Source organism: Priestia sp. FSL H7-0729 (assembly GCF_038005685.1).
Lineage (GTDB): Bacteria > Bacillota > Bacilli > Paenibacillales > Paenibacillaceae > Paenibacillus.
The window spans coordinates 1-57671 of the sequence record NZ_JBBOTQ010000016.1 but is presented as its reverse complement, the minus strand read 5'-3'; the positions used below and the strand labels follow the sequence as shown (position 1 = coordinate 57671).

56 protein-coding genes and 1 riboswitch are annotated in these 57671 nt (G+C 47.2%); of the genes, 11 read left to right on the top strand and 45 right to left on the bottom strand.

Translation table 11 applies throughout. The annotated features are described in order from the left end of the window. The first annotated feature begins 471 nt into the window (after window positions 1–471). Both MHH93_RS24675 and MHH93_RS24670 read left to right on the top strand, forming a co-directional pair. Complete coding sequence (locus MHH93_RS24675; protein ID WP_017690769.1) at window positions 472–639, top strand: hypothetical protein; 168 nt, start codon at window positions 472–474, stop codon at window positions 637–639. Between the two features lie 74 nt (window positions 640–713). Then, window positions 714–1505, top strand: a complete 792-nt coding sequence (locus MHH93_RS24670) for an aspartate/glutamate racemase family protein (RefSeq protein WP_500056166.1) — start codon at window positions 714–716, stop codon at window positions 1503–1505. Window positions 1506–1834: 329 nt separating this feature from the next. Here the strand turns inward: MHH93_RS24670 and thiC are convergent, their stop codons facing one another. After that, complete coding sequence (thiC, locus tag MHH93_RS24665) at window positions 1835–3652, bottom strand: phosphomethylpyrimidine synthase ThiC (RefSeq protein ID WP_500056165.1); 1818 nt, start codon at window positions 3650–3652, stop codon at window positions 1835–1837. 382 nt (window positions 3653–4034) lie between these two features. Next, window positions 4035–4148: riboswitch (TPP riboswitch) on the bottom strand. 148 nt (window positions 4149–4296) lie between these two features. Next, window positions 4297–5040: an IclR family transcriptional regulator gene (locus tag MHH93_RS24660; RefSeq protein WP_076216717.1), complete on the bottom strand. Its 744-nt coding sequence runs from the start codon at window positions 5038–5040 to the stop codon at window positions 4297–4299. Between the two features lie 359 nt (window positions 5041–5399). On the opposite strand from MHH93_RS24660, the gene MHH93_RS24655 reads away from it, so the two are divergent. Both MHH93_RS24655 and MHH93_RS24650 read left to right on the top strand, forming a co-directional pair. Continuing rightward, on the top strand, window positions 5400–6425 hold the full coding sequence (locus tag MHH93_RS24655) for an alpha/beta hydrolase (RefSeq protein ID WP_500056164.1): 1026 nt from the start codon (window positions 5400–5402) through the stop codon (window positions 6423–6425). Between the two features lie 155 nt (window positions 6426–6580). Beyond that, window positions 6581–7861 carry a Fe-Mn family superoxide dismutase gene (locus MHH93_RS24650; RefSeq protein ID WP_500056163.1) on the top strand — a complete coding sequence of 427 codons (1281 nt, stop codon included), beginning with the start codon at window positions 6581–6583 and terminating at the stop codon, window positions 7859–7861. A gap of 155 nt (window positions 7862–8016) precedes the next feature. On the opposite strand, the gene MHH93_RS24645 is transcribed toward MHH93_RS24650, so the two are convergent. From MHH93_RS24645 to MHH93_RS24610, 8 genes are all read right to left on the bottom strand, one after another. Beyond that, window positions 8017–8241, bottom strand: a complete 225-nt coding sequence (locus MHH93_RS24645) for a hypothetical protein (RefSeq protein WP_091039003.1) — start codon at window positions 8239–8241, stop codon at window positions 8017–8019. Window positions 8242–8312: 71 nt separating this feature from the next. Further along, entirely contained in the window at window positions 8313–9167 is an 855-nt protein-coding gene (locus tag MHH93_RS24640) for a lipoate--protein ligase family protein (RefSeq protein ID WP_500056162.1), read from the bottom strand. A gap of 194 nt (window positions 9168–9361) precedes the next feature. Further along, the gene (gene folE / locus MHH93_RS24635; RefSeq protein WP_036668229.1) at window positions 9362–9955 is read right to left on the bottom strand and encodes a GTP cyclohydrolase I FolE; all 594 of its coding nucleotides are present in this window, start codon (window positions 9953–9955) and stop codon (window positions 9362–9364) included. 112 nt (window positions 9956–10067) lie between these two features. Continuing rightward, a complete protein-coding gene (locus MHH93_RS24630; RefSeq protein WP_017690778.1) occupies window positions 10068–10331 on the bottom strand; it encodes a YneF family protein in 264 nt (87 codons plus the stop codon). 165 nt (window positions 10332–10496) lie between these two features. Further along, on the bottom strand, window positions 10497–11528 hold the full coding sequence (locus tag MHH93_RS24625) for an HD-GYP domain-containing protein (RefSeq protein WP_440392390.1): 1032 nt from the start codon (window positions 11526–11528) through the stop codon (window positions 10497–10499). 15 nt (window positions 11529–11543) lie between these two features. Next, the gene (gene queG / locus MHH93_RS24620; RefSeq protein ID WP_500056161.1) at window positions 11544–13418 is read right to left on the bottom strand and encodes a tRNA epoxyqueuosine(34) reductase QueG; all 1875 of its coding nucleotides are present in this window, start codon (window positions 13416–13418) and stop codon (window positions 11544–11546) included. Between the two features lie 171 nt (window positions 13419–13589). After that, window positions 13590–14174: a signal peptidase I gene (gene lepB, locus MHH93_RS24615; RefSeq protein ID WP_500056205.1), complete on the bottom strand. Its 585-nt coding sequence runs from the start codon at window positions 14172–14174 to the stop codon at window positions 13590–13592. A 343-nt stretch (window positions 14175–14517) separates the two neighbouring features. Next, window positions 14518–14943, bottom strand: coding sequence for a GNAT family N-acetyltransferase (locus MHH93_RS24610; RefSeq protein ID WP_278297013.1), 426 nt, complete (start codon window positions 14941–14943; stop codon window positions 14518–14520). A gap of 419 nt (window positions 14944–15362) precedes the next feature. On the opposite strand from MHH93_RS24610, the gene MHH93_RS24605 reads away from it, so the two are divergent. Then, complete coding sequence (locus MHH93_RS24605) at window positions 15363–15974, top strand: superoxide dismutase (protein WP_500056160.1); 612 nt, start codon at window positions 15363–15365, stop codon at window positions 15972–15974. Window positions 15975–16252: 278 nt separating this feature from the next. Here the strand turns inward: MHH93_RS24605 and mutY are convergent, their stop codons facing one another. Both mutY and acpS read right to left on the bottom strand, forming a co-directional pair. After that, window positions 16253–17620, bottom strand: coding sequence for an A/G-specific adenine glycosylase (gene mutY, locus MHH93_RS24600; protein ID WP_500056204.1), 1368 nt, complete (start codon window positions 17618–17620; stop codon window positions 16253–16255). A 29-nt stretch (window positions 17621–17649) separates the two neighbouring features. Beyond that, on the bottom strand, window positions 17650–18048 hold the full coding sequence (acpS, locus tag MHH93_RS24595; RefSeq protein ID WP_500056159.1) for a holo-ACP synthase: 399 nt from the start codon (window positions 18046–18048) through the stop codon (window positions 17650–17652). 162 nt (window positions 18049–18210) lie between these two features. Between acpS and MHH93_RS24590 the strand changes: the two genes are divergently transcribed. Further along, window positions 18211–19026, top strand: coding sequence for an alpha/beta hydrolase family protein (locus MHH93_RS24590; protein ID WP_500056158.1), 816 nt, complete (start codon window positions 18211–18213; stop codon window positions 19024–19026). Window positions 19027–19186: 160 nt separating this feature from the next. Here MHH93_RS24590 and nadE read toward each other — a convergent pair whose 3' ends face one another. From nadE to MHH93_RS24575, 3 genes are all read right to left on the bottom strand, one after another. Continuing rightward, window positions 19187–19996: an NAD(+) synthase gene (gene nadE / locus MHH93_RS24585; protein ID WP_500056157.1), complete on the bottom strand. Its 810-nt coding sequence runs from the start codon at window positions 19994–19996 to the stop codon at window positions 19187–19189. A 138-nt stretch (window positions 19997–20134) separates the two neighbouring features. Beyond that, window positions 20135–20569, bottom strand: a complete 435-nt coding sequence (locus MHH93_RS24580; RefSeq protein ID WP_440392385.1) for a BrxA/BrxB family bacilliredoxin — start codon at window positions 20567–20569, stop codon at window positions 20135–20137. 222 nt (window positions 20570–20791) lie between these two features. Further along, window positions 20792–22486 carry a two-component system sensor histidine kinase NtrB gene (locus MHH93_RS24575; protein WP_500056156.1) on the bottom strand — a complete coding sequence of 565 codons (1695 nt, stop codon included), beginning with the start codon at window positions 22484–22486 and terminating at the stop codon, window positions 20792–20794. Window positions 22487–22790: 304 nt separating this feature from the next. Between MHH93_RS24575 and MHH93_RS24570 the strand changes: the two genes are divergently transcribed. Then, window positions 22791–24062: a BaiN/RdsA family NAD(P)/FAD-dependent oxidoreductase gene (locus MHH93_RS24570; protein ID WP_500056155.1), complete on the top strand. Its 1272-nt coding sequence runs from the start codon at window positions 22791–22793 to the stop codon at window positions 24060–24062. A 164-nt stretch (window positions 24063–24226) separates the two neighbouring features. On the opposite strand, the gene MHH93_RS24565 is transcribed toward MHH93_RS24570, so the two are convergent. The 8 genes from MHH93_RS24565 to MHH93_RS24530 form a co-directional block, all read right to left on the bottom strand. Then, window positions 24227–24613 carry a hypothetical protein gene (locus MHH93_RS24565; RefSeq protein WP_500056154.1) on the bottom strand — a complete coding sequence of 129 codons (387 nt, stop codon included), beginning with the start codon at window positions 24611–24613 and terminating at the stop codon, window positions 24227–24229. A 109-nt stretch (window positions 24614–24722) separates the two neighbouring features. After that, window positions 24723–25970, bottom strand: coding sequence for an ABC transporter permease (locus tag MHH93_RS24560; protein WP_500056153.1), 1248 nt, complete (start codon window positions 25968–25970; stop codon window positions 24723–24725). Window positions 25971–25991: 21 nt separating this feature from the next. Continuing rightward, window positions 25992–26723: an ABC transporter ATP-binding protein gene (locus MHH93_RS24555; protein ID WP_500056152.1), complete on the bottom strand. Its 732-nt coding sequence runs from the start codon at window positions 26721–26723 to the stop codon at window positions 25992–25994. A 287-nt stretch (window positions 26724–27010) separates the two neighbouring features. After that, window positions 27011–27418: a type II toxin-antitoxin system death-on-curing family toxin gene (locus tag MHH93_RS24550; RefSeq protein WP_500056151.1), complete on the bottom strand. Its 408-nt coding sequence runs from the start codon at window positions 27416–27418 to the stop codon at window positions 27011–27013. Further along, entirely contained in the window at window positions 27415–27678 is a 264-nt protein-coding gene (locus MHH93_RS24545; protein ID WP_091018775.1) for an AbrB/MazE/SpoVT family DNA-binding domain-containing protein, read from the bottom strand. The genes MHH93_RS24550 and MHH93_RS24545 overlap by 4 nt, the downstream gene beginning before the upstream one ends. A 152-nt stretch (window positions 27679–27830) precedes the next feature. After that, on the bottom strand, window positions 27831–29261 hold the full coding sequence (locus MHH93_RS24540) for a hypothetical protein (protein ID WP_500056150.1): 1431 nt from the start codon (window positions 29259–29261) through the stop codon (window positions 27831–27833). 49 nt (window positions 29262–29310) lie between these two features. Continuing rightward, entirely contained in the window at window positions 29311–30657 is a 1347-nt protein-coding gene (locus tag MHH93_RS24535) for a hypothetical protein (protein WP_500056149.1), read from the bottom strand. 207 nt (window positions 30658–30864) lie between these two features. Continuing rightward, window positions 30865–32196, bottom strand: a complete 1332-nt coding sequence (locus tag MHH93_RS24530) for an MFS transporter (protein WP_500056148.1) — start codon at window positions 32194–32196, stop codon at window positions 30865–30867. Window positions 32197–32585: 389 nt separating this feature from the next. On the opposite strand from MHH93_RS24530, the gene MHH93_RS24525 reads away from it, so the two are divergent. Beyond that, complete coding sequence (locus MHH93_RS24525) at window positions 32586–33047, top strand: MarR family winged helix-turn-helix transcriptional regulator (RefSeq protein ID WP_500056147.1); 462 nt, start codon at window positions 32586–32588, stop codon at window positions 33045–33047. A 423-nt stretch (window positions 33048–33470) separates the two neighbouring features. Here MHH93_RS24525 and MHH93_RS24520 read toward each other — a convergent pair whose 3' ends face one another. From MHH93_RS24520 to MHH93_RS24510, 3 genes are all read right to left on the bottom strand, one after another. Beyond that, window positions 33471–34976: an MDR family MFS transporter gene (locus tag MHH93_RS24520; protein ID WP_500056203.1), complete on the bottom strand. Its 1506-nt coding sequence runs from the start codon at window positions 34974–34976 to the stop codon at window positions 33471–33473. 35 nt (window positions 34977–35011) lie between these two features. Further along, window positions 35012–35584: a GNAT family N-acetyltransferase gene (locus tag MHH93_RS24515; RefSeq protein ID WP_500056146.1), complete on the bottom strand. Its 573-nt coding sequence runs from the start codon at window positions 35582–35584 to the stop codon at window positions 35012–35014. 197 nt (window positions 35585–35781) lie between these two features. Then, window positions 35782–36078 (bottom strand): hypothetical protein, encoded by a 297-nt coding sequence (locus MHH93_RS24510; RefSeq protein WP_339239393.1) that lies wholly within the window; start codon window positions 36076–36078, stop codon window positions 35782–35784. A 184-nt stretch (window positions 36079–36262) separates the two neighbouring features. Between MHH93_RS24510 and MHH93_RS24505 the strand changes: the two genes are divergently transcribed. Next, window positions 36263–36760, top strand: a complete 498-nt coding sequence (locus MHH93_RS24505; protein ID WP_500056145.1) for a GAF domain-containing protein — start codon at window positions 36263–36265, stop codon at window positions 36758–36760. Window positions 36761–36913: 153 nt separating this feature from the next. Here the strand turns inward: MHH93_RS24505 and MHH93_RS24500 are convergent, their stop codons facing one another. From MHH93_RS24500 to MHH93_RS24470, 7 genes are all read right to left on the bottom strand, one after another. Beyond that, window positions 36914–37687, bottom strand: a complete 774-nt coding sequence (locus MHH93_RS24500; protein WP_500056144.1) for a MerR family transcriptional regulator — start codon at window positions 37685–37687, stop codon at window positions 36914–36916. Window positions 37688–38059: 372 nt separating this feature from the next. Then, window positions 38060–39484 carry an aldehyde dehydrogenase family protein gene (locus MHH93_RS24495; RefSeq protein ID WP_500056143.1) on the bottom strand — a complete coding sequence of 475 codons (1425 nt, stop codon included), beginning with the start codon at window positions 39482–39484 and terminating at the stop codon, window positions 38060–38062. Window positions 39485–39725: 241 nt separating this feature from the next. Further along, entirely contained in the window at window positions 39726–40148 is a 423-nt protein-coding gene (locus MHH93_RS24490; protein ID WP_500056142.1) for a universal stress protein, read from the bottom strand. 18 nt (window positions 40149–40166) lie between these two features. Continuing rightward, window positions 40167–41387, bottom strand: coding sequence for an MFS transporter (locus tag MHH93_RS24485; RefSeq protein ID WP_500056141.1), 1221 nt, complete (start codon window positions 41385–41387; stop codon window positions 40167–40169). Between the two features lie 229 nt (window positions 41388–41616). Beyond that, window positions 41617–42069, bottom strand: a complete 453-nt coding sequence (locus MHH93_RS24480; protein ID WP_500056140.1) for a MerR family transcriptional regulator — start codon at window positions 42067–42069, stop codon at window positions 41617–41619. 192 nt (window positions 42070–42261) lie between these two features. After that, entirely contained in the window at window positions 42262–42618 is a 357-nt protein-coding gene (locus MHH93_RS24475; RefSeq protein WP_500056139.1) for an SdpI family protein, read from the bottom strand. A gap of 186 nt (window positions 42619–42804) precedes the next feature. Continuing rightward, complete coding sequence (locus MHH93_RS24470; RefSeq protein ID WP_500056138.1) at window positions 42805–45156, bottom strand: heavy metal translocating P-type ATPase; 2352 nt, start codon at window positions 45154–45156, stop codon at window positions 42805–42807. 227 nt (window positions 45157–45383) lie between these two features. On the opposite strand from MHH93_RS24470, the gene MHH93_RS24465 reads away from it, so the two are divergent. Further along, entirely contained in the window at window positions 45384–45755 is a 372-nt protein-coding gene (locus tag MHH93_RS24465) for an ArsR/SmtB family transcription factor (RefSeq protein ID WP_036614212.1), read from the top strand. Window positions 45756–45908: 153 nt separating this feature from the next. On the opposite strand, the gene MHH93_RS24460 is transcribed toward MHH93_RS24465, so the two are convergent. From MHH93_RS24460 to MHH93_RS24410, 11 genes are all read right to left on the bottom strand, one after another. After that, window positions 45909–47069: an AI-2E family transporter gene (locus tag MHH93_RS24460; protein WP_500056137.1), complete on the bottom strand. Its 1161-nt coding sequence runs from the start codon at window positions 47067–47069 to the stop codon at window positions 45909–45911. Window positions 47070–47387: 318 nt separating this feature from the next. Next, a complete protein-coding gene (locus MHH93_RS24455) occupies window positions 47388–48422 on the bottom strand; it encodes an LLM class flavin-dependent oxidoreductase (RefSeq protein WP_500056136.1) in 1035 nt (344 codons plus the stop codon). 159 nt (window positions 48423–48581) lie between these two features. Then, the gene (locus MHH93_RS24450; protein WP_036668255.1) at window positions 48582–48893 is read right to left on the bottom strand and encodes an ArsR/SmtB family transcription factor; all 312 of its coding nucleotides are present in this window, start codon (window positions 48891–48893) and stop codon (window positions 48582–48584) included. A gap of 115 nt (window positions 48894–49008) precedes the next feature. Further along, window positions 49009–49590, bottom strand: coding sequence for an NAD(P)H-dependent oxidoreductase (locus MHH93_RS24445; protein ID WP_310342921.1), 582 nt, complete (start codon window positions 49588–49590; stop codon window positions 49009–49011). 166 nt (window positions 49591–49756) lie between these two features. Then, entirely contained in the window at window positions 49757–50179 is a 423-nt protein-coding gene (locus MHH93_RS24440) for a MarR family winged helix-turn-helix transcriptional regulator (protein ID WP_091018819.1), read from the bottom strand. Window positions 50180–50361: 182 nt separating this feature from the next. Continuing rightward, window positions 50362–51039 carry an NAD(P)H-dependent oxidoreductase gene (locus tag MHH93_RS24435; RefSeq protein ID WP_500056135.1) on the bottom strand — a complete coding sequence of 226 codons (678 nt, stop codon included), beginning with the start codon at window positions 51037–51039 and terminating at the stop codon, window positions 50362–50364. A 236-nt stretch (window positions 51040–51275) separates the two neighbouring features. After that, on the bottom strand, window positions 51276–51917 hold the full coding sequence (locus MHH93_RS24430; protein ID WP_500056134.1) for a dimethylsulfonioproprionate lyase family protein: 642 nt from the start codon (window positions 51915–51917) through the stop codon (window positions 51276–51278). Between the two features lie 79 nt (window positions 51918–51996). Further along, window positions 51997–52455 carry a 2-thiouracil desulfurase family protein gene (locus MHH93_RS24425; RefSeq protein WP_500056133.1) on the bottom strand — a complete coding sequence of 153 codons (459 nt, stop codon included), beginning with the start codon at window positions 52453–52455 and terminating at the stop codon, window positions 51997–51999. A gap of 59 nt (window positions 52456–52514) precedes the next feature. Continuing rightward, window positions 52515–53795, bottom strand: coding sequence for a hypothetical protein (locus tag MHH93_RS24420; protein ID WP_500056132.1), 1281 nt, complete (start codon window positions 53793–53795; stop codon window positions 52515–52517). After that, window positions 53792–54370, bottom strand: coding sequence for an RNA polymerase sigma factor (locus MHH93_RS24415; RefSeq protein WP_500056131.1), 579 nt, complete (start codon window positions 54368–54370; stop codon window positions 53792–53794). The genes MHH93_RS24420 and MHH93_RS24415 overlap by 4 nt, the downstream gene beginning before the upstream one ends. Window positions 54371–54601: 231 nt before the next feature. Next, entirely contained in the window at window positions 54602–55336 is a 735-nt protein-coding gene (locus tag MHH93_RS24410; RefSeq protein ID WP_500056130.1) for a class I SAM-dependent methyltransferase, read from the bottom strand. Window positions 55337–55498: 162 nt separating this feature from the next. Here MHH93_RS24410 and MHH93_RS24405 point away from each other — a divergent pair, with 162 nt between their 5' ends. Then, window positions 55499–56854, top strand: coding sequence for an MATE family efflux transporter (locus MHH93_RS24405; RefSeq protein WP_500056129.1), 1356 nt, complete (start codon window positions 55499–55501; stop codon window positions 56852–56854). A gap of 155 nt (window positions 56855–57009) precedes the next feature. On the opposite strand, the gene MHH93_RS24400 is transcribed toward MHH93_RS24405, so the two are convergent. Beyond that, a complete protein-coding gene (locus tag MHH93_RS24400) occupies window positions 57010–57363 on the bottom strand; it encodes a FlxA-like family protein (RefSeq protein WP_500056128.1) in 354 nt (117 codons plus the stop codon). Window positions 57364–57671 lie beyond the last annotated feature (308 nt).

Sequence of the window (57671 nt, the reverse complement as noted above, 5' to 3'; positions counted from 1 at the left end):
CTTCAAGAAGGGAATTTAATGAGAGAATCGATTAAGAAAATCTGTAGCTGCCAAGAGGTCTTGGCAGCTTTTTTGACATTTTATGAGCAATATACCCCGACCATAGAACCAAGTTAGTTAGCATATATCATACCTATTCACTTGGACATATGCCTTATAGGCGAGCACCATTGACTTTCCTAAAATTAGGACCATTCGCATAACAACCGATACCACGCTCCCATACCCTGCCTTTTATATCAGGTTCTTTATTCCTGAATTTCCCTAAAACCGTTTACATCTTCTGAATACTGGGTAAAATCACTACATCCGAGTCGGAATTACGATTCAATTCTCGCTTCTTCATGTAACAAGTCATAGTGCCTATATGCGTACAGGGTGAATTCATTTTATCTCGACCAGCAAAACTACTGTTGAAAATACATATTAATAACCGATGCATGTCCATCATGCACGTAAGGAGGAACCAAGATGATCCGCATGCCTATTCAGCAAATGATCCCGTATCACCACCAATATCCGCGCAACACGGCGACCACTGCGCCCAAAAAGGAAAATGAGAACACTCAAGGCCTATCCTTCCATGAAATTTTACAGCAAAAAATGGCGAAGAAAAATGCTTCTCCTTCCCTTAGATAAAATGGATGCTGGACGATTGCCAGTCCAGTTATGAACCGTCTTTCCGCAACTTGGCGGAAGGGCGGTTATTGGCGTTGAGCAACAAACAACTGTACAGTTCTCAGGTATGTTTCTATAATAATCTGAATATCTACGAGATCCATGACATATTACAAACTGGAAAAGGGGATTTAGCCATGATCACCATCGGTTGTTTTCACGCTCATTATTCCAACATCGCTTTAATTGAAGAGAAGCTTGCTGATCATGAAGTTGAATTGGTGCATTATGTCGATCCAGGTCTGGATCGTCTTAAACATGACGCTGACTTTTCCGATGCCGTCATCCACCAGAAAGTAGCTCAGACGCTCCGATGGATCGTCGAGTGTCATGCCGATGCCATTCTGGTCACATGTACTCTGTTTGCGACAGTACTGGAGCAGGAAGCCACACAGGTCCCTGTGCCTGTGATTGGCATAGATGACCCGCTATTGCAGGAGATGCGGAGAGTACCAGGAGATTACATCATAGCCTTCACCAACCCGGCAACCATTGAAGGAACAATGACACGGGTGAATCAGGCAGTACAGCAAGAGGATGAGAATGGGCAACCATACGTCGCAAATACATATCAGACGGAAGCGGTATGCATCCCTGGGACATTTGAGTTGATTATGCGTGGGGACCAGCAAGGATATCTCGAAGCGGTACATGAAGGATTACAGCAGATTGCTGAACAGTATCCGGGTAAAACGGTAGTGGCAGCCCAACTGTCCATGGCTCCCGCAGCTGCACAGGTTACAGCAGACACAGGCATTGCGATGCATACCCCATTGGCATTGCTTACGGCGTATTTGGAGAAGAATTTGGGCATAGCACTACAATGAACTCACCTACTGAATATCACAAATAAACGAGGTGAACTAGTATGCGTTTCCTCTATATTGTTTTACTGTTTATAGCAGGTTTTTCCTGTTCCGCATTTCTATACGGAGGAGCACCAAAACTCAGTGACGCTCTTTTATTTGTTATCGCAGGAATTCTGTATAAGATATGGACCACTGACAGTCACAAAGCTAATTCTGAACAACACGGAGAGCGCTCATAGAGTTTAAAATCATATCATTGAATCAAAAAAAGCCGTTCTTCTCTGCAATGACAGAGAAGAACGGCTTTATCTCTATTTCAGACTGCCCAGTTTAAGCTGTACCGGCGCCTAGGAGCGTGTCCGATATTCCTCGGCCTTTTCCTGCATACCCGCTGCTACAGCCTCATTCTCGGACAATCCTTTATCCGCCGCAAAGGCACGGATGTCCTGCGTAATACGCATGCTGCAGAACTTTGGTCCGCACATGGAGCAGAAATGAGCTTCTTTGGCTCCTTCTGCTGGCAGCGTCTCATCATGGTAGGATAAAGCCCGTTCCGGGTCCAGTGACAGGTTGAACTGGTCTCTCCAGCGGAACTCGAAGCGCGCCTTGGACAACGCATCATCCCGGCGCTGGGCACGTGGATGGCCCTTCGCCAGATCGGCGGCATGAGCAGCGATCTTGTAGGCAATAACCCCTTCGCGTACATCATCCTTGTTAGGCAGGCCCAAATGTTCTTTTGGCGTAACATAACAGAGCATGGACGTGCCGAACCAGCCAATCATGGCCGCCCCAATGGCGGACGTGATGTGATCGTATCCTGGCGCAATGTCGGTCGTTAGCGGCCCAAGTGTGTAGAACGGTGCTTCTTTACATATCTCCATCTGCAAGTCTACATTCTCCTTGATCTTATGCATCGGCACATGCCCCGGCCCTTCGATCATCACCTGCACATCATGCTTCCACGCGATCTGCGTCAGTTCCCCAAGCGTAGCCAGTTCCGCCATCTGTGCTTCGTCATTGGCATCGTAGATACTGCCAGGACGAAGTCCATCTCCCAGTGAGAACGCCACATCATACCTTTTCATAATCTCGCAGATTTCTTCAAAATGAGTGTACAAAAAATTCTCCTGATGATGCGCAAGGCACCATGCTGCCATAATGGACCCGCCCCGAGACACGATGCCTGTCATCCGCTTGGCCGTCATCGGGATATAACGCAGCAGCACGCCTGCATGAATTGTAAAGTAGTCCACGCCCTGCTCTGCCTGCTCAATGAGTGTGTCACGGTACAACTCCCAGGTCAGCGCTTCCGCTTCGCCATTCACCTTCTCCAGCGCCTGATAGAGCGGCACCGTGCCAATCGGCACAGGTGAATTGCGGATAATCCACTCCCGGGTGGTATGAATGTTTTTGCCTGTGGACAGATCCATCACCGTATCCGATCCCCAGCGTACCGCCCAAGTCATCTTCTCGACCTCCTCCTCGATGGAGGAAGATACAGCGGAATTACCGATATTGGCATTGATCTTCACGTGAAAATGACGACCGATCAACATCGGCTCACTCTCCGGGTGATTGATGTTGGATGGCAGAATGGCCCGTCCACTCGCCAGCTCCTGACGTACAAATTCCGGCTCCACGCCCTCACGAATTGCGGCGAATTCCATCTCTGCCGTAATGACTCCCTGTCTCGCGTAATGCATCTGGGTCACACAACGTCCCGTCTGTGCCCGCAGCGGTTTGCCGCGCAATCCGGGGTACTCTTCGGCGCCGGCTCTCTTCCCTCCAGGCTTCAGTCCGTTATCCTCCGGTTTAACTGTACGGCCCTGATAAGCTTCGACATCGCCACGCTCTGTGATCCAACGGGTGCGCAGAGCTGGCAGACCTGCACGGATATCCGCATGGAATCCGGGATCGGTCATGGGGCCGCTCGTATCGTAGACACGCAGCGGTTCGTTATGCTCCACCCCTTGGGGAGTATTCGTGTCATGAAGGGCTATCTCACGCTCCGGAACAGCAATGTCCGGCCGTGAGCCCTGAATGTAGACTTTGCGGCTGCCCGGAAAGGGCTGAACCCGTCCGGCCGTTCCTGTTTCTTTTTCAACCTGCTGATCATTATGTCCCTGTTCCGTCGCTTGTTGTCCCGTTTGATGTCCTGTACTCATGTTCGCTTGTCTCCTCCTCAGTGTTTGTCGCTTGTTTGGTTGGTTTCATCATTAGCTCGCTTACGTACCTGTCCCAAATCATGCGCAATGCAGAGAAGAAAAAGCGATCCTACAGCAGACCAGCAGAGACATTTCATGTACAGTTCACAACAGACCCGAAATTAGCACATATCATGGATCTAAGCCAAGAAATCTCTTTTCCAAGCCCACTTTCGCAGGTTATTGAAAAAGCAGTCCATGGAGTGTGTGTTATATCGCCCGTTCACTGTAATAAAAAAAGCCGGTCCCCGAAGGAACCGACTTTTATGTCCATCACCAATAATGCTCCTGGTTGCAGCTCCTTATCGGGGACCTTCAAGAGTCACACATATGGTGGTTGTGGTCATATCGCCGATTACTTCCCTACGCTGGTATGATCCAGATCAGGTGCAAAGGGTCCAGAATCTCATGCGATTCCGTCTCAGTCCGGACAATTCGGACTCCCCCAGTAACGTTAACAAGTTGCGGCTTACATCAGCCGCCGTTCATATTCAATGAAGCTGGCCCCGCTGGGCCGTCCATTACAGAGTAGCGCAACCAAAACATAAAAACAACCTTTATATTCCAGATCACTAACTTCATTGGTGACAGACCTTACCTCAACATCAAGATAACATGAGCCCCATCTGTGTAGCAGCTTCCTTTAGCACAGGTGCGTATTCGTGCAAAGTCTCCTGCGAAAGTCGGCTGACAGGCCCTGAGACCGAGAGAGCAGCTGCAATATTGCCTCGACGGTCCATAATCGGTACAGATACCGCGGCAGCTCCCGGCTCACGTTCCTCATAACTCGTCGCATATCCGTTATCCCGTATATCTCCCATTTGCGCCAAATACACCGCGGGATCAATAAACACAGGCCATTCCGGCCCGTTCATCAGTTCCTCACGATCCTCGTCCGTGGCAAACGCCATCAAGACTTTGCTGGAAGCGCCCACGGACAACGGGAGTCTAACACCGACAGGAGCGACTCGGCGTATCGCCTGATCACTTTGCACAGCCTGAATCCGAATCCGTTCACTGCCATCCCGCAGGTACAGACTCACGGTCTCCCCCAATCGATCTCTCAGTCGCTCCATCGCAGGCAGCAGCAGAATCGCCGGATCATCACTGCGGGACATATGAGCTGACAGCTCCCAGATTCGGATGCCAAGTCGGTACTTCTCTGTTGCTGCATCGCGGATCACGAACCCTCGATCCTCCAGCGTAGCCATCAAACGGTGTACTGTACTTTTGTGCAATCCGATCTGGCTGGCAATTTCGGTAAGTCCCAGATCACTGCGTGTGGTAAAACATAATAATATATCCAGCGCCCGTTCAACAGCCCGGACGGTTAACTTGCGATCTTCCATGGCATAATGCCCTCCTCATGTTTCATCACATGAAACTTGGTTACATAAATTATATGAGAAACGGTCTCATCTGTAAACCAAAAAGAGCCAAAATTGAAATAAGCGTAAGCATAAATTGTTCCTTTTTATAAGACTTAATCCCCTGTAATTTACACACTAAGGTAATGTTACCCATATATCTTAAGAACTATATAACAATTGCGTAACAAATGCCCTCAATCAATTGACTTTGACTATATTGGAACATACGATAAAGATATATTATCTTAAGATATCGCTCTGAAGCAGGCTCTGAAATAAACGCAATTCTCTTTTCATGTCGTTGTTATCTTCAACTGAACTTCAAAGGAGGGGCATTCATGTATCCAACATCCCAGAGCGAAGCCCCGCTGCATACAAAAGTGTCCGATCTGCCCTCTTCGTTATCACCGAGGCTAATTCGGTTCAAACATATTATCGTAGCGTTGCTGCTCTCCGTTGTATTTTTTCTACTGTTTTGTTTTATTGCACTGCACGGTTATATCGCATGGGTATTATCCAATCCAACGGTAGCGCCTGTCTTCTCCAATCCAATGCAGGCCAAAAATATGAAATACGAAGACATTACGTTCCCGGCAGCAGATGGCAGTCGGACGATGCAGGGATGGTATATACCTGCTGACAATGCCGCAAGCAAAACAATTATTTTCAGTCACGGCTATGGTGCCAATCGTGAAGAAACATGGGTACCCATGTATGACCTGGCACACTATGCCCATCAACTTGGGTTCAACGTGGTCATGTTCGATTATGGCTTCGCCTCACAGGTGAACAAAGCTGTAGCCACAGGTGGCAAAGCGGAGTCTCAGCAATTACTGGGTGCCATCCAGTTCGCCAAGCAGCGCGGTGCGCAGGAACTGGTTGTCTGGGGTTTCTCCATGGGTGCCGGTACCGCGCTTCAAACCGGACTGATTACACAGGAAGTGGATGCGATGATTCTGGACAGTACGTTCCTGCTTGAGCCGGATACGCTGTACCACAACATTCATAACCAGATCGATCTCCCGCGTCAGCCTACACTGGAGATTATGAAGCTGTTGTTCCCTGTTCTGAATGGTACCGGATTGCAACAGATTCCTTACCAGGAAGTGAAAAAGGAAGATTATCCGTTCCCGATTTTCTTCATTCATGGTACGCAAGACGAGAAAGCACCTTACCCGATTGCAGAGCAACTCGCTGCCAACCAGACCAATCCGTATTCGGATGTATGGATCGTCCAGGATGCGCACCATGAATTGATCTTCCGGGAGCATCCAAAAGAATATCTGCGCCGTGTCTCCACGTTCCTGAGTCATGTAACGAAGACAAGCAGTGACGATGTGCAGAACACGAATAGTGGAGAATAACCTATCTAAATAAATTAAAATTCTGTTGATTCTTGAGCCCCTCCGGGGCTCTTTTTTTTGCAATCATAGGACAACAGGCTCGCGGAATATACTCTTGGGACGCATGAAAAGACAGTCTGCATGCAATGAATTCATCTGAAGGAGGTTCAACATAGATGAACTGGTATGGATATGGCCACCTGCTGCCTCTCCGGATATTGGAGGAAATCCGTTTCTGGAAAGAGCAGGAGAAAGAACATACACTTGTCATTCGTGCTCTGGTTCCTGATCTGGAGCCTCCATATGTCAAACTACTGGAAGAATGGGAAGCTACCTTTGCGAACAGTGAGCGAGTAGCGAACCAGCTCTTAAAACAACTATTGCCCGCAACCCATCCACCCGCTCCCTACATCGTTCGTTGTATCGATCAACTTATGTCTGCAGCTCGGCAGCAATCGAGAGAATTCATCAAACAGCTATATGTTCTTCTGGAGCAAAGTGCTGCGGTGCAAGCTGTTCCGCTTGCCAAAGTACTTATTCTACATTTCATCCGCGAATCGGAGTATTTTCTGGGCGTATTGGATACGCTTGGCCAACCTGGCATCTTGCGAGAAACAGATTCGGAGCCGTCACTTTTTCTGGAAAATGCACTGCATACGTCAGGGGCAGAAAGCATCCATCGCCAAGCTTCAGAAGCTCCAACTTCTCCCGATGAGAGTGTAAACGCACCTGCTAGTTCAGCGCAGATTCAATCCGCAACCGTGCAAGCACCTTCTACCGGGACAACACAAGCCACGCCTGGCTCTACAGCACCTCCCGTAAAAGAAAAGCCGGTGCCCATTGGAGGGCATACCCTGCCCCCCCTCCCCTATGCGTACAATGCGCTGGAGCCACATATTGATGAGCTAACGATGCGTATCCATCATGACAAACACCATCAATCTTATGTGGACGGACTAAATGTAGCAGAGAAGAAGCTGGCAGAATCGCGAAAAAAGAATAATTTTGAACTCATCAAACATTGGGAACGTGAACTCGCCTTTAACGGCGCAGGCCACTACCTGCATACGATCTTCTGGACAATTATGAATCCTGCTGGAGGCGGTAAACCTTCCGGTATGCTCGCAGAGCAGATCAAGCGGGATTTCGGAAGTTATGAAGCGTTCAAGAATCAATTCACAGAAGCTGCGAATAAAGTGGAAGGCAGTGGCTGGGCGATGCTTGTCTGGAGCCCAAGAGCACATCGTTTGGAAATTTTGCAGGCGGAAAAACACCAGAACCTGTCCCAGTCCGATATCGTACCGCTCTTGCCCCTGGATGTGTGGGAACATGCCTACTATCTGAAACACCAGAATGAACGCAAAAAGTATATCGAGGATTGGTGGAATGTCGTCTACTGGCCGGCTGTTGCCGAGCGTTACGAAACGGCACGCAAGTTGTTGTGGCCACCTTATTAAGCGCGGGGTTCGATGGATTAGAGAAAAAAAGAGATATCTCCAGCCGTATGACTGAAAGATATCTCTTTTTGGTGTAGACAAAAAAGCAAGCCTCTTATTAAAAGAGACTTGCTTGTATTTTGAGAGACTAGCTATTTCCAAATGCTCATGCTCACTTAAGAAGCACAGCCCTCGCAAGCCACATAGTTGTCGCCAACCTGTTTGCTAATAGCGATCAGATCGCCCAGCTTGATATCTGCCTCATCTGTAAACTCCAGATCAGCAATACGAGCAACGATCAGTGCAGCAGCCTCTTCCTTGCTTGTTGCCATTTGGCTGAACTCAGACTTTTCGCCTGTAGATACAACCTCATATAAGTACGTATATCTCAACGTCTCCATCCTAACACTCTCCTTCCGAAATCACATCATATCATCTCTATTACCCAATTCCAAGTCCGATTATCAAGAACTCAATCATAGCGCAGCTTCATCTGATCAGCCGTCAGACGTACTTCCTCAGAGCTGACGCTAAGCACCTTGCTGGCTTCCGCCTGCGGATAACGATCACGTAGAGTTCGAACCAAAGAGGCGGTATATGCCGCCGCAGAAGGGACACCTGCCAACTCCTTCAGACTTGCCATTGTGCCCGGCTGAACATCAGGATATCCTTCACTCGCCCCACCTGCTGCATGCTGATAAAATTGACGCACGTCCGCTGCCAGTTGATCTCCCTGTCCTTCCACGATGATAAAAGCAGTAATAATATACGCCTTTGCCTGTCTGCGCTGGGCAATACCACAGAATTTCAGACCACCTACACTGACATCATAATCCCCCGGGCAAAAAGCACCCTGAACCTCACCCGTTTGCGCCTGACTCGACCATGGCGTTAGCGACTCGGCAATTATCGAAGCCATCTCCCGGAAATCATCATGAATATTGATGGCATGTCCAGGATTAGGCAGAATCAGTGACACATTAACTATCCCTGGATTAAGGGGTACGGCTGCTCCACCGGAAGGCCGAACACAGACCGCTGTCCCTTTGCTTCTTATCCGTTCCATCGCTTCTACAGCCTGTGGCAACCTGCGGTCACGCAGACCTGCTACAAAGGCATCTGGATGTCGCCATATATGTGCAACCGGCAGATGCCCTGCCCCAACCCGTCTGCACATAACTTCTTCCCATGCAAAAGCGTCGAGTACACTACTGCCTTTTCGCTTGAGTGGTGTCTCCCAGATTTGCAGACGCAATGTAGCATGTTTATCTGCTTGTAGTTTCTTTTCCAACTGGATCGAGTGTTCTGAATGGGAAGGTGCACTCATCGTTCCATTACCTCCGGCTTAACGAATTCGTATGTATTCAGTATATATAGAAATGAAAACACCATATATAAATAAGCCGGTTCCCCTGGGAACACGGCTTATTTATATCCTATCCTGCGGCTTCAGAAGCTCCCGCTTCCATAACCACAAGGACCTACTCATCCGGCTTGTCCATGGAATGCACATACCGAATATTAATCTTTTACCAGAGACAAGAACTCTGCACGTTGTGCCGGATTCTCACGGAAAGAACCACGTACAGCAGACGTTACCGTCTTGCTTCCCGGTTTCTTCACGCCGCGGGAACACATGCACAAGTGCTCGCCTTCCACCACGACCATCACGCCATGAGGCTCGACAGCTTCTGTCAGAATGTCAGCGATCTGTGAAGTAATACGTTCCTGAACTTGCAGGCGACGTGTTACCGCTTCGACCAGACGAGCCATTTTGCTCAAACCAACGATCTTGCCGCTTGGTACATACCCAATGTGCACTTTGCCAAAAAACGGCGCCATATGGTGCTCACATTGGCTGTAGTAGACGATATCCTTGACGATAACCAGTTCTTCATGATTCTCGTCAAACGTGACCCCGAGCACATCGCGCGGATCTACTTCATATCCACCAAAAATTTCTTCATACATTCGGGTCACACGTGCAGGCGTTTCAAGCAGCCCTTCACGTGTACTATCTTCTCCGATCAATTTCAGGATCTGCTCTACATGATACTCGATCTTCTCCCGATTGTCGGATACTTTTGAATTCAAATAATCTTTAACGCCAGCCACTGCCGAACGCCTCCTTTCGAACCACTACTGTAAGAGGTTGTTCAAAAAGTTCGCTTCAGGTACTGAAAACCCAACTTTTTGAACACGCACTTGAAGCAGTTATTCCCTGCTATTATTTTCGGCGGCCCGAACTTTTACGCGCAGGATGCTGTTGCGGCTGAGGCATTTTCGCTCCTGGCTGTTGGTTCTTCATCATCTGCTGGGCACGCTGCATTTGCTTGCCATTCAGGTTGTAGCCCATTTGCTTCGCCATTTTCTGAAGCATGTCCGGATTGCTTTGCATTTTCTCGAGTTGTTTACGCAAGTAGAACACCCCGATGAAAAATCCCCCGACCAGACCAACAATCAATGTGATAATCGGTATAACAATATCCATCTCTTAGACACCTCTGTATGCATTCTAAAAAGCCTGATAATCCGTGTCACTTCATGATGTTATGCGCACCTGTTGAAAACCTGACACAGACCGGATTTCCTGAAAGTATCATAGCATTTCCGCACGCCTTGAGCAAACGGATTTTCCAGTTGAACCGCACACAAGCTACGTCATGACGGCTTCAATGAAAACGGTTGTATGCTGAGCCAGATCGATTTCAACCACATCCAGAGAATAACGCGTACTTCCACGCGCCACCCTGATGACAGGTCTGCCGGGCAATCCCCGATGTTGACGAACAATGACTCCCGTCTCTTTGGTAGACAGTCGTACCGCTGTACCATTGGGATATACGGATACACTCTTGTTGAATTCGATCAGAATGTCCCGATCCAGCTTCGTACCAGACAACGCCATCATCTCTTCACAGGCCTCATGTGGCAACAAACTGTCCTGGGATAACCCATTAATGAGATTATCATAGATATTCGCCACACTAACAATTCTCGCAAACAGATGGATGTCACTGCCTTTGATTCCTCTCGGCATGCCTGTACCATCTACATGCTCATGATGTTGCAAGGCCGTATGGGCGACCAACAGACTGAACTCCCGTTTGTTCTTAATCACTTCGAATCCACGCCATGTATGGTGCAGCGAAGAATTCGCAGCAGAGCCACTGCCAGGAGGTTCCCCCACTTTGCCAATATCATGTAATAATGCCCCCACGGCAAGGTCCTTCAGTTGATTATAATTAAGTCCCATATTCAGTCCGATGACCGAAGACAACAAACATACATTCATCGCATGAACATACTGTGCATTGTCTTTGGTACGAATATCGGTGAGCTGCACTAGCAGTTCACGTCCGTTCAATACATCGTTCAGCAACTTCTCTATACTGAGGGCGACCTTTCTGGGGCTCCAATCTTTCCCGGAGCGAATGGATTCGAGTGTAACACTCATCTCGTTAATTATTGCCCGTTTCGTGGTTTCATCCAGAATGTCTTCTGTATCCACATCTTTGTACGCTTCATCCTGGATGTATAGCATGGTCACGCCAATACGCTTCAGCGTATTGACCATGTATACGGTGAGCTGGACTCCGGAAGACAGCAGTACCGTGCCGTTACTGGAATATACCGTCTTGCCCAGAAGCTCCCCCGCTTCCACGCTCTCCACGTTTACATACTTCATGAACGTCCCCCGCTCTTACGATTGCTGCTCCAATGCGAGCAATTGCTCCTTGGTTTGCAGACCGCCTACATAACCCACCAGGGTGCCGTCTTTACCGCTGATGCGGTGACAGGGAATAATAATCGGAATTGGATTCTTGCTAATGGCGTCCAGAACTGCACGAACAGCCTTGGGTCTGCCGATGGTTTCCGCAACCTGTTGGTGTGATGAGGCCTCTCCATAAGGTATATCGGACAGAACTTGCCATACTTGTAGCTGGAATGGTGTTCCAAGCCGATCAAGCTGCAAGTCGAACGTTTTTCTCTCCCCCGCAAAATACTGCTGAACCTGCTGTGCAGCTTCGCTGAGCTTCTCTTCATTCTTCTCATATCGATACTCGCCAATCCAGATACGTGCCCATTGTTGCAGATGAGCTTCGCGTACGTGAAAGGCGCCAAAATCAATGTGACACAATCCTTCATCCGTAGCGCATAATGTTAATGTACCAATCGGTGTCAGTACTTCATCGTAGTAGACAGGCTTACCATGAAGACCTGTCACTGCTGAAGGCCTCCAAGCTGCGGCTTCCGTTTTGGCAGGCTGTGCAGGTTGCTCACTACCCGGTTCACTTCCGGCTTCCATTTTCAAATCCTGTTGCAACACACCTAATACATTGTGCTCTTTCTGTTCCTCTGGCTGCTTCTCACTCACTTCCACAGCCCGTGGCTGTTTGGGTAAGGTCTCGGACAAACGCAGTCGCTCCTCGGCCTTCTGCAGCATGCTTAGTACGTTCCCATCTTGTTCGTTAGCGGCAGCTTCCCCAATTGCTTTCATGGCGTCTTCTCCTCCAATTCTGCTCAACGCCCAGGCTGCGGTTCCCCGCAACTCGGGGCGCGGATCACGTTTTAATACTTCTGTAAGTTTGGGTACAGCACTTTTGTCTTTGAAATTGCCCAGGGCAATAACGGCGTTGCGTTGAATCGGCTTCTTGCCCCGCCAGGCGGCGGAACTCTGACCGAAACGTTCCTTGAATTCCCGGTTACCGATGTCCAATAGCGGCAGCAGAAGCGGCTTCACAATCTCCGGATCGGGATGAAACTCGGGATGATGATCCCAGTTCTTGCCCCGGTTCTTCGGACAGACGATCTGACACGTATCACAACCGTACAAACGATTGCCTATTTTCAGCATAAATTCTTCATCTACAAACCCTTTCGTCTGGGTTACAAAAGAAATACAACGCTGTGAATTCAACTGTCCCGGCCCTACTAGTGCTCCTGTCGGACAGGCATCAATACATTTCGTACATTCACCACAGTCTTCGGTCACAGGTGTGTCCGGTTGAAAAGGAATATTCGTCACCAGTTCCCCGAGAAAAATCCATGATCCGAATTTGGGTGATATTATGGCACAGTTCTTGGCGCTAAAACCAATCCCCGCACGCTGGGACACCGCACGATCCACCAGTGCTCCGGTGTCTACCATGCTTTCGATCATCGCTTCAGGTACGCGTTCCCGTATGAAATTAACCAGCTTGTCCATCGCTGTACGCAGAACCTGATGATAATCCTGTCCCCATGCAGAACGAGCAAATATCCCCCGGTAAGCTCCCGGCTCCGATTTCGGTGGATTCACCATTTTGGATGGGTATGCCACAGCGATTGCAATAAGAGACGCCGGTTCGCCATCTTTTAAGGCGGGGTGCACCCTTTTTTCAATATCCGGCTCTTCAAAACCTGAAGCATACCCCTTATCCCGCGACTGCTCCAGCAGCGACTTCAAGGAAACAAAGGGATCGGCAGAGGCGAATCCGATATCATCAATGCCCAGTCCGGGGCCAGCCGCTTTGATCTCCTGTTTTAACTTCTCCCATACGGAGGCCTGTGCTGCCCTGGTCTGTACGCTCGTCATTTCTCTTCCCTCTCTTCTTCCGACACTTATTCCGTAAATAGTGAACGCCCGCCTCACGGTAAGAGGACAGGCGTTATTTGCTATATATGCCTTGCATACTTGAATTCAAACGGAACGAGTCTATATGATTTAACGCAAAATGCAGTCTGAAGTTGTTGTCCTGTCAGAATTTTACAATTTCTTCAATTCAGAAAATGGCCAGAAAATAAATTCAGCCTTGCCTACAATCTGGTCAGATGTAATACTGCCAAACACTCGGCTATCCTTACTTTTGCCTTCATGACGATTATCCCCCATCACGAAGAAATGATCCGGCTCTAGTGTAATGGGGCCAAAATCCGGGTCTTGTACCTCAATATCGGTGTACGTTTCCGCTTGCCGCTCCCCGTTCACATATAGATGGTGATCCCTGACCTCAATAATATCTCCCGGAAGTCCGACGATCCGCTTCACCAGAAAATCCTTCTTCTCCATTCCTTCGCTTGGATCACGAAGTACAATCACATCAGATCGGGAAGGTGTACCCAGATGATATACGATTTTATTGACGAAAAGGCGATCCCGCTCAACTAGTGTCGGCTGCATGGACTGTCCTTTGACCATCGACAGGTTAAACACAAACAGGTTCAGCAGCATCATGATTACAAAAGCAACAACAATCGTTTTGATCCAATCCCACAGCTCCACAACCCAGGATTTCTCCGGTTGTTCAGGCATGGCTGGTTGATTACGTTCCTCGGAAGCCATATGTTCCATTGAATGATGATTGGAATTCAAAGGGACACCTCATTTATGAATTAGTTGAATTAAACCTGTAAAATGTTGACCATACTCCCTTTCAGTCTACTTCATTTGGGAGAGTGAAACAATTGGTTATGAGCACCAATACCTTGGATGTCATGAATACAGCCTGGTTAGGCGCAATGGTCTAATTGAATTGGGAGAAAACGAATTGTGTTCAGAGAATGAGAAAACAAGTGGAATATTACGTATAGAGGGCTCATACAAATAGAAAGGCATATCCCTCACGTTCTTACACGTCAAAGGGATATGCCTAATATGAAATGAACATCTTTTTTTCTTTTTTTAAAAATGCAAACTAAGCTTTAGACAAAATACTAAGATTCTGGAAAGCGCTCATAATCTGATTGGCACCGTAACCCATAGCTTCATACAGAGGCATGGCTACTTTGTTGTGCTCATCACCCGCCACCCATACCTGGCTGACTTTACGCTGCTGGAACCTTTGTTCCATAGCCTCGACAAGTGTTTTGCCGACTCCACGGCGACGATAGTCTGGATGTACCGCAATACGGTAGATGCAACCCTGGTTTTGATCAATCGTACCGATCAAAGCGCCGACGAGGTCTCCCTCTTCTTCCGCAACCATGATCAGGTCAGAATCCCATGACAATTGACGGGCAAACGGGCCCATCGTGTTCTCATAACACTCTTCCGATAGCGCAACCTGGAGAAGCTCCGTCATCTGGCTTGCATCACTCAACTGAAAGGAACGAACGTGCATGTCTTAAATCTCCCTTTTCGTTAGCTTAGATGAGGTTTTTTACAAAAAGGAATTCCTTTTTACCAAAAACCCAATGTTCATATAATGACAAAAAACGAGAAAATACCGCTTCTTCGTCAATTAAACCATACTTTTCTCCATAAAACACGCATTTTCTTTTGAAAGCGCTTAATTGTAACCGTTTACATACGAATATTAAAATTTAACACTCTTTAAACGTCTGAAAACACATAAATAGTTGCATAAAGGGTAAAATATGTTTGTTATCTCTGGCCCATCATTAGATCAACGCCTCGGGGGACTTAATAAACAAAAATGTTGCTTAATTAGCCCGAATGCGGTTTAATATTAGTGGCAAGGGTATTATTACATATGTACCTGTTTTAAAAAAAACCTAAAATCTCAGGAGGTATTTCATTATGGCTTTTCAATTACCGGCACTTCCTTACGCTAACGACGCTTTAGAACCACATATCGATGCACAAACGATGGAGATCCACCACGATCGCCATCACAATACTTATGTAACTAACTTGAACGCAGCTCTGGAAAGCGCTCCTGAACTGCAAGGAAAAAGCTTGGAAGATCTGATTGCTAACCTTGACAGCGTACCTGAAGGCATCCGCACAGCGGTTCGCAACAATGGTGGTGGACATGCTAACCACAGCTTGTTCTGGGAAATCATCGGACCTAATGGCGGCGGCGCTCCTACAGGCGATATCGCAGCAGCTATTGATAGCGAACTGGGTGGCTTTGATAAATTCAAAGAAGATTTCGCTAAAGCAGCTACAACTCGCTTCGGTTCCGGCTGGGCTTGGCTCGTAGTTGGCAAAGATGGCAAGTTGTCCATCACTAGCACACCTAACCAAGACAGCCCTCTCTTCGAAGGTCTGACTCCTGTTCTGGGTCTAGATGTATGGGAGCACGCTTACTACCTGAAATATCAAAACAAACGTCCTGATTACATCGGAGCTTTCTGGAATGTAATCAACTGGGATGAAGTGAACAAACGTTACGCTTCTGCAAAATAAAATTTTGTTCTCAAAGCAACAGTTAACATAAAAGAGAGCCTGATTCGGTCATCGTGACCGTGATCAGGCTCTCTTTTTGCTATCACTATAGTTTTTAGTTTTAGTTATGTTAATGGATGTTTTTTCTAACAAACCAAGGACACGCTATCGCTCCATATTCCATCGTATCCCGAACCTAACGAATCTCAGCGTATCTATTTCCAAAATACGGGCTTTGATTCGCACTTTCAGGTTGATTTGGCTAAGATAACGTCACTAAGGTTCGTTAGCTCCCCCAATTAATCGTTCACTTGACCATACGCACCTGCAAAATAACTGCTGATCAGCTTCAGAAATATGTTCGGGAACGCCATCTTGTCCATGTCTTCCGGACCGATCCAGCGGTAGGTCAACCCATCGCCTTTACCTGTCATGATCGGAGTGCTCAGCGCTAGGTCACTCCCATCAGATGGTGCCAACATCGCTCCATCGTTAAGCGATGTTGAGATGATGTTCTGCACATTAGGCGTGCCTGGCTGCGATGAATGTGTTGTCTCTGACTCAGGTGACACAGCTGACGATGAGTCTGTGTCCTCCTTCGTTGCCGCCTGTGCATCGTAGGCGGCTCTGGCTTCCGCTGCGATTAGCGGAAGCTCACTGCTCTGGTCCTGCTCGGTACACTTGTACACCTGCAGGCTCCAGACAATGTGGCTGAACACATGCTCCGCATGGGTAGCCAGCCCTTCCGGGCGGGCAGCGAAGCCTTCCGCCCATAGACTGCCGGCCAGCAAGGCCATGGCCGGCTCATCCGCCAGCGGCGCCGCCTTCTTGCTGGCTGCGGCGGGCGCCGCGAGCACATGCGGCAGCTCCCACATGCGGGCCAATAGGCCCGTGTCTGGGCGCTGGCGCACAAGCACTTGGCCGCGATGTTCACCGCGGCCCTCCACAATCGCGACCAGCCGCTGCTCAGGGCGCGGCGGCTTCGCCTTGGTCTTGACCGGCAGTGTAAGCTCTCTTCCGGCGATGCGGCCGGAACATTGCTCCATGACCGGGCAAGTCAGACAGTGCGGTGCTTTGGGTGTGCACACCAACGCACCAAGCTCCATCAGCGCCTGATTGAAATCACGCGCTCGCCCTTCCGGAATGAGCTCTCCTGCGAGCTCTTCCATCAACACCCGGGTGCTGCCCTTCATAATGTCCTCATCGATGAGGAAGTATCTGGACAGGACCCGCATGACATTGCCATCTACCGCAGGCTGCGGCTGGTTGAAGGCAATGCTCAGAATGGCCCCGGCAGTATACGGGCCCACCCCTTTTAATGCAAAGACAGCCTGCTTGTCCTGAGGCATCTCGCCTCCGTGCAGCTCCATGACTTGTCTCGCGGCTGCCTGAAGATTACGTGCACGGGAGTAATAGCCGAGTCCCTCCCAATTTTTCAGAACTTCCTCCTCCGGTGCTTCCGCAAGTGCCTGCACGGTCGGAAAATTCCCAATAAAACGATTAAAATACGGAATGACCGTATCTACCCGAGTCTGCTGAAGCATAATCTCCGATACCCATGTGAAATACGGATTATTGTGACGACGCCACGGCAAATCCCTTCGGTTGATCATATACCAGTCCAGCAAATTCACGCTGAAATGTTGTTTCTGTTCCTGTAAACCCATAAGCCCTTCCTCTCCTATTGCCAAGCTAGCTACTTTTCCATCTGTTCTACAATCGCAAAGGCCGCTGCCAATTCCGTCTGATGCGTAATACTCAAATGAATGTCATACTGCTTATCATATGGCAGCTGCAGACGTTCCCAGGCTTGACTGGACAGTGAAGCCACTGGACGCCCTGTCCCATCTGGAAGCACTTCAATGTCAGTGAAACCCATGACACCACCGATCCCGCAGCCAAATGCCTTGGATACCGCTTCTTTTGCAGCAAATCGGCCGGATACAAACTCCGTCATCCGCTTCCCTCGATGGACCGCAATCTCCCGCTCTGCTGGCGTTAATATTCGTTTCAGAAAAGCTTCCGCATGGCGACCGGACAGCAACTTCCGCATACGTCCAATCTCCAGCACATCATTCCCAATGCCATATATCATCAACGCTTCACCCGCTTAATTTTTAATCACATGATCCGTAACTATCCGAACACGTATTCTATTGTAGCAGGAGGGGCGCCCAGAAGCGAGTACCTATCCGCATTACCATATATGCTAAAATATGAATCAGGAATCGTCTGAAATTCTTAGGAGGTCTGAATCATGCCCATCACTTTTGAATTACCCACTGACGTAGAGGCTATCATTCGCGGGGACTTTTTCCCTGCACAACAACCCGCTCAAGGCGTCATCGTTCTGTTACACGGATACAAAGGCTTCAAAGACTGGGGCATGTTCCCCTATGCAGCTTCTCAACTAAGCCAGACGCATCATGTATTGACCTTTAATTTCTCTCACAACGGTATTGGCGAATATCTGGAGCAATTCTCTGAACTTGAAAAGTTCGCAGTGAATACGTATAGCCGGGAGCTTGCCGATCTGGCCTTGGTACTGGAACATGTGGCTACACAGCCTGAATTCACCGGACTTCCTGTATACCTGGTTGGTCATAGCCGCGGTGCGGGCGTAAGTCTTGTCTATGCACTGGATCATCCCGAGCAGGTGGCAGGTGTCATCTCCTGGAATGGCGTAACCAATCTGGATCTCTTCAGTGCAGAGCAAAAAGAAGAGATGCGTACGCATGGCCGCAGCCATGTCGTTAACGGACGTACAGGTCAGCAGATGCCACTGGACGTGTCTATACTGGAAGACTTGGACAAGCATAGCGAACGTTACGCTATTATTGACCGCTTGGCTTCTTCACCTGTGCGAGTCGCACTCATTCAGGGAACAGAAGATCCCCAGCGTCTGCGGGACGGTTCTGCCGCACTTGTGCAAGCACGCCCTGACATCCCATGGCACCAGATACCTGAAGGGAACCACACCTTTAATACGGTACATCCATTTAAAGAAACCACTCCACAACTGGAGCAAGCCATCACCCAGACCCTGCAACAGATCAAAGACTGGAGTAACTAACTCATCTTTAAAATTGTAGTCACCTGGATTTTTGCGGTTTCTCGTTCCACATGACAAAAAGAGTCACTGCGTGAGCAGTGACTCTTTTGCATTCCCTAAGAGGGACGGTATTTCAATATTGGTGTTAACAGCTTATAACAAGCATGCTCATTCGTTCGTATTAGATACCCGGAATGGCATTACGTTTGTGATGTGTACGCGTATAGAACGCTTCGAGGCGCTCTTGTGCAGCAGGATCAATCTGTTTGCCTTCGAGATAGTCGCTGTTCGCTTCATACGAAATTCCCAGCTCATCTTCGTCCGTCTGACCTTCCCATAGCCCTGCAGATGGTGCCTTGTCCAAAATAGCCTGTGGCACTTTCAGATAGGCTGCCAGTTGGCGTACCTGACGTTTGTTCAGGGTGCTCAGTGGTGTGATATCGACAGCCCCATCGCCCCATTTGGTGTAGAAGCCCGTGATGGCTTCGGACGCATGGTCCGTACCTACAACAAGCAGGTTTTCTTCAAACGAAAGCGCATATTGCATCACCATACGCGTTCTCGCTTTAACGTTACCTTTGCCTTGGTGAGTCATATGGCGTGGGCTACCCAAGGATTTGAAACCTTGCTCCACTTCCAGTGCAATTTCATTTACCGCATCTTCGATATTCGTTTCCACAACATGCTTCAGATCGTATGCTTTCGCTACCGCGTAGCTGTGGTCGATATCGGATTGCTCACCATAAGGTTGGAACACACCAAGCGTTTTGTACTCCTGGTTGTTTTCTTGTGTAAGCTCGTCCGTCGCTTGTTTGCAAAGCGCAGTAGCCACTGCACTGTCAATACCGCCGCTGATCGCAATCAGCAAGCCCTTGGCACCCGCATTTTTCACATACGTCTTCAGAAAATCAACACGCTTGCGTACTTCCTCTTCTTCATTGATGCTTGGTTTAACCTTCAATTCAGCGATGATCTGTTGTTGCAAACTCATCGTTCACACACCCCGTTTCTAAATTAATGAAAGTTGATGTCCATCTTGAAAGGTCCGAATGGTTCAATAACCTTATCTATCCAAAATGAAACGCCCCGGCATCGGTGATCCGAAGGGCGGGGCGTTCTATGGAGCGAATTAACGGCAATAACGTTCAAATGCACTTGTCAGATCAGCCGCAATTTCCTCTGCAGAACGGTCTTCCACTTGATGACGCTCGATAAAGTGAACGAGTTCTCCGTCTTTCATCAGAGCAATGGACGGTGAAGATGGCGGATACGGTGCGAAGAATTCACGTGCTTTTGCAGTTGCTTCCTTGTCCTGGCCAGCAAATACAGTGTACAGGTGATCCGGTGTAATATCATGCTGAAGTGCTTGGGACACACCTGGGCGACATTGACCTGCGGCACATCCGCACACAGAGTTAATGACAACCAGTGCTGTTCCTTTTGCATCCGGCAGACTTGCTTCCACTTCTTCAGGAGTACGCAATTCCTGGATTCCTAGACGAGTTAACTCATCCCGCATGGGTTGAACCATATCTTTCATGTATTGATCAAATGACATCGACATTCGGTTTCACTCCTTATAAATGGTTGTTCTATGATCTCGATAGAATTTAAAGGCCAATAACTTTCCAAAACACCGTTACATTCATATCGAACATTATGGATGTAATGAAGTGCTATCCCTATTATACATCCATAAGCAATGAAAGCAAGGTTCAGAAACCGCCTGCGGAAAGGCTTCTCCCATAATAATATGTCTCAAAGTCTGGCAAAATATGCTGAATGACTAACGTTCAAACGCCACTTTGAAGGTAGTACCCTGGCCTTCCTCCGATTCCACGGTAATGGTTCCATTATGTCGTTCAACAATGCTCAGGCACATGGACAATCCAAGTCCGGTTCCCTTGGCTTTTGTCGTGTAGAAAGGTTCAAACAGCTTTTCCGTCTTCACTCTCGGTATACCCGGTCCTGTATCACGTACACACAGTTCCACCTTATCATCCACGATCCGTGTTTCCAGCGTAAGCACGCCCTTCTCATTCATAGCCTCCATCCCGTTACGGGCCAGGTTCAACACCACCTGTTTGATTTCCTTTGAATTGAGATGCAATTTCGGCACATTATGGTCGAGCATGAGTTCAATACTCTGACCACGCAGGTTCGCATCCGCCCATAACAATGGACTGAGTTCATGTATGATATCGTGCAGCTGGGATTCCTCTTTCTCGGCAATACGATTCTGAGCCAGAGACAAGAAATCATTAATGATACTGTTGGCCCGGTCCAGCTCTTCCAGAACGATCCGGTAATAGTGATCCAGGGAGTCCGGACTCTTTTCCTGCATCAGTTGAAGAAACCCCCGCACAACCGCCATTGGATTACGCACCTCATGCGTAATGCTTGCAGCCATCTGCCCCACCAGACTGAGACGATCCACATTATCCAGTTCACTTCGCAACATCTCAAGCTCCGTGATATCCTGAATGATCAGCATGGCACCTGTAACTTCTCTCGTATTCTCTGTCGGAAAGGCATAGATCGGTACGGTTCGGGACTGAAATACGTACGCACCGTAACGAACGGTCAAACCACTAATCTCACCATGAACGACAGCCCTGCGAATGCTTTTATCCATCTTGTCCGCCTGTCCCTGTTCAACGAATTGACTGGCAGGCTGTCCAATTAGATCAGGCGCGGAAGTACAAGGTAGTTGCTCTCTTGCGGTTTGCTCCATCATCTCATTAACGAACATGACTGTGCCTTCTTTATCTACGGTCGCAATCGAGAGAGGAACTGCATTCAGAATCTGATGAAGCCTCTCCGTTTCGGCTATGTATCGATGGTGAACTTCCGATAGATGTTGCTCCAGCCCACGATAATGTTTCATCCGCTCCAGCCATAACAGGCTCAGGCTACCCGCAACAATCGCTCCAGCAGTATATCCAAGTGATGTGAATATTATGTAGGTCACAGAGTAGGAGGAGTCATTCGGGTGAGATGAGATCCACAACAGACTCGTTACAATTAATTCTATTGCAATCAGAGTGATAAGGAGCGCCATTTTGCGCAAAGGTGTATTATGCTTGAATCGTTTGGCAGACAACCATACAATAGGATAGAGAAGAATACCTGTATGCAGGAGAAATCCGTACAGATCATAGGAATGTGCAAAAATAAAATAGAAGAGTATATGGAGAAGGGAAAGCGTCAAGCCTATTCCCGGCCTGCAGTAAAGTATGACAATTGTAAGAGGCACAATACTTAGGGAGATTGAGACGGGAAACGGGCTCGCAGGTTGGGCAAAAAGCAGACAAAGAAGCATACTCGCAACACTGGTTGAAGCAAGACTGACCTGTATTACTCCAATTCGTTCCACCTTGGTTACGACCTGCTTGGTAAGCATCAGATGGAATAAGGGAATGAGCAATACCGCTGAACCTGCCAGCAGTACTTGTAAAAGAATGTCTTTCAACGCAACCACAATGCCATCTCCCTCCTCGCCTGCACAATCCCTCATGTATTTCTGATTAAAACATAGGCGACAGTATATTACAATATATCCCTTAAGACTGCATAATAGAACTGTCGATTCATCATAAATGGTCAAAAAAGTAGACCATTCGACTAATATCTTTCATCATTCGATGAGAAGTGGTTTCACATACAATATATAGACATACGATATCTCACACAATCTATATATTGCTATTTTGGATTTTCACACCTGATCACCAATACAGAAGTTAATAGTCAAAAACTATTTTAAAAAAAGAGGGTAATAAACAATGTTGTATGATGTCATCGTAATTGGTGGTGGATCTGCCGGCCTGATGGCCTGTGTTGCAGCTGCCGAGCATGGAGCCTCCGTTATTCTGCTGGATAAAGGAGATCAACTGGGTCGTAAACTCGGCATCTCTGGCGGAGGTCGGTGCAATGTAACCAATGCCAAGGAGACGGATGAACTCATCCGGCATATTCCGGGTAATGGCCGCTTTTTATATAGTTCGTTTCAGAATCTGGACAACCAGGGAATCATGCGTTTCTTTGAGAATCTCGGAATTGCCCTGAAAGAAGAAGACAACGGCAGAATGTTCCCTGTAACCGATAAAGCAAAAACAGTTGTTGACGCGCTGGTAGGCAAAATTGTCTCCCTCGGCGTCGAGATTCGCACCAAAGAACCGGTCAAGGAACTCATTCAGAACGGTCAGCAAGTACAGGGTGTTAAATTGGTCTCAGGTAAAACCATTCTCGGACGCTCCGTCATCATCGCTACCGGCGGCAAATCCGTACCCCAAACCGGATCAACCGGAGACGGTTATCCTTGGGCTGAGGCTGCGGGTCACACGATTACGGAGTTATATCCAACCGAAGTGCCCATTGTGTCCGGAGAGAGTTGGATTCAATCCAAAGAACTGCAAGGTTTGTCTTTGAGAGATATTGCATTGTCTGTATTGGACGCCAAAGGAAAAACAGTCATCTCTCATCGCGGGGATATGCTCTTCACGCATTTTGGAGTGTCTGGACCGGTTGCACTGCGTTGTAGTCAATTTATCCGCAAAGTGCAGATGAAGTCTGGAAACACACAGGTCATTATGAGCATTGATCTGTTCCCGGAGTTATCTGCAGGCGCATTGGAAGCACAGGTTCAACAGGTATTGGAACAAGAGTCCCGCAAGGCTGTCAAAAATATACTGAAAACATGGGTTCCAGAGCGCATGATCCCATTAATGATGAAAAGGGCGGAGATCAGCGAGGACCTCACGTTCCATCATTTCCCCAAAGGCATGTTAAGCAACTTGTGTGGCCTAATGAAGGCTTTCACCTTCCGTGCAGACGGAACGAGATCACTCAAAGAAGCCTTCGTTACTGGGGGAGGAATCCACTTAAAGGAGATATACCCAAAAACAATGGAATCCAAGCTGCTGCCTGGACTGTTCTTTTGCGGTGAAGTTCTGGACATTCACGGCTACACTGGAGGGTATAATATCACTGCTGCGTTCTCGACGGGTTATACGGCTGGTATGCATGCGGCTGAATATAAGCACGCTACTTTATAGTAGAGGTTGTTCAATAATAGTTATTACACACTTTAAGTGCATGATGAATTGCTTCAGATGTCAAAAACCCCGATATCCACTATCTGTGGAATACCGGGGTTTTCAGCATTGTTCCATTTTAGAAAAGGTGGATCGAACCACCCTTAACTTGTGATTTTTACGTTCTATGCTTTGACACTGCCAGAGAATCCATCCGCCGAATCATCGTATGCTGGGTCCTCGCTATGGTTATGTCTGCCTTGCTCCGTTTGGATTCCCTGATTTTCGCTCACATACCCCTCATTCCAGTCCTCATTCACGAGATGCGCCGGAATCGATATATTCTGAAACTGATCCAGTTCTTCCGTTTGCGAAGCAAATACGGCACTTCCTCCATGAGATTGAACAATCTCTACGGCGGACTGAGGATCTTGGCGATCTGTGGGAATATACAATTCCAGCGGGCCGGACTGATATGGCTTATATCCCAATTCCTCCAAGGTTGCTCTGGCGGCATTCAACGCTGAACCGTCTGAAAAGTGTACCTGTAGTTCGCTATTATCTATCATCATCTCTTCCTCCTTGCTACAGCTAATCTCTCATCATCCATAGATGAGATTCTTCTTCTATAGCATGGTCAGTTATAGCACGTCATATGCTCTGACTAAGAAATGAATTCCTTTAGCCACGGGTAAGCCGAACCCATCCGGTAATAGATAAGACACAGAGTCCGAAGGCTACCGCACCTGCAGCTGTCAGAATACCGACGATCCAGCCGAGCCAGGCCAATCCCAGCGTGAATCCCATAAGAATACCAATCGGGATGAACAACATCCGAACCATCATTGATCCTGCACGATGCAGCGCCTCCGAGTCATACGTTATGAGCTGAACATAGTCGGACGTTGCAAAAACATCCCAGGAACGATAAAACATCACCGTCAACATGATGATTAATAACGCACACACAATGACATTGACCGGAAAAGGTGGTAATGCAACGGCTGCGATGGATAGTCCGCCAAGCTGCAGATACAATTTCATCGTGGCCGAGTTCCTGAAAAATGCCTTGAATGCAATCTCCGCTGTCCGATTCGCGATGGAACGATGGCGTAATAGTTTACGCGGTTTGCGGAAGATAATGGAACGTGTTCGTGGAGCTTTCGGCTTGCTCACCGCCCGACTTAACATTAGAGCTGTAAGCTGCAGCCTGCTCCGCAGATCCTCCCGCACATCCCCTTCAAACGTTCCCTTCATCAATAGCCTCATCTGTCCAACTGTAATTAGAAGAAGCATGATAATTACGATTCCAAAACTGATTTTCCACGTTTGTCCATGCATCCATGATGTCGCATGAATGGTCATGTAACCTATGCCAACCACGAGAGGGACCACCCGAATCCAGCGCCGCCATCCTGTATGTCGAACCTTCATCATGTGTAGTGTTATGGCTTGCAATGAAGCTACTGCACCAAACCAGAAAGCCATAAGTGCAATCTGGAGATTCGACATCTCATAGACACGGGACCATAAGGGTGCGGTCAGCGTTGTAATCAGGATCATTTTGCCCAGATGTTGCAGACAGGACCGGTAGAGCCCTTGCCTCATTAACGTGCGCATCCACAACGGCCTTGATTTCAGAAACAATACATCCGCTTCCTCCACAAATATCAACACACCACCGGTAAGCATAACGACGTCAATCAGCCCAGTCAGTACGGGGAGCGGTAACCCTGTCGCCCATGCAGGCAGTGGTTTGGTCCACAGACTCGTGTACCACCCAATCAGATAGAGCAGACCCGGAACAAGCAAGTATACCCACACTGTCCAATCCACGACGAGTCTGAGATTTTTCATCTGTTCCTTGAAATGCTCTTTACGTCTTCGTCTGTATAAACGAAGTGGGGTATAACGCTGGGAATTCTCCATCTTCTCTCACCCTCTCTCTATCTAAGACGTCAGTATATCGAAACAGTCAAACAAAGAGGCCTCCGGCAATCCTGCCGCTTCACGGATCTCATCTAATATTCCTTCGGCAGCAGATCTGCCCGAAGCGATTAGAATAAAACGGTCGCAGATTCGTTCAGCGGTATCCAGTACATGCGTAGACATGAGCACCCCCGCACCACGGCGACGTTCATCATCAAGTAATTTCAGAAAATCCTTGGTTGCACGGGGGTCCAGTCCGATGAACGGCTCGTCCACAATATAGATATCCGGAGCAGACAGAAATCCGATCATCAGCATCATTTTCTGCCGCATCCCCTTCGAAAAACTGGCCGGAAGATCATTTCGAACATGGTCCATACCGAAGCGAACTAACAGTTCCTCCGCTCTCACGACAAAGACCTTTTCCTCCATTTCATATGCCGCTGCCGCCAGATCAAGATGTTCCCATAGGGTCATATATTCGTAAAAAACCGGTTGCTCCGGGATATAGGCATAGCGACCATCTCCCCCAATCGTCACTTCATAGTTCGCATGTTCCAGCAGACCGAGCAGTGTTTTGATTGTGGTACTTTTGCCCGCACCATTGGGTCCGATAATACCTACCAGCTCTCCTCGCCCGACGTTCATTCGAATATTGCGTATGGTCGATTGTCCCGGCTCGTATCCTGCCTCTGTAATATGTACGTCCAATATGGACTCGTGTACTTCCTTACTGTTATATTCCGTTCCCATATCATTCACTCCCTGTTCTGATCAGGCGTTTATTTCATTCTTTATGTTTTATTGTAATCTATATCCGTTGAACTAAAGACCAGTTACACTGCACACTCCGATGACAGAACAACCTTCCGATCGCTGTTATCCCCCGATTTTTTGAATCAATTTGACAAGGTGAAAATCAGGGGATAAAGGCGAACGCTCCACTTCTTCAGGTTCTTTCTGTCCTCTACGTTCTCGTGTAAATTTCCGCAATAAAATAAAGCAATAAATCATAGTAACGTATGACTTATTGCTTACTATTATATTTCATTTTCAGTAACACAGTATGTACGAATAATCGAGACCAGTTCTTCAAATGTGTACTTGTGGTTCACCATATCGACAGTAAAGTCCTCAGCAAAAGTTTGATCCATTTTAAGATACACATTGTTATAACGCAGGAAGATTACCAGTGCAGTAAAAGCCGTTCTTTTATTGGCATTATGAAAAGGGTGATTTTGGCCCAAAGATTGAAAAATCGCAGCAGATTTTTCATATATAGATGGGTAGGCTTCGTTACCAAAAGCTGATGATTGCGCTCTTATAATCGCGGATTCAAGCAGACCAGAGTCTTTAACTCCAATCTGCTCTCCAGGACTGTAACGCTTAATCATAGCGACATTGATCGCAATAACCTCTTGTATGCTCAAATACCCGGTCATGCTCATCTATCCTTGAGACCTTTCAAAGTTTGATCGTATTCACCTATCACATCAGCTAATGTATCCATAAAATCACTACTGATTCCGTTAGGCAAATTGACTTTTGTAGACTTCTTAATAATAATTTCCCCGTTAGACTGATTTACCTCAATTTGAACCATGTCACCTTGTTCAAGACCAATTTGTTTGAAGGCATCCGTCATGGTTAATCCAAGACTATTACCAAATTTCGTTACTTTTCGTTCCATTTCACTCACCCTATTCATTCATTTCCCTCCTTAGTTATACTATTCAACTGTTATAACAATTATACTGAAATCCTTGTCCATTTGCATATTATTTCGAATTTTGAAAAGCATAAAAAAGAAGCAGGGGTTCCGGAGCCCCTGCTTCTTCATATTACAGTGAAAATCTCATATTACCGATTTGTCTCCACCACAGATGTAGTTTCACTCTCTGCATCCGCATCCACGTTCAGACCCAGATCCAGCGCTCCACGGCTCTCGCTCGCATAGCTGCTGTTGACGTTACGCTCACGGTCATTCACGCTGTTGTTGCGTTCGGTTTGAGCCATCGTTGCACTCTCTCCTTCTGCTTTCGCGTTCAGACCCAGATCCAAGCTTCCACGACTTTCATTCGTGAAGTTACTGCTCGTGTTACGATCGCTGTCTTTCACGCTATTATTGCGTTCGGATTGAGCCATCGTTGCACTCTCTCCTTCTGCTTTCGCGTTCAGACCCAGATCCAGTGCTCCACGGCTTTCACTCGCATAGCTGCTGTTCACGTTACGCTCGCTGTCTTTCACGCTGTTGTTGCGTTCAGTTTGAGCCATTGTTGCACTCTCTCCTTCTGCTTTTACGTTCAGACCCAGATCCAGTGCTCCACGGCTTTCACTCGCATAGCTGCTGTTCACGTTACGCTCACGGTCATTCACGCTGTTGTTGCTTTCGGTTTGAGCCATCGTTGCACTCTCACCTTCTGCTTTTACGTTCAGACCCAGATCCAGTGCTCCACGGCTTTCACTCGCATAGCTGCTGTTCACGTTACGCTCGCTGTCTTTCACGCTGTTGTTGCGTTCAGTTTGAGCCAATGTTGCACTCTCACCTTCTGCTTTCGCGTTCAGACCCAGTTCCAGTGCTCCACGGCTTTCGCTCGCATAGTTACTGTTCGTGTTACGCTCGCTGTCTTTTACGCTATTGTTGCGTTCGGATTGAGCCATCGTTGCACTCTCTCCTTCCGCTTTTGCGTTCAGACCCAGATCCAGTGCTCCACGGCTTTCGCTCGCATAGCTACTGTTCGTGTTACGCTCGCTGTCTTTCACGCTGTTGTTGCGTTCAGTTTGAGCCATTGTTGCACTCTCACCTTCTGCTTTTACGTTCAGACCGAGACCCAGCGCTCCACGGCTTTCGCTCGTATAGCTGCTGTTTACGTTCCGACCATCGCCGCCTCGTAAATAGTCGCTCATCGTTGTACCTTCTCCCGACACATTGGCATTCAGGCCAAGGCCCAGCTTGCCAGAACTGTTACGCTCAACTGTGTGGTCGGAAGAACGATCATTGTAACGGTTCATACTCTCGGAAGATAAGCCGGCGTTAAGGCCAAGATCCAAATTCAATGCTCCGCTTGCACTGGAGGAACCTCCGTAGCTACCATTGTTCCCGTGACCTGTGTCACGGTGTCCTGACAGAAGAGATCCCAACTCCAGTCGCAAACCTGCATTCAGATCCAGATTACCACTGCTGTTATTGCTATAGCTATCTGCATAAGTTGCTTGCGTAGCTCCCAGCAATCCAGCCACCAACGTACCCGATAATACCGACAATTTTACCCAACGATTCACTTTTTTCATGATTATATACACTCCTTCTCAATTTTGGTTGAATTAACGCCAATGTTGTCTATGAGAAAGAGGTATATTGCGGCGGCCGCCCCGGCGGTGCCTGTGACCATTGACTGAATCCATCGGGCCGCTCCATTCGGAAAACATAACCGTAATCCGGCGTAACCAGACCCACTGTTGCTCCTGGAAGTGCAGCGGCTGGAGCGGTTGCTCCACCCCCAGTTACACCGGACGAACCGGAGCTTGTCCCTGCGGAAGCATTCGCTGCTCCGGGAGAAGTTGCGGCAACAGACCAACTTGTTGATCGTTCTGTGCGAAGCTGCAATGGAGATGCTGCATTAGCATCATCTTGTTTCAGATTGGCTTTCTGGTTACTCACTTGTTCGGTGACAGATGGTTTAGCGGAGTTCTGATCTACGAGGAATAACTCGTTATCAGGCAAATCTGCATTGACATCCGAATTCTGCGCCAGATCGGTTCCATCAACAGGCAATGCCTGCGGGACAACAGGTTGTTCTGGACGTACTCCTGGTTCCGGGGTGACCTCAATCACGTTGCCCGTAACCTGAACTGCGTCCTGCCCTTCCTCGTTATTCTGTGATGAAACAGGATCTGTGAGTGCACTCGTATTGGAAGTTTCAACTTTCGGTGTTTTGACGACCGGCTGTTGTTCCGGAGTGACTACAGGCCGTTCTGGCTTCACACTCGGAATCTCCACCTTCTCCTGATCAGGATTGAGTTCAGCGGATACGTCTGCAACAGGAACTTCTGCTTTCACAGAAGGTAGCTGGACATTTCCCTTACTCAGATCCACTCGAGATGAAGAGATATTGACCGAAGTAACCTCGGGTACATCCACCTTCACGGAAGGTAATTCAACCTTCCCCTGCCGAAGGTCAGTTTTCACAGCAGACGTCTCTGCCTTGATTACCTCGGGTACCTCTGCGGTAACCCCGGGCAAGGAAGCTGTACCTTCGTTCAAGTTCACCTGACTGCTTGATACATCGGCTTTGATCACCGGTGTATCCGCCTGTACAGACGGCAGTTCAACGGTTCCCTTCTTCGCATCAATACCTATCTCTGATGTTCCGGCCGATCCAAGCGGTGTATCTACTTTCAGCTCAGAGACACTTAGCTTACCTGTGGATTCATTCGCTTTGATCGACGGAACTTCAACATCCAGTAATGGTGTGGATACCGATACCGACGGAGTCAGGTTCAACCCACCATCCGAATCGCGTGAAAACAAGTTTAGCGACAATCCGCTGGACGACTTTTCAGAAGATATCTGAGCATCATCCGCGTATACATGTGAGGATCCAAACCCCAACATCAAAGTCCCGGCAAGTATTGCCAGTGGTATGCTTCCAAGACGTACTATGGATTTTGGTAACTTTACATTCAAGTTGCTTCACCCCCTTTCCGCTACTGCGTTGGTGGGACAAGGCATATGATTTTTCCCCTAGGAATAATTAGAATACAGGGATTTCTGCCTGTTCCTCATTACACGTGAAGGCGTTTACTCAAACGCTTTTTGATCAAAAACTTAAAATTTGAGTTAAATTTATACCTTCATTTCAACGGTTCTAACCTAAACAGGTCCGACATGTTTTTAGTCCCCTGCAATCATGGTTTTACCCGCAATGGAGCCATTCAGTTCGGCTTTTTCCCTGTTGCGTTTCATCAAATAAATCAAACCAAGCAGGGTCAGCAAAATGCCTGAACAGACAAAAGCTGGCACTACACCGAATGAGGTGACCATGAATCCACCTACCACCGGGCCCATAATATTACTGGCTGTCATAATGCTGCCTACCGTTCCAAATACCCGGCCTGTCATTGGTTCAGGTGTCTGTTCCTGCAACAGGATTTGAAAGGGTACAATCGCAAACCCAATTCCAACACCTGCCAAGGCAAAGAGGGATACTAACAGCAGGTTGGCACCTAGCCCGGCGTGCGGCCAAATTCCAACAATAACACCGGCTCCGCCGATTACCAGACCCATGAGAACGGTACCCAGACCCATTTTCAAAACATGCCCTGCATGCTTCCACTTCCGCACACTCATCGCTGCGATTAATGTACCTACACCACTGGCCGCCACACACCATCCCAGCAGATCACTTGAAATTCCGGGAAGCTGTCTGAATAACACTACGGTCTGTGAATCTGCAAATTGCAGAAAAAGTATGGCTGAAGCAAGCAAGATCAGAGACGTTCCTACATGAGGGAGAGATGCGAGCATGCGGATGCCCTCCTGTGTTTCCTTCCAAAAAGAATCTTTAGGGCGGTTGCGAACACCCCCAGCTGTCTCTTCCTCTACTTCTGTTACGTTATGAATTGCAGATTGGATCACCCGAGTTCCAGGAATCCACAATAAAATGATACCGGAAATCAGAAAAGACGCTGAATCGAGAACAAAACACCAGGTGATGCCAAAAGCGGCTACCAACAGCCCACCAAGTGCTGGACCAATGATTTTGGACATCTGTTCAATGATCGAGCTGATGGATACAGCTTGCGCAAGCTGTTCGTGAGGTACAATTTCTTTTAGCTTTCCGTTTTTGGCAGGCGAAAAAATGACATCGAACAGAGATTTGAGGACAAGCAGTATGTAGACGTGCCAGATCTGATCAGCAAAAATCAACGCACCCACGATGATGATCCGTACACCATCAGCTACAATCATTAGCCATTTTCGGTTCAGGCGATCTGCAAGCGTACCTGCGAGTGGCCCTGTCAACAGGATGGGCAGTGCGGCGGATAGTGTGACAAATGTAATCTCCCATGGCGTTGCATTCCAGCGGATACCTACGAGGGTAAGTATTGCGAGCAGATGCAGCCAATCACCCAAATTGGAAATGGCCTGTGCCACCATCAATGTTACAAAAGATCGGTTATTCTTCAGCGGTCGATGTCCTTCAAACGTTAAATCACTTGTCATGCTTCTCTCCTCCATTACCTTCCGAATTCATGATATGAACTCATTATAAGAGAGCCGGGCTTGACTCAACCTCCTGCCAGAGGCGGAGAAGAAGCGGCACCTCAAGGATGATTTTTCGTTATGGTGAATGATCAAATTTTAAATGCTAAAAATGCAAATCTTGTGACATATCGCATGTTTTTCGTAGAAATAGAAGTTTACAATTAAACCATGGTGACAACCTGAATCTTCAAACATAACTAACCAACGCATATAAGTTGAAATAATTTTTTACATGAACAGCATAACGATGGGGATAACATTGATTGAAAGGTTGTTCTGTTCTCGTAGTGATAGGTTGTAACTTCATCATTTCAACTTATAAAATTATCTGAAAAGGCGGGATCAGCATGCTGGAATTACAAGAAATCGGAACCGAACGTTCACTTCATCTGTACCGCACCTTGGCCCAGACATTCAAGAGCGTGAATGAACACGCTGTATCCGGAAGCAAAGTGCATGGCTTCAACCCCACCGCATACGGGGTGCTCGAAGTGTTATATATGAAAGGAGCACAGCCGATTCAACAGGTTGGCGCACAACTTCTGCTGCAAAGTGGGAATGTGACCTATGTGATTGATAAGCTGGAGCAAAAAGGATTGTTACACCGTAAACATTGTCCGCAAGACAGACGGATCATTTTTGTGGAACTAACGGAAGAAGGCCAGCGCACTATGGATGAGATCTATCCAGGTTATGCGATGAAGATCGATCGTGCTGTCAGTGGACTGAGTGAGGAAGACAAGGAATTGCTGTCCGAACTTTTGGGAAGGCTTGCACATTCTGCAGACCGTTTATCAGCCAACGGCTAGAGCTTATATTCAAACCTGCCTAAAGCCATAGCGGGAGCGCTAACGAACCTGTCACTTCTTATTCAGGGGTTTGAAGCGCTCGCTGCATTTTAAGGAATCTGACACACGCTATCCTTGAATAAACCGCCGTTTACAACGTGTTTTTCAGGTGATTTCGGGAAATAACGTGTCTCATGTTCCTTACAATTTAAAAAGAGCAGCAGAAGGTCAAATAAGACGTCCTCCGTTCCTTAGAAATTCGTCTGGACGATTCACCAGGATCAGTCAGCCTGTACTTCAAAATGCTTTAGACCCGGACATCCTCCAACGTATCACTTGCCAGAGTGTGAAGGTAAACTCTAGTCCACCGCACATGTGCCATCAACAAAAAAAACCGGATTTGCCTGACATCGGCGAATCCGGTTTTTCGTATACAACCATTTTTTATTTTGAGCTTTGAGGTTGTGGTGGAGCATCTGCATCTTCGGGTACAATTAAACGTTTGCGTAGAGCAAGCGTCGTTACCCACGAGACCAGTGCAATGACAAACATGATGACAAACAGGGAATGCAAGCTTCCTTCCAGCACACTCCGCAATAGCGCCCACTTGTCATCCGATAGTGCTGCATCCGTATGTGGTGCGAGCAGTTCGTTCAGATCACTCTCCGATACTCCGGCCTCCGCCAGATTCTGCTCACTCGATAATGTGGAGATTCGATAGTTCAACCAAGTGCCAAAAGCTGCTGCACCAATCGTCTGTCCCAAGGTACGCATGAACGTATGCAGTGCCGTAGAAGATCCACGTTCCTTATATCCTACGGAAGACTGCGAAATAATAGTAAAGATCGTAAACGCAAATCCGAAGCCAAGACCATATATAAAGGTCAAAATAAATAGCACAGCCTGCGGGGATGTCCCTCCCACCAGAAAGAGTCCACCCGATCCGATCGCAATGCCGGTTACTCCAATCAATGCGGTCAACCGTGATCCAATTTTCATCAGCAGACGACCTGCGAGCACACTACCAATGAGCCAACCTACCGACATCGGAGCGAGTAGCAACCCGGATTCCGTCGCATTGCCTCCCCGAACCCCCTGCACCCAGAGCGGCAAATAACTGGTCAGACCGATCATCAGGGTACTGGTTAACAGTCCGGCGATATTCGCCACACGGATGTCCCGAATTCGGAACAGATGTAGTGGAACCATTGGGGCCTGAGCTCTTTTTTCCACCACAAAAAATAAAATAATAAACAGAGCGGCAACCACACTCAGTCCTATAATCAACGGAGAACTCCAGGCATAATACTGCCCACCCGCCGACAGGACAAATAACAATGCGGTAATGCCCACCGTGAAGGTCAGCGCACCGACATAGTCTATTTTGGCTGTACGTGGAGAGATATCTTCCTTCAGATAACGAAATACAAACCACATCGCGAGCAGACCAAACGGCACATTAAAACCAAAGATCCACTGCCAGCCAAGATTGTCTACAAAATAACCGCCAAGCAGCGGTCCTGCCAAAGACGAAATCCCCCAAACGGAGCTGATCCATCCCTGGATTTTGCCACGTTCTTCAATGGAGTAGATATCCCCAATAATCGTAAATGTAACAGGAACTACCGCACCCGCACCAATCCCCTGAATAGCACGGAAAATAATCAATTGCTCCATATTCTGCGACAGACAGCACAAGAGTGAACCCAGTAAAAATAAGGAACAGCCAATAAGAAATACAGGCTTTCGTCCATACAAGTCACTGATTTTTCCAAAAATAGGCGTACTCACAGCCATCGTCAGCAGGTATGCGGTGAAAATCCAGCTAAGCAGTTGTACACTCCCCAACTCACTGACAATGGTAGGCCCTGCCGGACCAATTACGGTGCCTTCAATCGCTGACAGAAATGTTGCGAGCAACAGCCCCGTCAAGATGAAACTGCGCTTCAAACCTCCAGTTGCATTCACACGAACCCTTCTCTCTTTTATTTACCTCGCTTGCGAAGAAACTCATCATACAACATCGAATACATCACCATATCCTTGTATCCGGTGGATGTATGTTGCACCTGACGCAGCAGCCCTTCTCGTGTGAAGCCGCGGTTCGTCAGGAACTCACCGGAAGCCACATTACGTGGATCAACCAGCGCTTCAATTCGATTAAGACCCATGGTCTCATACCCAAAGGGCAGCAATGCAGAGAAAGCCTCTGTCATATAACCGTGACGCCAATAGTCACGTCCCAGCTCATAACCAATTTCTCCCCGGAATGCGCCTTCAAGCTGCCATGTGTTAAATCCACAGCTTCCGATGAGCCTGCCCGTTTCTTTGAGCTCGATCCCCCAACGGATCGCATCCTCTTCCCCTGCCATTTGGTTGAGCAGTCCAATCATGTCCGCCGCTTCGCTTGTCCCAATCATGGGTGCAAGATTCATGTAACGGGTCACCTCGCGATCTGACCAGCATGCGAACATCTGGGCTGCATCCCGGCGACGCATTTTACGCAGACGAAGCCGCGCAGTCTCCATTTCGGGAATTCTTCCTTTGCATTTATACATATAAGACACTCCGATCCGATCCATCTCCGCAGACCATAAGATTCATTAGTCATCTAATCATAACCTGCGCCGAATGGCAACTATTCAGTCATGAACATACGTCAAAAAACCGGGCCAATGTCGCTCCCGGTCTTGTTGTCCGTATGGATCCATTCAAGTTTGAATGAATCACGTCATCATGCTTGTCCGATTGAATTTTAAGCTTTGGACGTTTTCTTGTCCTTCGCCAGCAATTCATCGCTAACCCGGCCAAGTACGGTGGTGATTTCCTTGAATTCTTCAATACCAGTCCCGGTTAGGCTCCATTGGTCCCCGTGGGCGGTCAGGAAGTTCTCCTGTGTCAGGTGTTCAAGCTCCTGCTTGATCTCCCGCTCTCCAACACGATATCCCCGTTCTTCCAATAGGGGCAGCGCCTCGCTAACGTTCAAATCCTGATTTTGGGCGAAATATAGTAGATGAATCCGTACAAATAGATTCTGTACCTCTGCATGCATAAGCCAAGCTCCTTCCCGGGTTGTAGCCCTCCGTGGTTGCTAAGTAATTACCCCACGCGAGAAGCTGAGAAACAGGAGGATTCTTCTGGCATTACCTTCCCTTTCCGAAATCCTCCGCTTGACTAACCGCATCCTCTGCACTATCTTGAAAATAAGTACCATTTTGCTCGGGAGGGTGATTTACATGTTTCAAGCTGTTTCCTATGAAGGAACACGAAGTGAGCAGCACACCGCCGTCCTGGGACAGTTAAGTGCTCTGATCCGCGATGAACCTAGTGCGATTGCCAATCTGGCGAACGCTGCTGCGCTGCTCAATGTATTTATGACCGACACCAATTGGGTCGGCTTCTATCTGTATGATGGAAAAGAACTGGTTCTCGGACCATTCCAAGGACTGCCTGCCTGTATCCGAATTCCACTGGGACGTGGGGTATGCGGCACTTCTGCTGCGGAAAAACGTACCCTGGTCGTTGACGATGTTCATGCCTTCCCAGGCCATATTGCCTGTGATGCAGCATCGAACAGTGAGATTGTTGTACCTATTATCATAAACGGTGAACTGTATGGGGTGCTGGATATCGACAGCCCGGTCAAAAACCGTTTTGACGACGAAGATCGCGTCTTCCTGGAGAAAGCCGTTAGTCTGCTCACAGAGCAACTGGAAGCAACTGTATCTCTTTAGGAAATGAGAATAAGGTGATCGGAGACCTCATCACACATGATGATGAAAAACCCGAATAATAACAAAGAGCGCAGTCCTCTTGGAGGTCTGCGCTCTTTGTTATCCAAGTTGTTTCACACCCATGTTCTTGCTCGCCCATGTTACTTTATGCATCTAGGATAAATCGTGTTCCGCTTTAATCATCATCCCGTCCCGCAGAAATTCAGCCAGCCTCGGGTGGTAACCATCATACATCTGGCGGAAATTTTTATGCTCTACATACAGATTGGCCAAATCCCGATAGATTTCAGCGGTGGGTGTATAATAACCTTTGATCCATTCAAGATGCCTGCCAATAATCCGTTGTACTTTCGCACTACCGGGTTCCAATCCATCCTCAATGGCCTGCTGCAAGTCGAGATGAACCTGATCAATTTTCGCCTGGGAATCCAGATAATCTTCTTTCGATTTTATCTCCTGGTCAGATTTCTGAATGCTCTCTTTCTGCATTCGTTTCACATCATTATTGACAGAGTTAGAAACCGATTCATTCAATAACTGATGACGCCCCTTATCTACAAAACCGATATACAGCTCATGTTCGTCAATTTCCTGTTCTCCTTGCAAATGCGCGATCGTTTTGTCCAGTGTCTGAATCAATCCATGCAAGCGGAGTGCCTTCTCCAGAATCTCAATGCGATGCTGTTTCATGATGCGTATGACATCCTGAGGATCATCTCTTAGCATAGGGCCAATCTCATTTTCCTCCATACCTACTTCCTTACAGAAGAGGATTTGCTGGAGTCTTAGTAATTCCTGCTTTTCATAATAGATAGCTTCATCCAAATCCCCAAAGGCCGGATTCAGAAGACCTGCCTCCGCATACTGGCTCAGTTCGTTCAGACTTACGCCTGACATTCCCGATACATCAACCATGGAATATGCCACCTGAATACACCTCCTGCCTGTCCTGCAACTCCAGAGTTCAGGCTTATTATTTCATACTGCATTTTATTTGAATAATGAGAGATTATAAGACTTTCGGCGATGCTGTACCGCTTCATTCCGCTCGTGCTCTGGATGGGTACATCATGCTTCGGTGATATGAGCGGCGTTTAGTCATTTAAGTTACGGTATGTTAACTATGTTATACCCGTCTCATCAGATGTGAACCCGCAGTCAGTGAAGAATCCGTATGTATTTTCGAAACTTTTTCCATGATCTTCAATTAAAAAAATCCTGTGCCATTATTCTGGCACAGGAGCGTCTGGTTATATTTCCATTAGCATACGGTATATTGAGTAAAAGAATGGAAGAGAATCATCCTTTGTTAAACATGACAAACTTCAATTCCGTCATTTCTTCTACCGCATATTTGACACCTTCACGTCCAATCCCACTTTGTTTCACCCCACCATAAGGCATGTGATCCACTCGGAACGTGGGAATATCATTAATCATAACTCCACCTGCTTCGATCTGGTCGACAGCATGGAGGGCGGTATGAATATCGTTTGTAAATACGCCTGCCTGAAGTCCGTATATCGAATCGTTAACATGTTCAATACCCTCTTCAACGGAATTCACCGGATTGATAACAACGATGGGTGCAAACACTTCCTGGCAGGATACCTTGGCATCACGTGGAACGTTAACCAGCACCGTTGGACGCAGAACGCCTCCTTCAGCTTGACCGCCTGCTGACACTTTAGCCCCGGCCTGTTTGGCTTCTTCAATCCAGTCGAGTGTACGCTGTACATCCTTGGAGGTAATCAGTGCAGAGACCACCGTATCCGGGCTCAGTGGGTCTCCGATTACCACTTGATTAGCCGCTTCAGCGAAACGCCGGATGAATTCTTCCGAGATCTCACGATGTACGTAGATTCGCTGTAGTGAGATACATACCTGTCCCTGATACGTGAACGCACCGGTCACACAACGAGGAACCACCTTGTCCAAATCTGCATCCTTATCCACGATCACCGCTGCATTCGACCCAAGCTCCAATGTCACACGTTTGAGTCCTGCTTTGCTGCGAATGCTCGTACCTACCGCTGGACTGCCTGTAAACGTAATGTGGGCAACACGAGGGTGTTCAACAAGTACATCCCCAATGGTTTTGCCGTCACCACTCACCACGTTCAGTGCACCATCCGGCAATCCGGCTTCCTGAAGCAGATTAGCGATGTAATAGGAGGACAGGGGTGTCTGCTCCGCAGGTTTGAGAACAATCGTATTGCCTGCTGCCAGCGCCGGGCCTACCTTGTGTGCTACCAGGTTCATTGGAAAATTAAACGGCGTAATCGCACCGATGACACCTAGAGGTTGCCGCATCGTATAGCCGATACGCCCTTCTCCCCCTTTGGCTGCATCCATCGGAACGGTCTCACCGGTCAGCCGCTTGGCTTCTTCGGCGGCAAAACGATACGTTTCTACCGTACGGTCAACCTCAGCCAATGCTGCGGTAATCGGCTTCGCTGCTTCAAGCGCAATGATTCGCGCCGCTTCTTCCTTGCGTTCTTCAAGCATCGAGGACAACCTGTACAGAATATCTGCACGCTGATGTGCAGGCATCTGGCGCATTGCCTTCCCAGCCTGAACCGCAGCTGTAACAGCAGCCTCCGCTTCCTCGGCTGAAGCCGACGAGACTTCTGCCAGCGTTTCTCCGGAGTATGGTGCTTGAAGTGCTTTATAATCTACGGATTCGGTCGGTTTGCCACCGATAAACAGATGTTGTTTTTTCATATGCTGCATCCTCCATCCTTTTAGACCCTATTGAACTTAAGAATATTACACTGCCACTTCGATGACAGAACAACCATACAATCGCTGTCTCATGTAAAAGTTCAGTTCAATTTATATAATCTATTTATACACCATTTCCGTGCCATCAACCCACTACGGTGTTCGGCAATCATAGCTTGTAACGTGCCTGATGAGCCATTGTGGCAATCTTGAGCTATTGCATTATACAGGATTTCATAACCTATTTAACCGTCAGGACGGGGCACTCTGCATGTTTTAACACGCCATGGCTGACACTGCCCATGATTATCTCTTCGAGCACACCTTTCCCGCCTGTACCCATCACAATCATTCCACAATCTCGTTCACGCGCCACACGGCAGATCTCATTAACGGGATCACCTGCAATCAGCAGTGTCTCATATGCAATGTCCCTTCCGGACAACTGTCTGGTCACCGGTTCTATGATATGTTTCCCTTCTTCAGCAATCCGAGCTTCCAGATCAACACCCAATGCAGGTTCATTGATAGAGATAGCAGGATTAACATGCACGATCAACAGGCTTGCGGGTTGTTTCATACCTTCAGCCAGGATCAGTGCTTGTTCCAAAGCTTTATGCGCATGTTCCGAACCATCAACAGCAACCAATATACGTTTCAACATTGCAAATCCCCCTCTGAATTAATGCGATGTAATGGCGGAATCAATATCCCGCAGGTGACGACGGCGTACTAACAGTACCACGACACCAATAAGAACCATTAATGCCCCAAAATAAAACGGTGTTTCTGGCAGGAACCACTCGGACAATTTACCTGCAAGCCATGGAGCGAGTGCACCACCCAAGAAGCGAACGAAGCTGTATGCAGCAGAAGCAACCGAACGCTCCACAGGTGCAGCTTCCATAACAGCCGTTGTAATCAATGTGTTGTTAATCCCAAGGAAGATCCCTGCCACAATGACAGCCACAATAACGGTGGTTGGTGAACCCATCACTGTACCAATGGCCATAACAACCAGATCAATCGCGAACAATGTCAGCATGACACTCATGGACGGCACCGAACCGAATCGGCGCTGTAGTCTTGGAGCAACAAATACCGACGTAATGGCCAACATTAGTCCCCAGCCAAAGAATACATAACCCAAGCCGTGTTCATCCAGATTCATGACATAAGGTGAATAAGCCATCAAAGTAAAGAATCCAAAGTTATACAGGAAGGCCGTAATCGCCAATGTTTTCAGTGAAGGATAACTTAATGCTTTGAACGGATCGGACAACGAACTGCGTGTTTTCGGTTTGGCCATTTTGGGCAACATAAATGTAATGCTGATAAAAGCAATTGCCATCAGAACAGCTACCCCATAGAACGGGCCACGCCAAGAGATGGAACCCAGCTCCCCACCAAGCAGCGGACCAACTGCAATCCCGAGACCAAGTGCTGCTTCGTACAAAATAATGGCCTTGGCTGTCCCCGATGTGGACAGTCCCACAATGGCAGATAACGCCGTTGCGATGAACAAGGCATTACCCAGTCCCCAACCGCCACGGTAACCGACCAGTGCACCTACCGTGTCTGACGTACCGCCGAGGAACGAGAAGATAATAATCAGCAATATGCCGCTAAGCAGCGTCCATTTCACACCGATCCGGCTGGATACGACACCCGTAATCAGCATCGCTACCCCGGTTACAGCGTTATAGCTGGTAAAAAGCAGCGACACCTGGCTTTTGGAAGCATGCAGCTGGTCTGCAATTGCGGGCAAGATCGGGTCAACCAGACCCAGACCCATAAAGGATATGATACATGCAAAGGCGACGGCCCATACCGCTCTCGGTTGAGACAGCAAGCCCCCGCGGGATGACGGCAATTCGTCCGGTAATGATGGCTCTCTTTTCATACATAATTCCTCCTGTGAATAATTTATGTGGTTAAGCTTTATATTTGAAAATGACGTGAAAAGAATGAAAACATTCTATACATTTTCAGAATTTGAGGTAACAAAACGGCACAAATGACACCGGAACTTCCGGTGTTTGTACGGGATCGCCACAGGTACTATGGTGCTCACTCCATGTAGCGATTATGTGAATACAGTTTTGTTTATTAAATATTAGATGCTAATTCGGTTAGCCGTCTTCATCATTTTGCGGATCATGTGCCTGTAACTTCTGAATACCGCTCCGAACGCGTTCACGCAGCTCTTCCAGTTCAGTCTGTACGGCATGTATGCTCTGAAGCTTCTGCTCAATCAGTTCCAGCTGACCATCCAGTGTTGTTTCCATCGTAGTGAGCTTCTCAATCCTCTCTCTCACTTCCGTCGTCTGCTGGTAGTCAAAACGTTGTTCGTTCAGCGCATCTGCTGTTGCCACATAGGTATGTAGCTCCTGAAGAGAGAATCCAAGTACCTCTTTGGCGCGAACCACCTTCTTCAGATAATCAATATCCTCCCGAGTGTATAACCGCGTGCCGCCATCTGTCCGCTGAGGTGAAGGCATGACACCAATCTCTTCATAATACCGAATGGTTCGCTTGGTCAAACCACATTCCTTGGCTACGTCATCGATTTTATATAAACTCATTTCCCTCACCTCTCTCATATGTCTATAATGTTATGTACATAATTATATATAATATTAACGTTAACGTCAACGTTAGATTTAACACCTGTAGTCTTGGTGAGTTTAACAGCGTGTTCGCTTCTCCAATTTCAACAAAAAAAGACCCGCTTCACTCGCGAGTCTTCCTCTGTAAACTTATTCATTCATCTTACCTTAAACGTCCTGCTCATTCTGTTGCTGTTGAGCACGCTGCATTTGCTTCAAACGGCCTTCCACTCTGGTAAATAGTCTGAACGTATAGAACCCTGTAGCAACCAGACTCAGTACCAAAGCTCGTACATCTGTCAGCCAGAAACCGATAATGCCGAATATTGTGATAATCACACCGAATTGCATCATCAGATTGGCACTATAACTTTGCGCTTCGTCCCACAACTCGGGATTACTCATTGCACGCGGGGTGCGATACCCATATATCCCGTTAATCATTTTCGGTGGTTTTTTGAACACCATTAATCCCAGAATGAAATAACACACACCAATAATGATCCCTACTACTGCTCCTGTCAAAACGTTCTCCCCTTCTCTGTTGTCTTGTATAGACCTGCTTACACTGGCACTTCGATGAAAGAATAACCTTTCAGGTTATCTCTGTCCTCTCCGTTCTCGTGTAAATGTCCAGTTAGACTTATCTACATAAAAATATAAAAACGGCTCTACGTATATACGAAGAGCCGCCTGAATCGTTTCGTAAACTTAGATATCCTTCACACGAAGTACACGCATGGCGTTCAGGACAGCAAGCACAGTGACACCCACATCAGAGAATACTGCTTCCCACATGGTAGCTATGCCGAACACACCGAGTAGCAGGAAGATCGCCTTAACGCCCAGAGCAAACGCGATATTTTGCCATACAATCATGCGTGTTCGCTTTGCAATGCGGATTGCGCTCGCAAGTTTGGACGGTTCATCGGTCATGATGACCACATCTGCCGCTTCAATCGCGGCATCCGAGCCAAGTCCACCCATTGCCACGCCCACGTCAGCGCGTGCCAGCACAGGTGTATCGTTAATACCATCACCGACAAACACCATTTTTTCCTTCGGAGATTTGGCCGCTTCCAATTGCTCCAGTCGTTCGACTTTATCCTGTGGCAGCAATTCAGCATAGACCTCATCCACACCCAGCTCGCGTCCTACCGCTTCACCCACGGCTTTGGCATCTCCTGTCAGCATGACCGTTTTGCGGATGCCAAGCTTCTTCAGCGCCTGAATAGCAGCTGCTGCATCGTCCTTCACTTCATCGGCAATGATCAGATGACCAACATACGTGCCAGCTTCAGCAACATGCACTATCGTTCCGGCCGTCTCTGGTGTGGTATAGGTTATACCAGCCTGCTTCATTAATTTAGCGTTGCCTGCGAGCACTTCCCGACCATCCACGCTTACCTTGATCCCATGTCCAGCAACTTCATCATAACCTTCCACACCTTGCGCGGGAATCGCTTTGGCCCAAACTGCACGAATGGATTCGGCAATCGGATGATTGGAATTGGCTTCGGCAATGGCTGCCAGCTTCATTAGTTCTTCATCCGTGCGTCCGCCTTCGGGGCGAATGGCTGTTACTTTGAATACACCTTTGGTTAGTGTACCCGTTTTATCGAAAACAACCACTTTCACATCGTTCAATGCTTCAAGATAATTACTGCCTTTGACAAGAATCCCGTTACGTGAAGCCGCTCCGATACCACCGAAGAATCCAAGTGGAATAGAGACAACCAGCGCACAGGGGCATGAGATGACCAGGAAGACCAAGGCACGATAAATCCAATCGGCAAATGTTGCACCACTAAGGATCAACGGCGGAACAAAGGCAATCAGGGCTGCAAGGATGACCACAACCGGTGTGTAATAACGGGCAAATTTACTAATAAAATGCTCTGTTTTCGCCTTCCGACTGCTTGCATTCTGCACCAAATCCAAAATTTTGGATACCGTTGATTCACCAAACGTTTTGGTTACTTCAATGGTCAACATCCCGTTTTTGTTTACAAATCCACTAAGTGCATCACTTCCGGGCTCCAGCTCACGAGGTACCGATTCACCTGTCAGGGCAGAAGTGTCCACCATGGAACGCCCAGTTTGAACGATACCATCCAGCGGTACTCGCTCTCCTGCCTTCACGACAATACGATCACCGATCCGTACGTCTTCCGGAGATACACGCCGTGTCTCGTCACCCGAACCCGTTAAAATATTGGCGTAGTCCGGGCGGATGTCCATCAGGGACTGAATCGACTTACGTGACCGATTAACCGCCATGCCCTGAAACAGCTCCCCGAGCTGATAGAACAGCATGACCGCTACCCCCTCAGGATACTCACCAATAGCAAATGCACCCAAGGTAGCGACGGACATGAGGAAGTATTCATCAAACACCTGACCACGGATGATGTTTTTGGATGCCTGGAGCACGATATCTCCCCCGGCAATCAGATACGCGAGCGCATAGAGAGTAAACTGTGCCCAACCCTCCAACGGCGACCAGATCGCAGCTGCGAGCAACACAGAACCGGCAGCAAGACGAGCAAGCAATACTTTGGTCTGGCCTGCACCATGTTCATGCGAATGTCCTGCATGAGCATCGTGATCATGGGTATGGCTGTGATCGTGATTATGTCCAGCATGACTTCCGTGTTCGTGTGCATGGCCCTGCGAATCACCATGATCATGAGTATGCGAGTGATCTCCATGTCCATGTGCATGTGAATGTCCATGATCATGTCCGGCATGGTCATGACCGTGTTCGTGTGAATCAGACGCACTCCCTGTATGGGTGTGTACATGTCCGTTTACCTTTTTTCCTTTTTCCGAGATGCGAATATGAGGCTCCAGCCGAAGCACTTTGCGCTTCGCTTCTTCCACTACCTGTTCATCCATATCTGAAGTGGTGTGTAGTGATAATGTTTTGGTAACAAAATTGACGGAGCATTCGTTAATGCCCTTAATTTTTTTGACGCCGTTCTCGATCTTTAATGCGCAGTTCGCACAGTCCAACCCATCAAGCAGCAGTTCCCTTTTCACCTGTTCCTGTCCGGTTCCCATGTGAATTCTCCCCTTTGCAGTACAAAAACAATGTTTTCATCCAACTACATTCAATATATGAGCATTCATTCATATGTTTAGTTACCCCTATTATATGCACGCCCAAACATGAGTGTCAACAATCGTTGTTGATTTTTTATACAGACTATGCTAATAGTAATTATTTCGCTTTAGACCGTTTTTGGATATAATAGAACTATAGTTGTTAACATAGGCGGTGATAGGAAATGGAACAACCGGTTAAAGCACCAAGCGAATGTGATGCAGCCTGCTCAGGTACTGAAGCGGACGTGCAGACCATTCGCACTTCACTCATAGATCGGGAGACCTCTTCCGAGATGGCAGATTGGTTCAAGGCATTCAGCGATCCAACACGTCTACGTATTATTGATGCGCTGTTACAGAAGGAATTATGTGTGCATGACCTGACGGTTCTGCTCGACATGGGACAGTCGGCCATTTCACACCAGCTGCGTTCACTCCGCAACATGCGGATCGTCAAGCGGCGCAAGGAAGGCAAGACCGTCTACTACTCTCTTGATGATGCTCATATTGAGCAGATTTTCCTGCAAACGCTCCAGCATATTAAACACAGCTAGGCATCCGCCAAGCTTGTTCATGCAGAAGAACCCCCGCCTGACGGCTATATGCCGATGGGCGGGGGTTCTTCTTGGTAAGGGTACCGTTTTGTACAGGATAACAAAGTGACTATTCCTTCTGATTATCAATCCATTAGAAGCTTGCCGCTTCGGTTATAACAGATTGTTCTTGTTCGGATCGTACAGGCCGGATCTGTCCTTGAACCAATTGAAGATATGCGATACACATACTTTCAGCACCGCGTATCCTGGAACAGCGAGCAGAATGCCTACGACTCCGAACAGATTACCCGAAGTCAGGATGACAAAGATAATCGTGATGGGATGAATCTTCAGCGTTTTGCCCATGATCTGTGGTGAGATGAATTTACCTTCGATTAACTGCACGATTGTCCATACGGCAACCATCTTCAGCAGCATCACCGGCGAAGTGACGAGTGCCACGATTAACGCAGGTGTAATCGCAATTGCAGGTCCCAAGTACGGAACAACACTCGTGAATGATGCGATAATGGCAAGAATCAGCGCATAATCCAGACCAATGACCATATATCCGATGTAGAGCAGAATACCGATGCAGAAGCTGACGATAATCTGTCCACGGATGAATGAACTGATCTGGTGATTGATGTCTTCCAGCACATGCATTGCACCCGTACGACTCTTGATTGGCAGGAAAGACAGAATTTTCGCCGGCAGCTTCTTGCCGTCTTTCAGCAGATAGAACAGGATGAACGGAACCGTTACGATAGACAACACGGTCTCCGTGAAAGCGCCGAGGAATCCGCCCAATTTGGTCCAGGTCGAGTTCAGAATTTCAGTAGCCTTCTGGGAGATTGTTCCCCACCAGTCCTGCGAATTCAGATTCACCGTTTCCTGGAACTGACTGAACAGTTGGCTACCCGTGAGTTCTTCAAACTGCTGTTTTACCGTCTCGCTGTATGTTGGGAAATTTTCGATCAGCCCCATAATCTGGTTCCGTACAACCGGAATGACTGCCAGCACTACGACGGTCAGAATGCCTCCAATCGCAAGATACAGGATCAGAATGGACCAGCCGCGCTTAATTTTCCACTTCTCCATCACATCCACAATCGGATTCAGCAGATAATAGAGTATGCCTGACAGAATAATAGGTAACACAATGGTTTTGATGAGTACTGCGAGCGGATGAAGAACAAAGGATACTTTGGTGAGAACCATGACGTTCAGTCCCACCAACAACAGAATCAGCAAAAATAGGACAAACTTGTTGTTCAGAAAAAATCGCTTGAACCGCTCCGGCCAAACGCGGGGTTGCTCAGGTTGCTCCATAGGCGTGTCGTCCTCTCTTATGTATCCTTAATTTAGAAATCAAACTGTAAATCTAGCTAAACTCCCCTTACTCACGAATAAAAAAAGTACCTTGTACAAGCCAACATATGTATAACACTTTGGATTTATACGTATGGTGCTGTTTAACCGTTTCAAATTAAACCGGTAAAGTCATTTTACCCCATAATGAGTCTTCTGCCCCATATGAATCATTTGAAAATTTTCCCTACTCAAAAACGGTCCGCCTCACTGGGAGACGAACCGTCAATTTGGATCTATAGCTTACTGTTAAGCCAGCTTTTATGCTAAAAATTAAGATTAAGCTTTGCCCGCCAACTGTGCAATTAACTCATACGAATGTAGACGTGCCTTATGGTCATAGATCATTGACGTAATAATCAGCTCATTTGCCTGCGTCTGCCGAATAAAGGATTCCAACTGTCCACGTACGGTTTCTGGTGAACCGTTAACAGCCGCCTTCAGCGTCTGCTCCACACCAGCTTTCTCACGGTCCGTCCACTTGCCTTCCATCTCTGCTGGAGGCTGTACCAATCCCGTTGTGCCGCGAATAATGTTCAGAAACTGCTGTTGCATCGTTGTACCCAACCATGCTGCTTCCTCGTCTGTATCCGCAACAACAGCATTAACCCCAACAATCACATGTGGTTCCTTCAAGCTGTCAGATGGTTGGAAGTTGTTTCGATACGTCTCCAGTGCAATCCGGGTGTAATCGGGAGAGAAGTGGCTGGCAAAAGCAAATGGCAATCCCAGCTGACCTGCCAGACGTGCACTGAAATCACTGGACCCGAGCAGATAGATTGGAATATTCAATCCTTCTCCGGGAACTGCACGAACAGGTGCATGATATGATGTCGCTGAAGCATCAAAGTATGCTCTAAGCTCTGCCAGAAGTTCAGGGAAATCTTCCCCACTATTCAGATCTTTGCGTAGTGCCAGCGATGTACGGCGGTCACTACCAGGTGCACGACCCAATCCCAGGTCGATTCTGCCAGGATACAGGGACTCCAATGTACCGAACTGCTCTGCAATAACTAGCGGTGCGTGGTTAGGCAGCATGATGCCTCCTGAACCCAGACGAATCGTGTTGGTTCCACCAGCCAGATATCCAATAACGACCGAAGTTGCGGAAGAAGCAATACCTGGCATGTTGTGATGTTCTGCTACCCAGTAACGGTGATATCCCCAACGCTCAGCATGCTGTGCCAGATCCAGACTGTTGCGCAAAGCATCAGCTGGTGTTGCACCTACAACGACTGGAGCCAGATCCAGGATGGAAAGCTTAACGTCATGAATATGTTCTTTATGGGATGAAGCTGTATTTTCTATGGTCATTATCGTTTAATCTCCTCGATGATTATATTTTTGTATATCCAGATATATAGATTAATTAAATCGCAACTGGATAGGATGATGTGATACTGAACTAGCCGTTTACATCCGGACGGAATCCCTGCCTGCATGTGCATCCTAGCTTCCGTTCCGGCATCCGGCTTATAACTCGTTCTGCACGTACTCGGCAAACTGACGGATCGTCTCTTCGTTCCGCCGATAATACGTCCATTGTCCTCTTCGCTCGGAGAGCAGTAGCCCTGCCTTGAGCATGGTCAGCAGGTAACTGGATATAACCGACTGAGCCAGTCCAGCCTTCACTTGAATCGTGCCAACACAGATTCCATTCTTGCCACCATCCGGATGCTGAGACAGTTCCAGCGGTGGGAAGTGTTGCTCCGGGTTTTTGAGCCACAACAGGATTTGTCTACGTGTCTCGTTCGATAATGCCTTGAATATAAGTATAGGTTCCATGGGTACGATTATACCCCCTTTCAGGCATTTTGCAAACACATGAAACAAACAAACCGACTCATGATCGAGTCGGTCTGGTATCATATGGAATCCCTATAGGGAACCAACATCTATATCAGAATTTGGTCGTTACCGTTTGTTTAACCTGATCCAACATGGCTTGATATGCGGGTGCATCCAGGTATCCAATGCTACCGAAGAGCAGATGATCTACGGCTTCAATACCTACAAAATCGAAGATACCTACGTCTGAAGTTATTTTCAATCCAGCAGTCATGCCAATCTGGTCATAAATTTCACTTGGTGTACCATGTGTGTTGATGATGAGTCCTTTTTTGCCTGTCAGCAATTTCTCGATTCCCGCTTCACCTGCTGCATATGCAAAACCATAGGCGAATACACGGTCAACATAACCTTTCATAATGGCAGGAAGACCTGTCCACCAGATCGGATAGATGAATGTAATAGCTTCTGCATCTGTAACGAACTGTTGCTCTGTCGCGATATCCTGTGGTGTCTGTCCTGCACGCATGGAAGCTGTGTCAGCTTCAGTCAGTACGGGTTGGAATCCAAGCTTATACAAGTCACGAACAACCACTTCATGGCCTTGGGCTTCTAGAGCTTCTACAGCAGTATTGAGAATTGCGTTATTCAAGCTGTCTGTGTGTGGGTGAGCATATACGATAAGATGTTTCATAGTGTGAATCCCTCCAGGTTTGGTTTGAGTTAGGTTGCGATAATGGGGTTACATTGATACGCCTCGCATACATAGACATCTATGTATATGGACAAAAAAATATTTGGTCTCCTCTGCCTCCATCCCAGTCAGATCTGGAAGGGTTGCAGACAGAAGAGTTCATTCATTATAACTTTCGGACAATAATGGACAACAAGCTTTCCAATTGCTCCGACTGTTCATCGGACAGGCCACTATAGATGATGTCATTAATCTGCTCTGATACCTGATGGAAGATCGGTTCGAGCCGCTTCCCCTGCTCAGTAAGGCGAATCATCGTCACCCGGCTATCTTCGGCACTCTTGCTGCGTTCAACATAACCGAGCTTCTCCAGCTTGTTGACCAGTACAGTAACCGTTGGTTGCGTGCGTTGAACACGTTCTGCCAACATCTTGATCGACAGCGTCTCTTCCCGGTACAAGAACATTAATACATCCCCATGAGAAGGTACAATGCCTGTTACTTCATGCTGTTCCAATTCGTGAACAATCCGTTTGTTAACATGGTCCCTGATTCTTGCAATCAGTGCAATTGCGTTGTATTTTGGCATGACCTCATTATACATAGATGTCTATGTATTTTCAAGTTCTTTTTTAAAAAGAAAAACAGCCCTTTCCATCCTTCTCACATGTGGAAAAAACCGGGCTGTTTTGATCCTGCCTTGATCCTGTTCTATGATGTTAAATCTTAGATCATCATTTTTGAATTCATGTTGGATTCATACTGTGAAATTCAGTTAATCCATTGCGTGATTTTCTCAACCGATTGTCGGGACTTCTCACGCGTGGGCTCTTCTACCCGATAACCAAAGGCTGCCATCACAGAGACGTCCCATGCGCCATTCTCCAGTAAGCCCTCTTCTTCCAACAGCCCGTGGACAGCCTCACGGCTGAAACCTTCAATTGGGCAGGAATCAATCTCGATCTGAGCTGCCGCCGTCATCATGTTACCAAGTGCAATATACGTCTGTTTTGATGCCCAGTCGAATAATGATCTTGGATTGTCCAGAATTCTTTGGTTATTTTGGAATTTTCCATAAGCCTCACTTGTTAACTTAAATACTTCATCCGGCATTCCCTTTGTTTCCTTCAGCATGTACTCTGCATAGGGAGAATTATAACTGGCATCGGACCGGGCCAAAATAACAACAAAATGGCTTGCTGTAGCCAATTGCTTTTGGGCGCCGGAAGAAACATCGGAGAGACGCTTACGCAGGTCCGGATTTTGTACAATCAGAAACTTCCACGGTTCAAGACCAATGGAACTTGGAGATAATCTGCCTGTTTCCAATATAAATTGGAAATCCTCATCTGAGATTTTGCGGGTATCATCAAATACCTTTGTTGCATGCCGGAAATGATAAGCCTTCAAGATGTCTTCCTTTTTCTTTGCGTGTGTTGTATCTTCCATGGATCTCCACGTCCTTCTCTTTATATTTTTTATGTTGAACAATAATGTTTAAGCGATTTCATCTCAAGTATTAGTTTAGGATCTATGCGTATAAATTAAAAGTACGCACATTATTGTTTCTTAGTTTATAAAAGTAAGTATTGTAATCCGACCACGAAAATAGCCGCATTGGGTATCACCTCTGCGACTATCCATGAATGATATCGAACACTAATTACTTGCAAAGAGTATCCTCTTTAGTTTAACTTTTCTTGATCCATTATGAATTTTGATGACGTTATAAGGTCGCCTCGCCAGATGTAGAGGGCCAAGACTGGTTCTACCTTCGATTCAGTTGTATGGATGACCCCACTTGGATGCAGAATAACAGACCCAGGTTCTCTTGGTAAGGGTTCTTCGCTACCTTTGATCCACATTCCTGTACCACCAAGGGGAATGTATAATTCATTTGCAGGATGCACATGTGCTGGGTAATACGTTTTTGGAGCTAACAAAGTAAGGCCCATAAGCAATTGGTCCGCCGTTCCCAGATCCTCCGGTCCTATAAATTGCGCAAAAGATACCTGTGATTCTAGGTTGGGATACAGAGGATGTGGTGGATAACCGAAGGTCCAGTCAAGGAACGGGACCAAGGGGCGGATCGCTGCAATCAGGCTTGATTCGGCGCCTGTGTCACCAAGGTTCAAAGCAGCATCCAGATATTTGGTGACAGTGGATTCTGATGGGCTAGGGAGTTTTCCAGAACTCGGCACCTTAGGCCACACTTGCAAAATCCTGCTTATCTCGTCGATTATGTCGGAATCACTAGTGTCACAACATTCGAGACGTCTATATAATTGGTTTAAGAATGTGTCGATCAGCCTGTTCAATTGTTCCATGGTATTATTCAACCTCCAACACACAACAAATTCTATTTTTTTCTGCGATAAACTAGTGAAGTTATACTAAATTTCGCCCTTACAGTAGTTCCATAAATTCATTTTCAGAAATGACGGTATATCCTTCTTGTCTCAGCAATGCTGAAGTAACACCTTCTCCAGTTACCTTGTGATTGACAAAATTCCCATCATAGATCATCTGTGTGCCACAAGACGGACTGAACTCCTTTAATACTACACACGACACATTCAATTTTCGCGCCCATTCCAATGTCTCATAGGCTCCCTTGATATACAGCTCTGTGACATCCTTGCCACTTTTCTCAATCACTTTTGCAGTGCCTGCCAGTACGTCATTGCCCGTGCCACCGATAATTTCAGCTGGCTCACGTGGAGTGGAAAATCCGCCAAGCAGCTCCGGACACACCATCTTAGCCTGCTCCTGCTCTACAAGCCCCTGAATCTTCTCATCCAAGCTCGCTGTTCCATTGTAACGGCAAGCTACACCGGCCAGACATGAACTCACCAAATATTTCATCGTTATCTCCCTATGCTCATTCCATCTATGGAGTACATTGTACCATGTAAGATCAAGTCCTATAACTCGCCTCTGGTGATCATCTTAATACGTCCATCTTCCCTGTATTCAACCTGAAAAACATCTGTGCTCGATTCCAGTTCAAATGTGACGACCCCCAATTGCTCAGCATTTCTATGAAGCTTATAGGCGTCAAAATCAATATTAAATATCTTTTTTACGACTGGTCCCACTTTTTCTCTAAGAAGAGACTCATCGATATTATATAATTTCTCATGATAAGCCTCCATCTCTTCGATGTTACTTATTTCTTGTTGCTCATAATGATTAGCATCCCCGACGGTATAACCCAAACCCTTTTTTCCTTCAGTCATCTGCACAAAGTAGTTATTCTCAAAACCAAAAAAAACCGTATCCTTTCCAAGCTCATCATCTTTGCTCCGACTTGCTCTTACCAGATCAAGATTGGCCTTACCAGACAACGCCTCTATCGCTTTTTTGGCATCCTCCAGCGCCGTCTGAGATATTTGATCAGGTCTCAATTCCCCTGTGATCGATATAGCCTCGTCCTGCTGCCATACAATCTCTCCATAGCCAGTCTCATTCTCTAACGCTAATGTAGTATACGATACTGGCTCCGACTCCCCTTGCTTCATACTCACATAACGTTGAACGGATACAGGTTTAAGCGTTGGAGTGCTGCCTATACTTTGTAAAAGCGATGAAACCTGGCGCAGATAGCGATGCTCCAACTCGCTCGCTTGCATCTCAGCTCTCATCTGTACTTCACGCAGATTGCCCGTAGTCGCATCGAGCCATATCTGCGCATACTCCTTCTCACTTTCATTTCCAGCCTCTACATATATTCTGCCGGATACAGGCAAGTCTTGCACTTTCGTAATCTTCAACTGTTTACCCAGATCGTCTCGCATCGTAGTCGCAACATTTCTTTTCATTTTATCGGTTAGCAGATTCGTGTTCAAACCATCGGATAACTGTAACGCTGCTGTCGGATAGACCTGCTCGATCACGGGTTTCACCAGCTGTCCATCATCCCAGATCCATAGGAACAATCCAGCAGCAATAACCAACGCACCCGTGCCGGCAACAAGAGGCCCTTTTCTAGGGCGTCGCTTGTGTGAAGCATTTTTCACTTGCGGTCTAAACGGCCTGGACAACCTGGACCTGCTCTCTGACTTATCTCCTTTGCTTCCCTCTTCCAACTTCTTCATCCACTCCAACTCTTGAAGCACCTTTCGCTTGTGATCCTCTGTAAAAGGAGACGACGCAAACGGTTCCTTCCGGATCTCCTTCTCCCATTGCTCATCCTTGTGTCTCATTTGCTTCGCTCCTCCCATTGTTTTCGTACCTTATTCTTACCTCGGGATAGTCTGGATTTGACTGTGCCTGAGCTGATTTTTAACATCTCAGCAATCTCACTCGTCGTAAGCTCGTATTTCAGATTCAGCAAAAGAATCTCCCGGAACTTCTTTGGCAACGCCAGAACAATATCCCAGATTTCATGGATATGCTCCTTACGCATCACTTCCATCTCGGCCGAAGGATGTGCAGACTGCTCTGCAATCATGACTCTCTGGCTCGAACCCCCACGCTCTGTCTCAATGGGTAACGTCTCTCCCCACAGACTACTACGAAAAAATCTGGATTTTCGATATGTAAAAGTGGTGTTTCTAGTAATCGTCAACAGCCAGGTTTTCAATGAGCACTCTCCGCGATAATGTGTGATCCCAGAGTAAGCCCGAATAAACACTTCTTGTGACAAGTCATCTGCCTGCTCGGCACTTTTGGTCAGAAAATAAGCGTAATTCCACACGTCATTTCCGTAGTCATCCATCATGCTGCTAAGTGTGTAATTGTCTATAGTCTGGGCCTGTGCCAGAAATTCATAATCCAACTGTTGTTCACCTCACTTAATATGACTGAATCTATTGTCGTTTGGTTCCCTCTTTTGGACATTATTTCTTATTATTGTAGCAAATCAAAAAAAAAGCATGTTCAATATCACTGAACACACTGATTCATTCAAGTTAGCTTAGTTAGAAATCTCTATCAGAAAGCTTTTAGGCGAACGCTCCACTTCCACAGTTTCTTTCTGCCCTCTAGTCTAACGTATTATTTTTCATCGTTATACTTTAACCGAAGCAATCATCAGAAACATCGGTCTCCGATTCTCGTCTCGCATGCCAGGAACCTGTTCAATCATCTCCGGGGATGGTTTGGATTCAGCCACCTTTTGAATGGCAAACCCGGCCTTAATGAGTTCATTCATATGTGTTGCCAGTGTGCGATGATATTTGACCACATCCTGATTCAGAAAGTTCGCCACACGCCTGCCTTCATCGTGGTAATCATCCACGGGCCAGTGAAGAATCTCACCTTCGGGTCCGTAATGCCAATCCTGCGCCGCACGAGCGGTGAAGATGGGATGTTCAGAGGAAAGGACAAACGTGCCACCTTGAACAAGACAGTCATTGATTTTGGCATACACCGTGTCTAACCGTTCAATATAATGCAAAGCAAGTGAACTGATCACAATGTCGAATTGTCCCGGTGCAAAATCAATATCTTCAATCGCCAGCTGCTTATACTGGATCTGTGGATCGTCCGTCATCTCACGAGCACGTTGGAGCATATTCTCAGACAAATCTACACCGATCACTGAACTCGCTTGTTGCTCCCGCGCATACCGGCAGTGCCAGCCAAAACCACATCCCAAATCCAGCACACCCTTGTCCTTCAAATCAGGCAAAAGAGTCTGCAGTTCATGCCACTCCCCCGCTGCATCCAGCCCTTGAACGGAACGAGCCATCTTACTATAGTTATTAAAAAACTCAGCTTCATCGTATTTATTTTGTTTCATCAAGAGATTCCCCCCGCCACTTAAATATCCCCCTACACTAACACATAAACGATATTTATACATAAAAGTTGCCAAGCGAATTCATGGCGTGTTATCATACAGAACGAACGTTCAGTATTATTATATACAGAATGAACATTCAGTTTACTAACGGAGGTCATTATGAATACGAATTGGACGCATCCATTGGAAGGGCAATCTGTAGGTAAAGCTTTTATTAGCTACCTTGTGCCTTCCGTATTGGGGATGCTGGTAGTTGCTTTTAATTTTATTATCGATGGTATTATGGTTGGACACAAACTGGGTTCTACCGCGATGGCCGGGATCGGCATTGCCTCACCTGTTTACACGCTTTTTGTTGCCATGTCGCTGTGGATTGGTATGGGCGGGGCAACGTTGTACTCCAACGCTATGGGTAGAAAAGATATCACATCAGCCAAACAAATTTTCACCAAATCTATTATGCTCATTATGCTAGTTACGATAGCCATTGGATATACTGCATTTACATTCAAAGACCAGCTGGTATACTCCCTCGGTGCCAACGCCGAGACCTTCCCGTTTGCTTCGGACTATATGAATATCATGTTGTTGTTCGGATTTGTTTTCACCATTGAGAATGCTCTTTCTGTTTTTGTACGAAACGATGGGAATCCCAACACGTCCATGTACGCTCAGATTACGTTTGCTGTGGCCAATATCGTCATTAATTATGTAACATTGTATGTACTCGAATGGGGTGTACGCGGTGTGGCCATCGGTACTATCGTATCGGCTTCTCTTGCGCTGCTTGTCCTGTTCACTCACTTTTTCAAAAAAACAATTAATCTCACGTTCACCCGGTTCAAATGGAATAACAAACTGCTGGCTTCCCTTCTACTCATTGGTTTCCCCAGCTTTCTGGCTGAACTTGGCATGTCGGTCTTCTCTGTCTCCCATAACATCTCGATGGACCGTATTGCGGGCACGGATGGCGTAGCATCCTTTACCGTGTTGAACTATATTCATGGTGTTGTATTGTTGGCTTTCCTGGGTCTGGCATCCGCTGCCCAACCATTGATTAGCTATTATCACGGTGCCAATCAGATTAAACGGGTACAACAAACGATACGTTTAGCCACCAAAACGGCTCTCGCATGTGGTCTGTTATTACTGGTTGTTGTTCAGATCGGTGCACCTTATTTCGTGCAAATCTTTGGAAACTTCAGTAGTGGCGTAACGGATAATGCCGTTTACGGATTACGTATATTTACATTTGCCTATGTATTTATGGGTGTTAACTTTGTCATGAGCACCTATTTCCAATCTGTAGGTAATGCCAAAATGGCTATCTGGATCACAGCTGCGCGTGAAATGATCATCATGATTGCGTTGATTGCAGTCCTGCCTTCATTCTTTGGTGTCACGGGGGTGTGGCTTGCCGTACCGCTGTCCGAAATGCTGGTTCTCGCTACCATAGGCCTGTACTATAGAAAACGATCCCTTACGGATCGAATCAACGCGTTGCAGCCTGAATAACATTTACAGATCATATAACGCTAAAAGATAGTAATTAAATGGAAGGTAGATAGAATGCAGATAGATCTCATAATAATCTAATAAAAAAATATACAAAGCCCTGCACGATCAATATAGATCGGTCAGGGCTTTGTTTTATCCTAAATCAGATGTCATTAGATGCGTATATCAAATCGGCCATTACTATCTGTTGTTGCGTTCGCAATCTCCTTAGGAGTAGCTACGCCCATTCCATTGGATGGTGGTTGGGAAGGTGGTGCCTCCTTCGTAGCAGTTGTACCGGCTCCTTCAGAGCTTTGCTGTGCAATCTGTGCCTCAATCTGCTTGATCTGCTGTTCAAGCTGTTTGGTCTTCGTTTCCTTTGTCTTCTCATCGTCCTTACTGGATTGTACTTTCTCCAGTTGAGCCTCCAGCTTCGTCTTTTGTTTTTCCAAGCTACTTGCATTGTCCGAATTCGAAGATGTCGATATGTATGATGTTGTGGAACTGGCTGTAGAAGATATATTCATTATGGTCTTCCTCCTCTTTACTTGGCTTCACTATACCCTATCCCACTGAAACGTACGTTAAATTCAACTGAAAGGTTGCTGAACGAGCTAAGAATCAGAAGTTGATCATGCAGAAGTATGTGTAACAGCATTAAACCGGAGTTTAATTATTAATACTGAGTGTCTTCATATAAGTGAAATAGGATGCTGTCTTATCTATATAGTTAGTTGTTTTCCGCTGTAAAATGGTAACACAAAAAGACACACTCGATATCATCAAGTGTGTCCTTATATTGCTTGGCGGCGTCCTACTCTCCCAGGACCCTGCG

Coding starts and splice junctions, on each gene's coding strand:
- MHH93_RS24675 (WP_017690769.1), top strand. CDS start 472: ATGATCCGCATGCCTATTCAGCAAATGATCCCGTATCACCACCAATAT.
- thiC (WP_500056165.1), bottom strand. CDS start 3,652: ATGAGTACAGGACATCAAACGGGACAACAAGCGACGGAACAGGGACAT.
- MHH93_RS24660 (WP_076216717.1), bottom strand. CDS start 5,040: ATGGAAGATCGCAAGTTAACCGTCCGGGCTGTTGAACGGGCGCTGGAT.
- MHH93_RS24655 (WP_500056164.1), top strand. CDS start 5,400: ATGTATCCAACATCCCAGAGCGAAGCCCCGCTGCATACAAAAGTGTCC.
- MHH93_RS24650 (WP_500056163.1), top strand. CDS start 6,581: ATGAACTGGTATGGATATGGCCACCTGCTGCCTCTCCGGATATTGGAG.
- MHH93_RS24645 (WP_091039003.1), bottom strand. CDS start 8,241: ATGGAGACGTTGAGATATACGTACTTATATGAGGTTGTATCTACAGGC.
- MHH93_RS24640 (WP_500056162.1), bottom strand. CDS start 9,167: ATGAGTGCACCTTCCCATTCAGAACACTCGATCCAGTTGGAAAAGAAA.
- MHH93_RS24630 (WP_017690778.1), bottom strand. CDS start 10,331: ATGGATATTGTTATACCGATTATCACATTGATTGTTGGTCTGGTCGGG.
- MHH93_RS24625 (WP_440392390.1), bottom strand. CDS start 11,528: ATGAAGTATGTAAACGTGGAGAGCGTGGAAGCGGGGGAGCTTCTGGGC.
- queG (WP_500056161.1), bottom strand. CDS start 13,418: ATGACGAGCGTACAGACCAGGGCAGCACAGGCCTCCGTATGGGAGAAG.
- lepB (WP_500056205.1), bottom strand. CDS start 14,174: ATGGAACATATGGCTTCCGAGGAACGTAATCAACCAGCCATGCCTGAA.
- MHH93_RS24610 (WP_278297013.1), bottom strand. CDS start 14,943: ATGCACGTTCGTTCCTTTCAGTTGAGTGATGCAAGCCAGATGACGGAG.
- MHH93_RS24605 (WP_500056160.1), top strand. CDS start 15,363: ATGGCTTTTCAATTACCGGCACTTCCTTACGCTAACGACGCTTTAGAA.
- mutY (WP_500056204.1), bottom strand. CDS start 17,620: ATGGGTTTACAGGAACAGAAACAACATTTCAGCGTGAATTTGCTGGAC.
- acpS (WP_500056159.1), bottom strand. CDS start 18,048: ATGATATATGGCATTGGGAATGATGTGCTGGAGATTGGACGTATGCGG.
- MHH93_RS24590 (WP_500056158.1), top strand. CDS start 18,211: ATGCCCATCACTTTTGAATTACCCACTGACGTAGAGGCTATCATTCGC.
- nadE (WP_500056157.1), bottom strand. CDS start 19,996: ATGAGTTTGCAACAACAGATCATCGCTGAATTGAAGGTTAAACCAAGC.
- MHH93_RS24580 (WP_440392385.1), bottom strand. CDS start 20,569: ATGTCGATGTCATTTGATCAATACATGAAAGATATGGTTCAACCCATG.
- MHH93_RS24570 (WP_500056155.1), top strand. CDS start 22,791: ATGTTGTATGATGTCATCGTAATTGGTGGTGGATCTGCCGGCCTGATG.
- MHH93_RS24565 (WP_500056154.1), bottom strand. CDS start 24,613: ATGATGATAGATAATAGCGAACTACAGGTACACTTTTCAGACGGTTCA.
- MHH93_RS24560 (WP_500056153.1), bottom strand. CDS start 25,970: ATGGAGAATTCCCAGCGTTATACCCCACTTCGTTTATACAGACGAAGA.
- MHH93_RS24555 (WP_500056152.1), bottom strand. CDS start 26,723: ATGGGAACGGAATATAACAGTAAGGAAGTACACGAGTCCATATTGGAC.
- MHH93_RS24550 (WP_500056151.1), bottom strand. CDS start 27,418: ATGAGCATGACCGGGTATTTGAGCATACAAGAGGTTATTGCGATCAAT.
- MHH93_RS24545 (WP_091018775.1), bottom strand. CDS start 27,678: ATGAATAGGGTGAGTGAAATGGAACGAAAAGTAACGAAATTTGGTAAT.
- MHH93_RS24540 (WP_500056150.1), bottom strand. CDS start 29,261: ATGAAAAAAGTGAATCGTTGGGTAAAATTGTCGGTATTATCGGGTACG.
- MHH93_RS24530 (WP_500056148.1), bottom strand. CDS start 32,196: ATGACAAGTGATTTAACGTTTGAAGGACATCGACCGCTGAAGAATAAC.
- MHH93_RS24525 (WP_500056147.1), top strand. CDS start 32,586: ATGCTGGAATTACAAGAAATCGGAACCGAACGTTCACTTCATCTGTAC.
- MHH93_RS24515 (WP_500056146.1), bottom strand. CDS start 35,584: ATGTATAAATGCAAAGGAAGAATTCCCGAAATGGAGACTGCGCGGCTT.
- MHH93_RS24510 (WP_339239393.1), bottom strand. CDS start 36,078: ATGCATGCAGAGGTACAGAATCTATTTGTACGGATTCATCTACTATAT.
- MHH93_RS24505 (WP_500056145.1), top strand. CDS start 36,263: ATGTTTCAAGCTGTTTCCTATGAAGGAACACGAAGTGAGCAGCACACC.
- MHH93_RS24495 (WP_500056143.1), bottom strand. CDS start 39,484: ATGAAAAAACAACATCTGTTTATCGGTGGCAAACCGACCGAATCCGTA.
- MHH93_RS24490 (WP_500056142.1), bottom strand. CDS start 40,148: ATGTTGAAACGTATATTGGTTGCTGTTGATGGTTCGGAACATGCGCAT.
- MHH93_RS24485 (WP_500056141.1), bottom strand. CDS start 41,387: ATGAAAAGAGAGCCATCATTACCGGACGAATTGCCGTCATCCCGCGGG.
- MHH93_RS24480 (WP_500056140.1), bottom strand. CDS start 42,069: ATGAGTTTATATAAAATCGATGACGTAGCCAAGGAATGTGGTTTGACC.
- MHH93_RS24470 (WP_500056138.1), bottom strand. CDS start 45,156: ATGGGAACCGGACAGGAACAGGTGAAAAGGGAACTGCTGCTTGATGGG.
- MHH93_RS24465 (WP_036614212.1), top strand. CDS start 45,384: ATGGAACAACCGGTTAAAGCACCAAGCGAATGTGATGCAGCCTGCTCA.
- MHH93_RS24460 (WP_500056137.1), bottom strand. CDS start 47,069: ATGGAGCAACCTGAGCAACCCCGCGTTTGGCCGGAGCGGTTCAAGCGA.
- MHH93_RS24455 (WP_500056136.1), bottom strand. CDS start 48,422: ATGACCATAGAAAATACAGCTTCATCCCATAAAGAACATATTCATGAC.
- MHH93_RS24450 (WP_036668255.1), bottom strand. CDS start 48,893: ATGGAACCTATACTTATATTCAAGGCATTATCGAACGAGACACGTAGA.
- MHH93_RS24445 (WP_310342921.1), bottom strand. CDS start 49,590: ATGAAACATCTTATCGTATATGCTCACCCACACACAGACAGCTTGAAT.
- MHH93_RS24440 (WP_091018819.1), bottom strand. CDS start 50,179: ATGCCAAAATACAACGCAATTGCACTGATTGCAAGAATCAGGGACCAT.
- MHH93_RS24435 (WP_500056135.1), bottom strand. CDS start 51,039: ATGGAAGATACAACACACGCAAAGAAAAAGGAAGACATCTTGAAGGCT.
- MHH93_RS24430 (WP_500056134.1), bottom strand. CDS start 51,917: ATGGAACAATTGAACAGGCTGATCGACACATTCTTAAACCAATTATAT.
- MHH93_RS24425 (WP_500056133.1), bottom strand. CDS start 52,455: ATGAAATATTTGGTGAGTTCATGTCTGGCCGGTGTAGCTTGCCGTTAC.
- MHH93_RS24420 (WP_500056132.1), bottom strand. CDS start 53,795: ATGAGACACAAGGATGAGCAATGGGAGAAGGAGATCCGGAAGGAACCG.
- MHH93_RS24410 (WP_500056130.1), bottom strand. CDS start 55,336: ATGAAACAAAATAAATACGATGAAGCTGAGTTTTTTAATAACTATAGT.
- MHH93_RS24405 (WP_500056129.1), top strand. CDS start 55,499: ATGAATACGAATTGGACGCATCCATTGGAAGGGCAATCTGTAGGTAAA.
- MHH93_RS24400 (WP_500056128.1), bottom strand. CDS start 57,363: ATGAATATATCTTCTACAGCCAGTTCCACAACATCATACATATCGACA.